Here is a 57671-nt window from a genome sequence, read left to right on the forward strand (position 1 = left end):
TAAGTGTCCTAAAGGGTTGTTCAAGACTAGAACGTTGATAGGCAGGGTGTGTAAGCGCTGTGAGGCGTTGAGCTAACCTGTACTAATTGCCCGTGAGGCTTAACCATACAACACCCAAGGGGTTTTGATGGACTCATAGATACAAACGCTTGAATGAGTTTGAGAGAACAGAAACAGCTTTCCAGATTTTAAGAATTTGCTTGGCGACCATAGCGTTGTGGACCCACCTGATTCCATGCCGAACTCAGAAGTGAAACGCAATAGCGCCGATGGTAGTGTGGGGCTTCCCCATGTGAGAGTAGGACATCGCCAGGCTTCAAATTTATTTTCACTTTTAAAAAGTGAAGACAAATAGTTGGAACCACGTCTAAAGACGCGTTTACCACTGCGGAGTGGTAGTTCAGTTGGTTAGAATACCGGCCTGTCACGCCGGGGGTCGCGGGTTCGAGTCCCGTCCACTCCGCCACTTATTTGAAGGTTTCGAGCTTCGGTCGAATGAGTCCCGCTTGAACGCAAGCCCGGCCATTCCGCCACTTATTCAGAGTTTCAGCTCTTTAAAACTGAAAATAGGGGTGTAGCTCCAATTGGCAGAGCAGCGGATTCCAAATCCGCGTGTTGGGAGTTCGAATCTCTCCACCCCTGCCACTTTCAAGGCTCTAGTCGAAAGACTAGAGCCTTTTTACTTTTTGGTGCGAGGGTATATCGTTACTTCCAAGTGATAGAATTGCCCTTTTGCTCCGATTAAACCGCTCCCTCCCTCTAGAGATTTAAATCGGCTCTTACCATTATGAGCTGAATACCTCACCTCTATTACCTTCTTATCAACTAAGAAAGATCTCAGAGCCCAATTTCACTCGTATAAATTTGTTGTTAGATTTTGTTTTTATGATATTCAGCTATGCTCATAATCATGGGCTGACTTTATAGTAAGAGTGGTGAGAGGAGTAAGGAATGCAAATGAAATGGGGGAGTGTTTTTTTATCACTCTTACTCTGTATGCCATTACAAGCTATCCCAACTCAATGGGAAGGTGTAGATAGCCCTACACGCAATCAAACCAACTCAATAGGCTCTTACGCTAACGGGTGTTTGGATGGAGCACAAGCATTGCCTCTGGAAGGTGTGGGGTATCAGGTTATACGTCCTCAGAGAAAGCGATACTACGGCCATACAAACGCGATTAGGTTTGTAGAAGCACTTGGAAAAACCGTTAACGATAATCTTAATCAAGTACTCATGATTGGCGATATTTCACTTCCACGTGGTGGCCGCTTCTCTTCAGGACACTCAAGCCATCAAACAGGATTAGACATCGATATCTGGTTAAGACTGAATGATAACAACCTCTCACTGAATCAACTCGCGGTACCTACACCAGTCAGTGTAGTTGACTTAACTAACTACAAGTTACGCACCTCAAACTGGCAAAACAATCACTTTGAGGTACTTAGATACGCGGCAAAAGATCCTAATGTAGCCCGTATATTTGTTCATCCTGTGATAAAACAAACACTGTGCGATCAAGAATCAGCGCAAGATGATGAGCGCAATTGGCTTGGAAAGATAAGGCCTTGGTGGGGCCACCATTCTCATTTTCATGTTCGTCTACATTGCCCTCAAGACGCGACTAGCTGTGTCGAGCAAAAAGCGCCACCGAAAGGCGATGGTTGTGGTTATGAGTTAGCGAGTTGGACGCCCAAACAGATACCTGTACCTCCACCGACGAAAGTTGCTAAATCAAAACCAAAGAAAAAAAAGGTGATGCCGGAATATTGTTCAACTGTAATTGCTAATTAAACATTTCAAGCTAAATTACCAGTCTCTGAACAGGTTCAGAAACTGGAGAAATGTCACACTTTTGTCTAGAGTGAGTAAAGAGTAAATAAGAATATCGTTTGATATTTAATCTTTCACAATCCGACAAAAACAAAAACAGAGTCGAAGTGGCATAGTTGGGTCATAACAAGAATGTTTTTGGGGTGACAAATAGGACTTACACGCCGTATATAAGAATTAGAGTCTTGATACCCGTCGATATGTAATTCGAGGACAAAACCATGACAATGATTTGTGCGAAGGAGTTTTCTGAGTGGTTAAGGCATAGATTTAGCAGTGAGGTTTCTGGTGTTTCTCTAACACGAGAAGATTTGAATAGTTTAACGGGGCGACAGCGCGTAGACCCTGGATTTATTAACGATGTGCATTATGAGCTGATGCAATATGGGATGGCCTTCGTAACCGACACAAGTCGAGAGAACTTTTATCTCGTACATGTTTCTCAAGCATCCAATTGGAGAGAGCGGTTGGAGTATCAATTTGAGAAGGACATGTTCTGCAACATCTACCCGATAGAGAAATCAGGCTAAAAAAAAGGTTCAACTTAACGCTAAGTTGAACCTTTTAGTTTTAGGTGAGGCCTTGAATGATGACGAACTTCTCTAAAAGTTGATCATCGGTTTCGATGTGATTCGGGTCTGTAATGATACATTTTGTAATCGGACATACAGACTGACACGTCGGCTTTTCGTAGTGACCTTTACATTCAGTACAGAGATCAGGGTCGATCTCAAAGATCGTGTCACCCATAGTAATTGCGCCATTTGGGCACTCAGGGTCACACATATCACAGTTAATGCACTTGTCAGTTATTAGCAGAGCCATTGCTTACTTCTCAGTTTTTTAAGTACAGTTACTTACCTGATGCGTTGCGTGTGTCTTGGCCTTCGCTCAAGTTACGCATCAACAAGCCGTACTCTAAGTCTAGATCGGCTGGCACGGGAATAAATACAAAGTGACCGTTACCTTTTGCGTCTTCTACGGCTTCAGACTTACGGTTTTCCATCATCTCTAGTGTGAAAACAACGTTACCTTTCGGCGTCATCATTTCTAAGCTGTCGCCAACTAGGAACTTGTTCTTCACTTCTACTTCCGCTAGGTCGCCACGGCGTTTACCTGTGAATTCACCAACAAATTGTTGAGTGTCAGAGATAGAGTAACCGTACTCGTAGTTCTGGTACGTATCGTGGGTGTGACGACGCAGGAAGCCTTCAGTGTAGCCACGATGAGCTAGGCTCTCTAGTGTACCCATTAGGCTTTCATCAAATGGCTTGCCTGCTACAGCGTCATCGATAGCTTTACGGTAAACTTGAGCAGTACGTGCACAGTAGTAGAAAGACTTAGTACGACCTTCGATTTTCAGTGAGTGAACACCCATCTTCGTTAGACGTTCAACGTGCTGGATTGCACGAAGGTCTTTTGAGTTCATGATGTAAGTACCATGCTCATCTTCAAACGCAGCCATTTTCTCTTCTGGCTTGTGTGACTCTGAAAGTAGAACCACTTCGTCTGTTGGTTTACCTAGACCTAGTGTGTTGTCTGGACGTTCGTCTTGAACTTCAACATCCTGAATCTCAACACCTGTAGGGTTTGCTTCAACGATCTGACCGTTCTCGTCTTCTTTTGCAGCTTCTGTTTTGTATTCCCAACGACAAGCGTTAGTACAAGTACCTTGGTTAGGATCGCGCTTGTTCATGTAACCAGAAAGTAGGCAGCGACCAGAGTAGGCCATGCAAAGTGCACCGTGAACAAAGATCTCTAGTTCTGTTTCTGGGCAGTGTTCACGGATTTCTTCGATCTCTTCAAGTGATAGTTCACGAGATAGAATTACACGTTCCACGCCTTGTGTAGCCCAGAATTTTACAGTTGCCCAGTTAACAGCGTTAGCTTGAACTGAAAGGTGAATTGGCATTTCAGGGAATGCTTCACGAACCATCATAATAAGACCAGGATCAGACATGATTAGGGCATCAGGGCCCATATCTACAACTGGTTTAAGGTCGCGAATGAAAGTTTTTAGTTTAGAGTTGTGCGGCTGAATGTTACATACAACATATAACTTTTTGCCTTGAGCATGAGCTTCGTTGATACCAATTTGTAGGTTTTCGTGGTTAAACTCGTTGTTACGAACACGAAGACTGTAACGTGGCTGGCCCGCGTAAACTGCATCTGCGCCGTAGGCGAATGCGTAACGCATGTTTTTAAGGCTTCCTGCCGGTGATAATAGTTCAGGTACAAATGGTTTTTGTGTCGTCATTGCTTCTTTCTCTAATCTGATCTCAAGTCAGGTTGACATCACCAAGTGATATCAAAGGGGCGCAAATTTTACGCTAAAATGAGATCCAACACTAGTTATTTAGGGTAGAAGACAATAATAAAAGCAGGGGTATTAGGGTCTGTTGATCTTTCGAGCTGATTTTTGCAGCGCTTTGTGGGAGATTTCTACAAGGCAGAGGCTTTGATGTGTAGCTAGCCTACATGAAAAGCCGATAACGCAGTAGAGATGAACCACAAAGGCTGCCCGAAGGGTTCGGCTAGAATCGTTTTATGCTTTGTTAAGAAGTATTTACTTAGAGTGACTAGGCTACATACTCCTTGCCGCGCCTAAAACGATTCTAACTCGAACAAAACTTAACCGCGAAAGGTCAATAGACCCTATCAGGCTCTCAAGATAATTGGCCTTGAGAGCCCAGTTTGATTACGCTTCAGGGTGAGGTAGCCCACCTAGAGAATCAAATAGATTTGGTAGGAAAGCGCTGAACTCACCACACAGCAGAGAGAAGTCTGCATCGAATCGTGCAGCTTGATCTTCACGTGGAATGTCGTCGTTTTCGTCTTTAAGATCATCGCTGAACTTCAGGCGCTTGATGCTGCCGTCTTCGCCAAGAATGAATTCAATACGATCTTGCCAGTTCACAGCAAGCTTAGTGACAACTTTATTGGCTTCGATATGGTTCTTGATCTCGTCAGCTTCTAGTTCCTGTTTCTTCACACGAACGATGCCGCCATCTTCTTGGATTGATTTAAGCTCCGCTTCATCTAGCATGTTGATGCCTTGTGGAGTGTCACCTGTTTTAACCCATTCTGTTAGAGTTTCATCAATTGCGCGCTCTGGAATCGCAGGCACAACAGGTAAGCTACCCATTGTTTTACGTAGCAATGCTAATACGTCTTCGGCTTTCTTGTAGCTGCTCGCATCTACAACAATGAAGCCCTCTTTTGGCATGATCAAAGCGTAAGTGAAGTTACTGCGGCTGAAAGCACGCGGAAGAAGATCGATGATGATGTCTTCTTTGATGTTGTCTTTCTCTTTTTTCTTCACTGGTTGGCCTGATTCTACTTCAAGCGCTTCTACTTTAGCGTTCAGTGTCTCTTTGATCACTGAAGCGGGTAGCATCTTCTCTTCTTTCTTTGCACAAATCAGAATGCGGTTTTCAGAAACATGCGTCATCATGTCACCGTGCTTACCCATAGCGTGAACCCAACCAAACTTCTGTTTGTCTTGACTGCCGCAAGGTGTGAAGCGAAATTCTTCTAGCTGCTTCTCTAGCTTGTCTGCATTGAACTCAATATCACGATTGAAGCGATACACTAGGCAATTTTTAAACCACATATACTTTTTCTCATACCTTTTTAGAAGTGCTCCATCATAGGGGATTTGATCGAATTTGTCGTTAATTCGGTATCAAAACTTCTAAAGTGAAACGATTGAGACAGTTATATTAAAATTTGTTTTCAAAGGTCACAAAAGTGTCATAATTAACTCTGATAATGCAATGCGTTGATTAAATACAAAGGCTATTCAATTATGTCGAGAAGGATTCTGGTCGTTGAGGATGAAGCACCAATTCGTGAGATGTTGTGTTTTGTGCTTGAACAAAAAGGCTACCAAGCAGTAGAAGCTGAAGATTACGATACAGCGGTGAACAAGCTATGTGAACCTTTCCCAGATCTAGTATTACTAGATTGGATGCTACCAGGTGGTAGCGGTATTAATTTCATCAAGCATATGAAGCGTGAAGAGCTAACACGCAACATCCCTGTGGTAATGCTGACAGCGCGTGGTGAAGAAGAAGATAAGGTTCGTGGTTTAGAAGTGGGCGCTGATGATTACATCACCAAGCCATTCTCTCCAAAAGAACTGGTCGCTCGTCTGAAAGCAGTGATTCGTCGTGTGACACCAACAGCCCTAGAAGATGTGATTGACGTACAAGGTCTAAAACTTGACCCTGTATCTCACCGTGTTACCGCGAGCGATGGCCCTGTTGATATGGGACCAACTGAATTTAAGATGCTGCACTTCTTTATGACGCATCAAGAGCGTGTATACAGCCGTGAGCAGTTACTGAATAACGTTTGGGGTACCAACGTTTACGTAGAAGACCGTACTGTGGATGTACATATTCGTCGCCTTCGCAAAGCGCTTGAAGCGGCAGGTCACGATAAACTGATTCAAACAGTTCGCGGTGCTGGCTATCGCTTCTCTACAAAAGCTTAATATATGGCTTCGATGCCCGATTTACGGAGTCCTGAATGGTTGAAAAGTTAACCTGGAAGAAGCTAGCTTGGGAGCTGGCTTTTTTTTACGCACCTTGGTTTATAGTTGGCTGGATATTTGGCTACCTGCCTTGGTTACTGTTGGCTGCTACGGTATTGCAGCTGGCATGGCATCTTCATAACCAAATGCGTCTTTCGGCGTGGTTGTGGGATGAAAAGCGATTAACACCACCTTCAGGTTCTGGAAATTGGGAGTCTCTGTTTAACGGTATCTACCGTATGCAGCAGAGACAGCGTCGTAAGCGCAAAGAGTTAACTAATCTGATTCGCCGTTTCCGAAATGGTGCGGAATCTCTGCCGGATGCTGTTGTGGTATTTCGTAGTGAAGGCAACATCGTCTGGTGCAACAAGCTCGCCCAATACTTACTCGGCTTTCGTTGGCCGGATGATTCTGGTCAGCCGATCTCGAACCTGATTCGTACTCCTGATTTCATTAAGTATCTCAATAAACAAGATTTTTCAGAGCCGTTAGAGATGCCGTCACCACTGAATGTGGAGCGGATGCTGGAATTGCGTATCGTGCCATATACTGAAGGCGAGCATCTAATGGTAGTACGTGATGTTACTCAGCTTAAACAGCTTGAGGGTATGCGTCGTAACTTCTTTGCCAACGTTTCTCATGAATTGCGCACGCCAATGACAGTACTTCAAGGCTACCTTGAGATGACTGAAGACCCAGATATGGTTGTCGGCCCAATGTGGAGCAAAGCACATGGCGTGATGACAGAGCAGTTGAATCGCATGAATAGCCTAGTGAACCAATTGCTGACGTTATCTAAGATTGAAGCCGCGCCAATGCATGAATTAGATGAGGTGGTGAATGTCCCTGCAATGCTGGAGGTGCTTGAAAAAGAGGCCACCAGTTTGAGTGGTGATAAAGAGCATAAACTTGAGTTTGATATCGATAAGAGCTTGCGTGTTCTCGCCGATGAAGATCAGTTGCGCAGTGCTATCTCTAATCTCGTTTACAACGCAGTGAAGTACACTCCTGCTGGTGCTACGGTGAAGGTGCGTTGGTATCAAACCAGTCAAGGTGCCTGCTTGGATGTCTCTGATACGGGTGATGGTATTGAACCGCAACACCTGCACAGACTGACCGAGCGCTTCTATCGTGTCGATAAGGCTCGCTCTAGGGATACCGGTGGTAGTGGTCTCGGACTCGCTATTGTGAAACACGCACTCAGCCATCACGACTCACATCTCGAAATACAGAGTGAAGTTGGTGTTGGTAGTCGTTTCTCCTTTACGCTGCCAAGTCGTCTAACTGTTTAATGAGTCAATCGATGAGAAAATTGTCTGTCTCTAGCCTTTTAATTGCCACTCTAACCATGAGTGGCATTGTTCGTTCAGAGCAAACCACGGAATCATTGCCTGACTATGAGAAAGTACATGGCATTTCGGGGAGTTTGCTATCCGTAGGTTCGGACACCTTAGCCGGAATGACGACGCTCTGGATGGAAGAGTTTAAGACTTACTACCCAAACGTTAATGCACAGGTGCAAGCGTCTGGTTCATCAACTGCTCCGCCGGCATTGACTGAAGGTACTGCACACTTAGGCCCAATGAGCCGACCAATGCGCCTGCGTGAGATTGAAGCTTTTGAGCGAGAGCATGGCTATAAGCCGACCGCACTTAAAGTGGCTATTGATGCGATTGGTATCTTTGTTCATAGAGATAACCCTATTGAAGGGCTGAACTTTCGCCAGATTGACGGGATCTTTTCTCAAACGCTACGCTGTGGCGCCAATCAATCCTACGAAACCTGGAACGACCTAGGTATTACCCAAGCTTGGGCCAAGCACCCATTCCAGTTGTTTGGACGAAACTCGGTCTCAGGTACTTATGGTTACTTTAAGATGAATGCGCTATGTGGCGGTGATTTTAAAAACCGTGTTAATGAGCAGCCGGGTTCTGCATCTGTGGTGCAGTCGGTCTCATCATCAATCAGTGGAATCGGCTATTCAGGTATAGGCTATCGAGTGGCTGGGGTTAAATTGATCCCAGTGGCAACGCAAGGTGATGATTATGTTGATGCCACGCGTGAAAACATCATCAATGGCGATTACCCATTGTCTCGATTCCTCTATGTGTACGTCAATAAACACCCAGAAAAGCCTTTATCACCAGTTGAGCAAGAGTTCTTAACTTTCGTCTTCTCTAAGCAAGGGCAGGAGTTGGTTGAAAAGGATGGCTATGTTGCGATTCCAAGAGAATTTGCCCAACAAGAGCTAGCTAAAGTTGGGCTGTAATCGCGCTATTTTATGAAGGCTTGGCTGCGGTATTATCATCGACGCTATTTATCATCGAAACTATCGTTGTCGAAGCCATTGTTATTGAAGTCTAGCTGCCAATCGGCTTGCTCCCATAGCTCTTGCTCTTGCGCTAAATCCGCCGCGAGGAGCTTATTTTCAGTTAGCCATTCAGGGTTGTCACAGCTAAGTTTCCAGTGATCTTTATCTACAAGATCAATCTTTATATCTAACAGCGGTGCATCATTCCGCTGCCCATTCAATAAGATAGCTAGCCTTAAAATTCGTATTAAACCTATGACCTGTTTCTTTTTGAACAGGTTGAACTCGGGCATCTCTTGGAGCTTTAAAGACTTACGTTGGAAGCGCGCCAAAGTAGCCATTACGGACTGCTGCTCACTGTTGAAGCCTGGCATATTGGTATGCTTTAAGATGTAGGCTGAATGGCGGTGAAACCCTTGAAAGCTGATGCTTAGGCCAACTTCATGGAGTAGGGCACTCCAGCTTAGTAGATCAAACAGCTGGCTCTTTTTCTTGATGCCGAGTGAGTCTTGCAGTTGATGGATGAACTCTAACGCCTGTCCCTTAACCCGTGCTGCATGTTCTAAGTCAACCTGATGCTTGAGCGCTAAGTTTTCTGTGGTACGCATCCGAATATCAGAGCGTTGAAAGCGCTCTTCCATTTCGTACAGCAGCCCCTCTCGGAGGGCTCCGTCTGAAAAGTGCATTTCCTTGATCGATAGAGCTTTGAAGACCCCTGTTAGAATTGCGACGCCCGCTGCGAACACAGGTTGTCGTTCAACGGTTAAACCTTTGATATCGATATCTTCAATCGTTTTAAGCTCGCACAGAGTTTCGATGAGGTGCTCTAATCTTTTCTCGGTGATGATTGAATCTTCATAGCCTAGACCGATTAAGACTTCTTTGATGGCTTTGATCGTGCCAGAAGAACCTAGAGCGGCTTCCCAACCTTGCTTCTTGTATTGTCCCGCTAGCGATTCGAGACGCTGTTGCGCAGCAATGATGGCTTTGGCAAAGTTTTTTGAGGAGAGTTTGTTGTTGGCGAAATAGCGATGAGTAAAGCTCACACAGCCCATTTGCTTACTGTTGACGAGCCTGGCTTCAAAGCCTTCACCAATGATCAGCTCGGTACTGCCACCGCCAATATCAACCACCAGTTTAGAGTTAGACTCAGGTTGGGTGTGCGCGACACCAAGATAAATGAGACGAGCTTCTTCTTGGCCAGGGATCACTTCAATTGGAAAAGGAAGGATCTCTCTCGCTCTCTGAATAAAGATATGAGCATTGTTTGCTTGTCGAAGGGTGTGAGTCGCGGCAATACGAACGTTATCTAACTCAAAACCTTGTAAGCGCTCTGCAAACATCGCTAAGCATTCAAGACCTCGCTCCATAGCACTGTTGCTAAGGTTGGACTGACTGTCTAGGCCTGAACCTAAGCGCACGCGCTGTTTATGGCGGCTCACAAGTTGCAGTTCTTGGCCAATGACCTTAGCAACCACCATGTGGAAACTGTTGGAACCTAAGTCTATGGCGGCGACATTTCGGATTGGCACAGATGCCGCCTCTAGTGAGATGGCATCTAGGGAAGTATTTGGTTCTTGTTTAGAGGAAGCATCGTTAGTTTTGCTCATCGTCTGGCTTTGTTTCCCTGGCTTTTCTGGTGTGCTTTTCGACCTGCTTTAGGTAATCGTAGATGGCGACCTGTGAGCGAACTTTTTTACGGTTACCGCGTGGAACGTAGCTGTTGCTCATTTCTTTATCAATCCACCTTGCTTTAACTGTATCGGTAAAATGGATATTTACAATATCAATAATACGCTGTTTCAAACGTTCATCACGGATTGGCGCAGCGACTTCGATACGGTGATCGATATTTCGAGTCATCCAGTCAGCAGAAGAGATGTAAACCAGAGGATCGCCATCATTGTGAGTGATAATGACGCGAGGGTGCTCAAGGAAGCGATCAATAATGCTAATGATTTCAATATTCTCACTAATGCCTTCGACCCCAGGTACTAAAGAGCACATACCGCGAATGATCATGCGGATTTTCACCCCAGCACTGCTCGCACCATAGAGTTTATTGATCAGACCTTTATCTACGAGGTTGTTCACTTTTAGGGTGATCTGCGCTTTCTTGCCTTCTTTGGCATTTGCAATTTCACCATCGATCAATCGGTAGAGCTTTTTACGAGAATTTCGCGGAGAAACAATTAAGTGGTCGAAGCGTACAGGTCTGTATGGGTTTTCGATGTAACCAAAAACGTTTCGCACCTCGTTGGCCAAGTCTTGGTCGGCTGTGAGTAATGAGAAGTCTGTATAGATGCGCGCATTTTTTTCATGGAAGTTGCCGGTACCGATATGTGCGTAGCGAGTGATTTTTTCCCCCTCGCGACGGCTAATCAATATTAGCTTTGAGTGTATCTTCAAACCGGGAGCGCCAAAGATAACGTGCACGCCTGCTTCTGTGAGTACTTTCGCCCACTCAATGTTGGCTTCTTCATCGAATCGAGCTTGCAACTCAACCACTACCGTAACGCTTTTCCCATTGTGTACCGCATCAATGATCGAGTTTAATAACTTCGAATTCTTGGCTACTCGATAGACGTTTATCTTAATGCTGATCACTTTAGGATCGAACGACGCTTGGCGAACTAACTCAGTGATATGATCAAAGGTGTGGTAAGGGTAATAGAGCAGGATATCTTTCTCTTTGATCGCATTAAAGGTGTTGTGGTGGTGATCGAAGTCGGCGCACTTCATTGGCGGCAGAGGCTTATTCTCTAAATACTCTCGCCCCATATTTGGAAAGGCAATAAAGTCCTTGAAGTTATGATAGCGCCCACCCGGAATTAAGCTGTCATAGTTGGACATCCCAAGCTTTTCACACAAGAAGCTGAGCATGTTCTCTGGCATTGTGTGTTCGTAAACGAATCTTACAGGCATTGCACTCAATCTTTGCGCAACCCCTTCAGACATCTGTTCTAGCAAGCTATGTTCGACCTCAAAACTTAGGTCATATTCAGCGTCACGGGTCATTTTCATGGCGTAACAATTAAGGCTATCGTATTCAAAGAATCCTTTGAAAAGGTCGTCAATACAGTAGCGAATAATGTTGTCGAGCAGAATGATGGTCTTACGGCGCTTGCCTTTTGGCTCTGGCACTTTGACGAAACGTGGAAGGTGATCGGTCGGTATTTCGATCAGGGCATAACTCGATTGCTGATCTTTTTCTAACTCAACGGTGAGGTATGCATATTCATCTTTCAGAAACTGTAATACGTCGATCTCATCGGTCATCAGTAGCGGAGTAATGTGAGGGAGTATCTCTTTACGAAAGTACTTTCGGATCCACTTTATCTGAGATTCGTTGAGTTGTGTTTCATTGACGAGAAAGATGCGCCGTCTTGCCATCTCTAAAATCAATTCATTGTAGAGTTCATCAAACCTTTGATTGAGTTTTAGTGCTTTGGTTTGCATTTTAGCCAAGAGGTGCTTTGAATTATCATTAATACCGCGTTCTTGGTTAATCAAGATTCGACGTTTGACATCAGCGAAGCGAACTTTGTAAAACTCATCTAAATTGTTGGAAAAAATACCCAAAAATCGGACGCGCTCTATCAAAGGAACATGTTTGTCTGCGGACTCTTGCAATACCCTCTCATTAAAAGAGAGCCAGCTAAGTTCTTTTTCTATGTAGAGTTTTTCTGCATTCATTAAGACTCTCCTCGATTGACTGACGTATTTTTTGGGGCTTAAATTATAAAAAATAAGCAGCGTATGCTCATTTTGTTACGGTATTATTGCAATTGAAAGTTTATGCAAAAGTTGCTACTAGTTTCAGTTATTTAATGTGACCTGTAATATAATTGTCATCTAATCGAAATATTATGATATTAGCTCAAAAAAGGTAGACAGAAAGATGACCCCTAGCCAATTTTCACTGAAAGAAAAAGACAAGAAACGATGGTTGAAAGACCGTCTTGTCCGCTTTTCTGTGACGTGTGGCGGGGTAAGTGTTCTGGCAGCTTTAGTCCTTATCTTTATCTACCTTGCTATGGTTATTCTACCGGTATTTTCTGATGCTGACATTCAGGTGAGTGACACTCGCAAGTCTCTCTCTGTGAATAATGCCGTTGCGCTCTCGGTTGATGAATACGGGCAGCATGCTTTTACTATTGAAAACTCAGGTAAAGTTCAGTTTTGGGACTTAGATACACAAAACTCTGACTCTTATTTTTCTGAGCAGATCACTGATGCCCCGATCGCGTTCGCTCGAAACACGCCTGCAGAAAACTGGTACGCTTTTGCTACGAAAAGTGGAGACATTACCTTTTTCTCCCCCGAATTCAGTGCGCCACTCTACAAACCAAACAGTGTTGCTGAACCTAAAGTTCAACGCCTAAAGACGATTGAACGTTTCTTACTAGCAACAGAAAGTAACGGAGCTGAGATTGAACATTTTGCTTTCTCACGTCATGGTTCACAGCTGACCATCACCGCCCAGTTGACTGATCAGCGTTTGTTGGTGAAATGGTACCAAGCCGATCTTCAAGGCAATTATCATCTGCAAGCGAGTCAATGGCTCTCTACTAAGTTTAGTCAACAAGATCAGCTCTTGATGACGCCTGATGGCAAAACGCTTTACTTAAGATCAGACTCTGAACTGGCGGTACTGACGCTCAATCAGCACCATTTTTCGGTCAGGGAGCTGGTGGATTTGAGTTTGAGCGATGAAAAACACGCGGTGAAGAAGATTGATCTTCTGTCTGGTGCTTATTCTTTGCTTGTGACCCATAACGATGGTCAGGTGTCACAATGGTTTGATGTGCTGAAGGATAAACAGCGTAGCCTAACTCATATTCGAGATTTTCAGTTAGCTGAAGAAGTACAATTCATTCTGCCGGACACCTATCGCAAAGGCTTTTATAGTTTTTACGAAAACGGCACATTGCAAAGCCATTACACGACCAGTGAAAAACTGTCTCTGTTTGAACGTGCTTTTGATAAGTCACCAGAGTTGGCGGCGATGTCTGCCAACGAGTTGCACCTAGTGGCTTTGATAGACGATGAAATTCGAGTGGCAGCGGTCGACAATGAATATCCGCAGATCTCACTCTCATCGCTCTGGCAGAAGGTATGGTACGAAAGCTACCCAGAACCGGCTTACGTGTGGCAGTCGACATCAGCGAATGATGACTTTGAAGAGAAATTCAGTTTAATCCCGATCACTTTCGGTACCATAAAAGCCGCGCTGTTTGCGATGCTTTTTGCGACGCCGATAGCGGTGTTGGGCGCGATTTATACCGCGTATTTCATGTCTCCAAGAATGCGTCGAGTGGTGAAGCCGTCGATTGAATTAATGGAAGCTTTACCTACGGTGATTATCGGCTTCTTAGCCGGTCTATGGTTTGCGCCTATTGTCGAAACCCATCTCACCGCGGTGTTCTCGTTAATGGTGGCGCTGCCATTAAGCGCATTGTTGGCGGGGTTAGTTTGGTACGTATTACCTAAAGGTTTTACTCGTCGATTTTCTAACGGCTGGCACGCACTGATCTTAATTCCTGTGTTAATTGTTACCATCGTTGGCGTGTTTGTACTCGGGAATCAGATTGAGGCTGTTTTGTTCGGTGGGGATATTCGTACTTTCCTTGCTGGATACGGCATTGGCTTTGACCAAAGAAACGCGCTGGTGGTTGGTTTTGCTATGGGCTTTGCTGTTATTCCTACCATCTTTACTATCGCGGAAGATGCGATCTTCTCTGTGCCTAAGCATCTCTCAGACGGTTCATTGGCCTTAGGCGCTACTGCATGGCAAACACTGATTTATGTTGTGTTGCTGACTGCGAGTCCCGGTATTTTCTCTGCGATCATGATGGGGCTAGGGCGTGCTGTCGGCGAAACCATGATTGTTCTGATGGCGACTGGCAATACGCCTATTTTGGATTGGAACATATTAGAGGGGATGAGAACTCTGTCTGCGACTATTGCGGTTGAACTGCCTGAATCTGAAGTCGGTGGTTCCCATTTCCGCCTGTTGTTCTTAGCTGCGTTGCTGCTGTTTGTCTTCACCTTTGCCGTAAACTTCTTGGCGGAATGGGTAAGACAACGACTGCGCGACAAGTATCGTGCATTATAGTGTTAAAGGGGCAGCATAGTATTCATGGCCAATAAATTTAAATCTCTATTGAACTGGGTTAAGTCAGGTTCTCCTTGGATCTGGCTGACTGGTGGCGCGGTTAGTATCAGTATGCTTTCCGTGCTTGGTTTGATGCTCCTGATTGGTTGGAAAGGGCTTACGTATTTTTGGCCAGCACCACTCTACCAATGGCAACTTGACGATTCAGCGCAGTCACAAGTCGAACTGAATGGTTCTCCGGATCGCCTTATCGGTCAACTCTATGAGAACAAGTACATTCCCATCGCTCAGATTCCTCAGTCTCAAGATCATCTATCTGAGCAGCAGCTTGCTACAGGGTTGGTTAAACGCCTAAGTATTAAAGTGGCGAATCGTGAGCTGTATCCGGCAGATTTCGTATCGATTTTAGATATCAATCTACAACAGCCAACAGAGCCGAAAGAGTGGGCGGTGATTGAGCGTAGTCGCGGTGGTTACTTCTTTGGTAAACCGGTTCGTTTTGAGAGTGCAGCTGGCTCGAGTGTGACTGATATTGACCAGTCCTTAGAAGATGGCCTTGCGTTTGCAGATGTACTTCGTGAAGAGACGTCGCGGATTGTAAATCAAGAGATCCGTGGGATCAGTTGGCAGCTAGAGAAACTAAGGCTTGAAAAGCGCAAACTAGAGCTGAACGAGACGGTCAGCGATAGCTATTTGAAAAGTTATGAGGACACGCGACGAGCACTCAATGAACAACTTGATGATGCTGAACTGCGCTTGGAACAACTCAGAACACAGCTCAACGTAGAAAGTCTTATTGTTGAAGATATGACTGGGCAGCAGATCGAGATTCCGTTAAGCCATATCTTAGATTACTGGTATCCGAACCAGATGAACTATGCTGAGAAAGTAACGCACTGGTTCAAACAGATCTGGAAGTTCTTGTCGGAAAACCCAAGAGAGTCGAACTCTGAAGGGGGCGTTTTCCCTGCTATTTTCGGCACAGTGCTGTTGGTTATCTTAATGTCGATCGTGGTGATGCCTCTTGGTGTTATCGCTGCGATCTACCTCCATGAGTATGCAAAAACCAATGCACTCACGCGTTTGATTCGTATCGCGGTAATCAACTTAGCCGGTGTTCCTTCGATTGTTTATGGGGTATTTGGCTTAGGTTTCTTTGTTTACACCATCGGTGGTTCGATCGATACGTTGTTTTATGCTGAGCGTTTACCGGCTCCGACTTTTGGCACCCCGGGGCTTTTATGGTCTTCATTGACCTTGGCGGTTTTAACACTGCCTGTCGTTATTGTGACGACAGAAGAAGGTTTGACGCGAATTCCTAGCGCTGTTCGTCACGGTTCGTTAGCGTTGGGGGCAACCCAGTTCGAAACCTTGTGGCGAATTGTACTGCCAATGGCAAGCCCTGCGATTATTACCGGTTTGATTCTCGCTATTGCGCGTGCTGCTGGCGAAGTTGCGCCGTTAATGCTGGTGGGTGTGGTGAAGCTGGCTTCAAGTCTTCCGGTTGATGGGCAGTTTCCATACGTTCATTTAGATCGTAAGTTCATGCACTTAGGTTTCCATATTTATGATGTTGGCTTTCAAACGTCCAACATAGAAGCGGCTAGACCTCTGGTGTACGCCACGTCGTTTCTTTTGGTTACCGTGATTGTAGGGTTAAACCTGACGGCGATTAATATTCGCAACAATTTGCGTGAGAAGTACCGAACCTTAGGACAAGATTAGATGTTTTCAATTAATGAAACCTTGGGTTATTACGCCCCACTTGATGTTCATAATCTGACGGATGAGCAGACAGCTATCTCAATTGAGGGGCTTAACCTTCATTATAAAGAGAGCCAAGCGCTCGACGACATCTCAATGAAGATCCCTAAAGGGCAGGTGACTGCGTTTATCGGGCCATCGGGTTGTGGTAAATCTACCTTGTTGCGCTGTATTAACCGAATGAATGATTTGGTGGAAGGATGCCGAGTCTCTGGCAAAGTGAAGCTTTACGGTCACAATGTCTATGACCCTCAAGTGGACGTTGCCACCTTGCGCCGACGTGTGGGTATGGTGTTTCAAAGACCGAATCCTTTCCCGAAATCGATCTATGAGAACGTGGTTTACGGCTTACGCCTGCAAGGTATGAGTAACAGCCGAGATCTTGATGATGCGGTTGAACGCTCTTTGCGTGCAGCAGCCTTATGGGATGAGGTGAAAGACAGATTACATGAAAACGCATTTGGTCTGTCTGGCGGTCAACAGCAGCGACTGGTGATTGCGCGTGCGGTGGCTATTGAACCTGAAGTACTGTTACTGGATGAGCCAACGTCGGCACTGGATCCTATCTCTACTCTGACGATTGAAGAGCTGATTAACGATCTTAAAACGCAATACACGGTAGTGATTGTGACTCACAACATGCAACAAGCAGCGCGAGTCAGTGACCACACCGCGTTTATTCATATGGGTAAGTTGATCGAGTACTCAGATACCGATTCAATCTTTACTTCGCCATTGAAAAATCAAACAGAAGACTACATTACAGGAAGATACGGTTAAGTTTGCTATCTCTATAGTAAATCATCATTTAGGAGCTGACATGCATTTCGGTCGTCATATATCTGGACAATTTAACGTGGAGCTTGAGTCTATACGTACTCATGTTCTGACTATGGGCGGCCTCGTGGAGCAGCAGCTCTCTTTTGCAATGCAGGCGCTGCATAAAGACGATATAGAATTGGCTAAGAAAGTGATTCGTGATGATCACAAGGTCAATGCGATGGAAGTGTCGATCGATGAGGCGTGCACCCGAATTATTGCTAAACGCCAGCCTACAGCGAAAGATCTTCGCTTGATAATGGCGATCATCAAAACAATCACTGATCTTGAGCGCATTGGAGATGTTGCCTCTAAGATTGCGCAAGGTGCAATTGATATCCCTTCAACTAAGAATCAGAAGTTTCATGTTTCTCTAGAGCCATTGTGTCGTCATGCGATTGCTATGTTACATCAGGTTCTTGATGCTTTTGCGCGTATGGATGTTGATGCCGCAGCGGAAGTGCACAAATTAGATGATAAGCTCGACGCGGAATATGAAGCCGTAATTCGTCAGTTAATGACCTACATGATGGAAGACCCGAAGAATATTCCGAATATTCTGCAAGTGATGTGGTCGGCGCGTGCTATTGAGCGTGTTGGCGATCGATGCCAAAACATTTGTGAGTACATCATTTACTTCGTGAAAGGAAAAGATGTACGTCACCTAGGCAATCAAAGCCTAGATGACGCGCTGAAATAGTCTGAGGATTTACTTCTTATCTTAGAAGGAAATGATGGCACCAAGGTTAAAGTTAATCGTGGTGTCGTAAGGGATATAAGTTTTATTGTGGTCGAATATGTTCATATCGGCACCGGCGCGAAGCGCAAGAACAGACGTAGCTTGATAAACATAAGCACCGCCAATGCTTAACCCTGTCGCCGATTTCTTCTCAGTCACACCAGCTCGAGTCTTCTCTCCATCGTATGTAGCGAAGCCAATTTCAGCTTGAAAACCATGTAGCCCTTCAGCACCATAACTTTGCTGGATACCTACTCGGTATGAGTCAACAGACTCATCGTAGCGATCGCTTTCATACCATAGGTGAGAATAGCTAAGGTAAACCGCATCGAAGCTAGCTACATCAGTTAGGCCTGCCTGCATACCAAACCCATGGTAAGCACCAATTTTAAGTTCAGGCGAAAGGTGAAGGCTGCTGGCGTGAACCATTGGTGCACTTAAAAAAGAGAGGGCGAGAATGATATTTTTGAGTTTCATAAATTACCTACTAATCAAAGCCCGCCTTGGCTAAACGACTCCTTGATTGAATGTTGGCTTAGAGCATTGAGTTAGAACTTGTATCCGAAGGTAATGGATAGTTGGTCAATGTCGTAATCATCGAGCATCATAAAATTGAAGCGAAGATCACTGTACAAACCAAAATCAAAATGTGCACGCACACCAGCGCCCATCAAAATAGAGGTATCTTTTCTTGATATTGTATAGCTATCTTGTGAGTCGCTGATTGTTTGCTTATCAATGATGCGAGCCAAACCAATCGCGCCATAAGGCTTTAGATTGAACCCGTCTAAATCGAATGTATAACCAATATCGGAGTCCAATTTAACGGTAGTTACTTTCGATTCGTATTTAATACTGCTGAAAGTGTCATCGTCAGTGATGTAGTCCATTGAGGCGTTGAAGCCGAAGATGCGGTTCAAATCATAGCCGTACTCAAGCTTAATGCCGTTTCCTAGGTCTGCGTTAGGGTAACCCGAGTAAACGTAATCAATTTGGGCGCTAGAGAAACCAGCCCCAACTCGGTGACCAGAAAAAGCGTCTTGTGCGGCAAAGGTTGAGGTTGAAATTAAGGCAATAGATAAAGCAATCGGTTCTAGAATTTTCATAACACTCTCATTAATAGATATTAAGTGCATCCGGCACTTAGGTGAAAAAGCTCCTTGAAAGGGTTCCCCCACCATCCTTAGTAGGGGAGAGAGTGTTACTTGAAGTTGTATTGAACACCCACACCACCAGATACATCTGATGATGAATACTTGCCTGAGGTTTCGTAGTTGAACGTACCTGATACGCTCAGTTGCTCGCTGATACCATAAGCACCACCTAGAGCGATCGCTTCTTTAGAACCTGCAAAACCTACACCAGCACCAATGGCAAACTCACCGTTAGTCACAAATGGACGTGCGTTAGTGACGGCGTGTAAGCTTGCGCGGATACCATCCATCTGCTCTTGGTGCTCATTGAATTTCTGATTGTACTCTTCTGCCATTGCTTGAAATTGAAGCTCTAGAGTTGAAGTACGCTCAGCTTCAGTTGGACCTGAGATGTCAGGTGTATCACCGTAATCCGGAGTAGGACGTTCTGGTGAGTTATCTACTGGAGGTTGAGATGGTACACCTTCGATCGGGTTCGTTGGGCGCTCTGGTTGTGGGCGCGGCGGAGTGTTATCGATAGGTGGTTGCTCTGGAGCCGCTTCAATTGGTGGTTGAACGTGAATTGGTGGCTGAGGGCGATCAGGAATACCAGGTACGCTATTGTCGATTTCAGGAAGAACCGGCTGTTCAGGTGCTGCTTCAATTGGTGGCTGAACGTGTACAGGTGGCTGAGGACGCTCCGGTACGCCAGGAACACTGTTGTCGATTCCAGGGAGTACAGGTTGTTCAGGTACAGCTTCGATTGGGTTAGTTGGTTGATTCCAAATTGGGTTTTGGATTTCTGCTTCTGCAAAAGCGTTGAAAGAAAATGCGCTAGCTAGAGATACCGCAATAATTGATTTTTTCATTGAATACACTCTCAATAAACGGAATATTGAGCATCCTTACTATGGTTTAATGATTGACTCCGTGTCGATGAGGAGGATATTAAACAGTGTATTATTTTTAGGCTAAGTAGCCTTTTTAATTAAAGTAATAAGCATTGCTTATTAAGCTGTTCGGTAAGAGCATTTTTGACAATATCATTTAACCAGATTAGAAGTGGATTGTTACGGTTTTTGACATGGATGTGGCTATATACGCTAAACATTTTTATTTCGTCTTCAACATCTACATCAATGGCTCTAAGATTTGGATAGTTATGAATGGGGAACAGATTTGAATGTGGCATATACATGTCGGAATTTAGCAGCACATCGATGATGGCTAATATCATCTCAGAGCGGAAACCTACATTGTGAGGGACTGAGTGAGTATCTAATACTCTTGAAGCTTGGCTAAAGCTATCATTCCATCCCGGCGTTATAAGAGATGCGATTTCATAGCCAGCAAGGTCCTGCGGAGTCACTATCGCTTTCTTTAGCGGATGATCCTGGCGAACAAAAAGTCTTCCTTCAATATCAACTAGCTTTTGAGTATAAATTTCTTTGGAAATGTAAGGTAACTGATATGCGATACCAAGTAGAAGAGCGCCTTTTTGAATATCCTCTGCAGATGAAGTTGTCAAACTCGCGAGCTCTAATTTACAGTTGGGAGCTTGTTGAGTGATGTTTTTATAAAGAGAGCCAGACAGACAAGCGAGTACCACAGGTGATAGTGCTATTTTTATTGGATAATCGATCTCTTTAGGATCAAACCCATAAGAGGAGTTCACTGCGTTACTGATCCCATCCATATGAGGCGTGAGTTCATTCGCAAGTTGCTCACTAAAATGAGTCGGTTGAAGACCACCATGAACCTTCACAAACAACTCATCATCAAAGTGATGGCGCAGTTTCTGCAGTGCTTGGCTCACAGCGGGTTGAGTCACAAACAGTCGCTCGGCAGCCTTACGAGTATTCTTCTCTTGATGAACAATTAAAAACGTTCTGAGCAAGTTGAGATCGAGTGTACTAAATAAATCCTTTGCCATATCTGTCCGTGAGCATCGTTGACTGGTTTAAACAATATACGCGACTCTATTAGATAAACCAGTCTTACTCGGTAAAGCTTTGTTAAACAATTAAATGTGATTAAGGATAACGCTTTTTACAGATCGAATTTTTTCTGAGCTAGTGATAGGAATAAGGTAATCATCGATCTCCTGATTTCCCATTTTTGCCTCTGATGTCTTATTCATTAAGCTATCACGAGTGGTTTTCCCTGATAGGTGCAGTGCATTGACCTTCGATGATTGTAAAAGAAGTGACGCATTTTCAGCATTGACACCAGCCCCGGCCATTATATCGATGCGACCTTTAGCAAGCTTAACCATATCGCCTAAAACTTCTATTCCGTTTTCGGCCGTTGGCGCGAGCCCTGAAGTCAGTACTCGTTCAAAGCCAAGTTGAATCGCTTGTTCTAGAGCAAGCTTATAATTTGGAGAGACATCAATTGCTCGGTGGAGAGTCATGCCGAGATTCAGGCGTTTCGCTTTTTGGGTCAATTTCTCTAAAGTATTCATATCCAAAGAGCCATCGGACTTAGTGACTCCCAGAACAACACCTGTTAGCCCAGCGATAGAGGCTGCTTCAATATCTTCTAGCATGCATTCAATGTCTTCTGCATCGAAGATGAAGTCGCCTTGCCTTGGTCGGATCATCGCATAAACAGGAATTGAAGAGAGCTGTGCTGCCTTTTTCATAAATCCAAAGCTTGGGGTTAACCCACCTAACGCGAGAGATGAACACAGTTCTATGCGATCAGCACCACCTTCTACAGCAAGGTGAAGGGACTCAAGGTTATCGATACATACTTCTAATTCAAGTTTCATTCTTTCATTCCGAAGAGGGGATAACTGGATGATAGCAATAGCATGTAATGAAAGGGTAGAGAGAAAAGGAACGAAATAGGGGTAAATCTTTTAGGTATTCGTTGCCTCAATTTAGAGGTTCGAGATAAGTGGATAAGAAGGTTTGCTACCAACATAAGAAAAGCCCGAAGCGTGAACTTCGGGCTTTTTATAAAGACTTTACTTCTTAACTGATTGGCGTTGCACTTTGTGCTATTGCTTTACGCTTCTTGTGCCTTGGGCTACTAAGAGAGCTTCCAACCATTCACCCGTGTTGAGTCGGGCTTAAGAATGTAATTACTTGCTTAGGTCGTCTGCGTGCTCAGATAGGAATGCTGCAACACCTTTTGGAGATGCGTCCATACCTGATTTACCTTCTTCCCATTGTGCAGGACAAACTTCACCGTTCTTCTCGTGGAAGTTTAGTGCGTCTACCATACGTAGCATTTCGTCGATGTTACGGCCTAGTGGTAGGTCGTTAACTACTTGGTGACGTACAAGACCGTCAGCGTCGATTAGGAAAGAACCACGGAAAGCAACGCCAGCTTCTGGGTGCTCAACGTCGTATGCTTTACAGATTTCGTGCTTAACGTCAGCTACTAGTGGGTACTTAACTTGACCGATACCGCCATCTTCGATAGCAGTGTTACGCCATGCGTTGTGAGAGAATTGAGAATCGATAGAAACACCGATTACTTCAACGCCTTTAGCTTGGAAATCTTCTAGACGGTTGTCGAAAGCGATAAGCTCAGAAGGACAAACGAATGTGAAGTCTAGTGGGTAGAAGAAAACAACCGCTTTCTTACCTTTTGTGAATTCTGCGAAGTTGAAGTTATCAACGATTTCGCCGTTACCTAGAACAGCTGCTGCAGTAAAGTCAGGGGCTTGACGACCTACTAGTACCATTTTGGAATCTCCTAAAAAATTAGTTGGCCCAACACTTCTTTGATTGGGCTCCGTTTCTACGCGACAAACTATAGTACAATCGGTACTATAGAAAAAAGCGAATTAAATAGATTGAGTTCATCGAAAAAAGCGATAAACCCTCTCTTTGTCCTTTCCAAGTCTATCGACCGTTCAGGAAGCGTAGACTCAAATTTATCTTACTCATATTACAAAGTAATTTCATGAATAAATGGCCAAGTCTTAAGCAACTTCACTATCTAGTGACACTCCATGAAACACGTCACTTTGGTGATGCCGCTGAGCGTTGTTTCGTGAGTCAATCGACTCTAAGTAAAGGTATACAAAATCTTGAAGAGTTGATTGGGTGTCCTCTATACGAAAAGAAAGATAAGAAGAGTCCACTGGTGTTTACTCATGCTGGTGAGCAGGTGGTGGAGCATGGGCGCGAACTATTAGCTAAAGGACAAGACTTAGTTGAGCTAGGGAGACTATGCCAAGGCGGCGACATGCAAGGTCAACTTAAAGTGGGTTGTATTCCGACGATTGCCCCTTTTCTTCTATGTAATCTCGTTCAAGAGGTCAATGTTCGCTTCCCAGAATTGAACATGTTGCTGCGTGAAGATACCACTACGAATTTGTTGGCTGCGTTACGCCAGGGTGAACTAGATGTCTTGATATTGGCATTACCTGTCGATATTGATGGAATGGAAAGCCAAATTGTCGGCAGTGACCCGTTTCGAATGATCATCAGTCGCAATCAAGCGGATGCGATTCGCACGCCAATCAAATATGCAGATCTTCCAGATGAATCAGTGTTCCTTTTAGAAAAAGAGCACTGTCTAACGGAACATGCGGTGTCGGCATGTCAATTGACCGCCAAAGAGAAGATCAACCCGTTCTCTGCAACCAGCCTTCACACGCTAGTGCAAATGGTAGCGAATGGTTTAGGCACTACATTCATTCCTCAGATGGCGATTGATCATGGCCTGATTGAGAACCAGAATCTAGTGGTGATTGATGCGCCGGGGCAGCAAGCTCATCGTCATATTGGCTTAGTTTGGCGTCCTAGCTCTTCACGAGTAAGCACATTCAATCAGTTGGCAGAAGTTGTGTCGGAATTACTTTAATCTTTTTTCTATTCACGATAGCAATAAGTATTAAGTTAGATTTTCAGATAGCTCGAACAAAAGCACACTGCATTTGGTGTGCTTTTTAGTATTTTGTTCTGTTGAAATAATTTTGTTCAACGGCAAATCATTGAGAGCTTGTTAAGTAGCTTTCATTCATTTGTGAAATTTCACACGCTTAATTTCACACATCCTTTTTGGCTCCCTGTTTAACTTCCTTGATGCATATGCTTGCCAGTGGTTGAAGGTTAACGACATTCTCACGTTTACTGTAAATTAAACGGTTGTTTTAAACTGGGCGTTGCTCAATTTTTCAACGTAATAAAATTACGTAAATCCTCGAAGAGTAAGCTGTGAAAAAGCCACTTAGATCACAACGATATAAAGCTTTGAATTTAACTTTTTATTAACTTTAGACCTTTTGCTCTATGTTAGTTTGAGTTAGATTAACTACATGAAGATTAAGACTTATGTCTAGCTATAGTGCGCTTGTAATCGATTTCAAATTTGGAGATGGTAATAAGCGAAAGCAACATGGAGCGACATAAAGCGACGAGCAATCCCCCATAATATTAATTAGCTTGTCGACGCAAAATGCAGTTTTTGAGTTACAAACGTTTTTAGCGTTTTAGCTCGTATTTAATTTGATAGAGATAGTGTCGAAACAGGGAAGTATGTTCGCTACATAAAAACCAAAGCAGAGCATACCTTACGCCACAGGCAAGCTTGAGGGATTAGGTACCCTTTCACCTAGCCCTTAAGTTATTTTCCCGAAATGAAGCCCAAACCTTTTTATCCGTGTTCTATGAGCACGATGTCAAATTGAGGAGTGCAGTGATAAGCGAAGCAATAAGTAGGAAGGCCGCCTACCTATATAAGAATGAAAAATCAGATCGAGCAATAACAAGATTCCTTACTGTTTACAGGAACGCATGAAACCCTGACCTTCGAGCGGCCCAATCCAGCCGCTCATTTTTTTGCCTGTCATCTATGTAAAAGTCTAGGCTCACTTTGCGAGATGAACGGAATCACGCTGCGGCCGTTGACTCTTGCCATACGCCAAACATTGAATCTTATGAATTAGGCCTCAATCTCTTCCGGTTCACTCTCTTCTTGCAGTTCCAAAAGGTTGATTGCAATAGTCACGAAGTCACTGTCTGTAATGATGCCAACCAACTCGCCGTGTTCTACAACTGGCAGACAACCCACTTTATGCTTCTGCATGTAAATCGCCGACTCTTTTAGTCCCGCTCTTGGTTCAACGGACATAACGTTTTTATGCATGATCTCATTGAGCGGTGTTGCGAGAGTATAGGACTGAGCTTGAGGGATGTTTTGTAGGCTAGATTCTTGAGCCGCGAGTACATCACGTTGGGTCACCACACCAAGCAGTTTTCTATCTGCATCTACAACGGGAATATGTCGGATATCAAGCGCTTCCATAGTGTGCTTGGCATCGGCGAGTGAGTGTGAGCGCAATAGGGTATGAGGGTTGCGAGTCATCATGTCTTCAACCTTGATCATACAGACCTCCTTATTATTTTATTTTACTGTCTCTACTATAGATTTATCTCCTTAAAATATCTGAGAGCTAACTCATTTTTGGGTGACTTTTATGCAACAAATCTCGTTAAACTTTTGCAGTATTTCTAGGCGGTTTTTTACGCCTATTTACAATAATCAAGCACTGTAATCCTTGCTATTGAGCCCTGTGTGCCTATACTAGCCCACTGCGAAAAATTTAGTCGCGGCTTCGTGTCGTCTACTGAATTGACCTCATCCAACTAAACAAGACTAGAAGAATGCAAGTTTCAGATTTTCACTTTGACCTACCCGATGAACTCATTGCTCGCTACCCACAAGAGGAGCGCACAGCAAGCCGCCTATTAAAGCTAGATGGCAATACGGGTAACCTAAATGATGGCTCATTTAAAGACGTTCTAGACTTGGTTGAACCAGGTGACTTAGTGGTCTTCAACAACACTCGAGTTATCCCTGCACGTGTTTTCGGTCGCAAGGCTTCGGGCGGTAAGCTAGAAGTGCTGGTTGAGCGCATGTTGGATGAGAAAAGCATTCTTGCACACGTTCGTTGTTCAAAATCACCAAAGCCAGGCACACAGTTGTTCTTGGGTGAGAACGATGAATATGAAGCAGAGATGGTCGCACGTCATGATGCACTGTTTGAGATTCGTTTTACTTCTGAAGAGAGCGTTCTAGATATCTTGAACAGCGTTGGTCATATGCCGCTGCCACCTTACATCGATCGTCCAGATGAAGATGCTGATAAAGAGCGTTACCAGACTGTCTATAATGAGAGACCTGGTGCGGTAGCTGCGCCAACGGCAGGTCTTCACTTTGATGACAAGCTAATGGCTGACATGAAAGCTAAAGGTGTTGAGTTTGCTTATGTGACCCTTCACGTTGGTGCGGGTACATTCCAACCAGTAAAAGTGGACAACATCAACGACCACCACATGCACGCTGAGTATGTTGAAGTACCACAAGAAGTGGTTGATGCAATCGCGGCAACAAAAGCTCGTGGTGGCCGTATCATTGCTGTTGGTACTACATCAGTTCGCTCTCTTGAGAGTGCTGCGCAAGATGCTCTGAAGAAAGGTACTGAGCTTGTACCATTCTTTGGTGATACAGAGATCTTCATCTTCCCTGGTTATGAGTACCAGTTGGTGGATTGTCTGATCACTAACTTCCACCTACCAGAGTCAACACTGATCATGCTGGTGAGTGCTTTTGCTGGTTACGATAACGTGATGGGTGCTTACGATCATGCAGTGAAGAGCGAGTACCGCTTCTTTAGCTATGGTGATGCGATGTTCATCAACAAAAAAACAAGCTAATTTTAGCCAGTAATAAGCGATACAAATAGAATTTACGGGTGCTAGCAGTAGGCTAGGAGAGAGGTTGAACATCAGCCTCTTTCTCGCAAGGAATCCGCGACCGCTCCTCATAGAGTCTTAAGACGAACTTAAGCTCTGAATTAACAGTCAGATTGTTTCTCTGGCATATTGGAGGCTTCGTGAAATTAAAATACGAACTTAAGAAAACAAACGCTGGTGCACGTCGTGGTCAACTTCAGTTTGAACGCGGTACCGTTGAAACACCAGCATTCATGCCTGTAGGTACTTACGGTACTGTAAAAGGTATGACTCCTGAAGAAGTAAAAGACACTGGTGCTGAAATCCTACTGGGTAACACATTCCACCTATGGCTACGTCCTGGTCAAGAAATCATGAAAATGCACGGTGACTTGCACGATTTCATGAACTGGCAAGGTCCTATCCTTACCGATTCAGGCGGCTTCCAAGTATTCAGCTTAGGTGCGATGCGTAAAATCACTGAAGAGGGTGTACATTTCCGTAACCCAGTAAACGGTGACAAGATCTTCATGGACGCAGAAAAGTCGATGGAAATCCAAAAAGATCTAGGTTCAGACATCGTGATGATCTTCGATGAGTGTACGCCTTACCCTGCGACACACAAAGAAGCAAAAGACTCAATGGAGATGTCTCTACGTTGGGCTGAGCGTTCGCGTAACCACTTCGACAAACTTGAAAACCCGAACTCACTATTCGGTATCGTTCAAGGTGGTGTATACGAAGACCTACGTGATGTCTCTGTTAAAGGTCTAACTGAAATTGGTTTCGACGGTTACGCAGTTGGCGGCCTAGCAGTAGGCGAACCAAAAGAAGACATGCACCGCATTCTTGAGCACACATGTCCTCAACTGCCTGAAGATAAGCCTCGCTACCTAATGGGTGTAGGTAAACCTGAGGACCTAGTTGAAGGTGTTCGTCGTGGTATCGACATGTTTGACTGTGTAATGCCAACGCGAAATGCACGTAACGGCCACCTATTTGTGACTGAAGGTGTGATCAAGATCCGTAATGCGAAGCATAAAACGGATACAACGCCACTAGATTCAGAGTGTGACTGTTACACTTGTAAGAACTACAGCAAGTCTTACCTACATCATCTAGACCGTTGTAACGAAATCCTAGGTGCGCGCCTGAACACAATTCACAACCTGCGCTTCTACCAACGTGTTATGTCTGATATCCGTAAAGCGATTGATGAAGACCGTTTTGAAGAGTTTGTGGAAGAGTTCTACGCAAGAATGGGACGTGAAGTTCCACCACTGGGTAAAGAATCTTAGTATTTCTTTTGCGAGCCCCGTCTCTATTCATAGGGATGGGGCTTGAAAATAAAGGGATGCAACCCAATAAGACAAACAATTACGAAAATATAAATAGAGGATGTTTTAATGTTTATTTCTCAAGCACATGCAGCAGCAGAAGGTGCACCAGCTGGCGGCGGTTTTGAAATGCTAATCATGCTAGGTATGTTCGCGGTGATCTTCTACTTCATGATCTACCGTCCACAAGCTAAGCGTGTTAAAGAGCACAAAAACCTAATGGCTTCTATGGGTAAAGGCGACGAAGTTCTAACAAGCGGTGGTCTAATCGGTAAGATTACTAAAATCGCTGAAGACAACGACTACGTTGCAATCGAACTAAACCCAAACAACGAAGTAGTGATCAAGAAAGACTTCGTTACAGCAGTGCTACCAAAAGGTACTCTGAAATCTCTATAAACAGCTAGAGGATCCTCGCTGTGCTAAACCGTTATCCGTTATGGAAGTACCTGATGGTGATGTTTACCATTGCCATCGCTGCGTTGTACGCACTTCCAAATCTATACGGTGAAGATCCGGCAGTTCAAGTTACAGGGGCGCGTGGCGCCTCTGTAGATATGTCTACGCTGGATACTGTCACCAAAGCTCTTGAAGCCGAGAGCCTTCCTACTAAATCCGTTGCTCTAGAAAACGGTTCTATTCTTGTACGCTTTAACGATACCGATACTCAAATCAGTGCGCGTGATGTGATCACTGAAGTTTTGAATGAAGATGTTATCGTTGCCTTAAACTTAGCGGCTTCAACTCCAGACTGGCTTGAATCAATTGGTGCGGCACCAATGAAGCTTGGCCTTGACCTACGTGGTGGTGTTCACTTCTTGATGGAAGTGGATATGGACGCTGCAATGGAAAAGCTGGTGGGCCAACAAGAAGAAGCGTTCCGTAGCGAACTTCGTGAAGAGAAAATCCGTTACCGTGCAATTCGTCCATCTGGTAAAGATGCGGTTGAAGTATTGCTACGTAACGAGGAACAACTTGCAGCAGCGAAAACGTTGCTAGAGTCTCTGCACCCAGATATGACTTTCGTTGATTCTGAGTCGAATGGTCGTTTCTCTCTGATTGCTAACTTTACTGAAACGCGTCTTCAAGAGATCCGTAACTACGCTGTAGAGCAGAACATCACTATCCTTCGTAACCGTGTTAACGAATTGGGTGTTGCTGAGCCGCTGGTTCAACGTCAAGGCGCAAGCCGTATCGTAGTTGAACTACCAGGCGTTCAAGACACAGCTCGTGCAAAAGAGATTCTTGGCGCGACTGCAACGCTTGAATTCCGCGAAGTAGATAGCTCTGCGGATCTGGCTGCAGCTGCGGCAGGTCGTGCACCAGCAGGTAGCGAAATCAAGCAAGACCGTGATGGTCGCCCTGTTGTTCTTAAGAAGCGCGTTATCCTAGGCGGTTCGAGCATTACAGATGCAAGCTCAAGTGTTGATGAATATGGTCGTCCTCAAGTTAACATCTCGCTAGACAGCGAAGGTGGTAGCAAGATGTCTGCGTTCTCTCGTCAAAATATCGGTAAGCTAATGGCAACCGTATTTGCAGAGTACAAAGACAGCGGTCGTAAGACACCTGAAGGCAAAGTGATTCTGACTAAGCATGAAGAAGTGATTAACCAAGCAACGATTCAATCTGCGCTAGGCCGTAACTTCCGTATTACTGGTATCGATTCTGCTGCTGAAGCACACAACCTTGCACTTCTTCTACGTGCCGGTGCTCTGATTGCTCCTATCTCGATTGTTGAAGAACGTACCATCGGTCCATCTATGGGTCAGCAGAACATTGACATGGGTATCATGGCGATGATCTGGGGTATGGCTGCAGTAATGCTATTTACGCTTATTTATTACCGTCGCTTTGGCTTGATTGCTAACGTAGCGCTAATGGCGAACTTGGTGTTAATTATCGGTGTGATGTCGATGATCCCAGGTGCGACGATGACGCTACCGGGTATCGCAGGTATCGTACTGACGGTTGGTATGGCGGTCGATGCGAACGTACTTATTTTCGAACGTATTCGAGAAGAGCTACGTGAAGGTCGTAGCCCACAACAAGCGATTCACCAAGGTTATGCGAACGCATTCAGCACCATTGCCGATGCCAACATCACTACGCTTCTAACAGCAATCATTCTATTTGCTGTTGGTACGGGTGCGATTAAAGGCTTCGCGGTAACGCTGTCTATCGGTATTCTGACCTCTATGTTTACAGCTATCGTAGGTACACGTTGTATCGTGAACCTGATGTATGGCGGTAAGCGTGTAAACAAACTGTCGATCTAAGGCTAGGAATTAATATGTTTCAGATTCTAAAAGCAGACAAATTGATCGACTTTATGCGTTGGTCAAAGGTAGCTTTTGTTCTTTCTATCTTAATGATTGGTACAGCAATCTTTACTCTATCAACCAAGTCGTTGAACTGGGGTTTAGACTTTACTGGCGGTACCCTGATTGAAGTCGGTTTTGAGCAACCAGCGAACCTTGAAAACATCCGTTCGGCACTAGAAGCAAAAGGCTTTGGTGACGCGACCGTGCAGAACTTCGGCTCTGCTCGTGATGTTATGGTTCGTCTACGTCCACGTGAAGGTGTAGCGGGCGAAACGCTAGGCAACCAGATCCTATCAGCTATCGAACAAGGTACAGGTGAGCAAGTTGAAATGCGCCGTATCGAGTTCGTTGGTCCAAACGTAGGTGATGAGCTAACAGAAGCGGGTGGCCTGGCTATCCTTGTTTCTCTTATCTGTATCTTGATTTACGTATCGGTACGATTTGAATGGCGTTTGGCTGCAGGTGCGGTACTCGCATTGGCGCACGACGTTATCATCACGCTGGGTGTTTTCTCTTTGATGCAAATCGAAGTGGACTTAACCATCGTAGCGGCATTGCTAACGGTTGTCGGTTACTCACTCAACGATACCATTGTTGTATTCGACCGTATCCGTGAAAACTTCCGTAAGATGCGTAAAGGCGAAGCGCCTGAAGTATTGAACAGCTCAATCACTCAAACACTGAGCCGTACATTGATCACTTCTGGTACAACCTTGTTCGTAGTTATCGCTCTATTTGTACAGGGCGGCGCGATGATTCACGGTTTCGCAACGGCACTTCTACTGGGTATCACAGTAGGTACTTACTCTTCTATCTATGTTGCTTCGGCACTAGCAATGAAGTTGGGTATCACTCGTGAACACCTAATGCCACCTCAAGTGGAAAAAGAAGGCGAAGAGTTTGACGAAATGCCATAGGCGCTATGCTGAATGACATTTACAAACCAAAAAAACCGCTAGGCAACTAGCGGTTTTTTTATGCCTGCATTTTGTGGGTAAGATAAAGGCAAAGTACGTTCGAAGTGAGTTGTATTAAATATCACCAAGCGCCATCCTACTCGCATCTCTGATTAACGGATACAAAAAAGCCCCGCATGTGCGAGGCTTTGAATTTTCCAGCTCTCTATTTAATAGAGGCTATCTACGTAAGGTCTGAATTACTTCAGCATACCTTCGTTTGCGTTCTCACGAACGTGCTTAAGAATTGCTTTAACACCGCGTGCGCTTGAAGCAACAACGTTACCAGACTTCATGTAGTCAGTACCGCCAGCGAAATCAGTCAGGATTGCGCCTGCTTCACGTGCGATTAGATCACCTGCAGCCATATCCCATGGTTTTAGGTCTAGCTCTAGGTAGCCGTCAACACGGCCAGCTGCTAGGTAACATAGGTCTAGTGCTGGAGAACCAGTACGACGGAAGTCAGAACAATCAACGAATAGACCAGAGATGATCTTCATGAAAGATTCAGAGTGTTGCTTAGCTTTGAATGGGAAACCTGCAGCTAGGATAGAACCTTGTAGGTCTTTCAGCTGAGTTACACGCATACGAGCGTTGTTTAGTTGAGCGCCAGCGCCACGTTGAGCTGTGAATAGCTCGTTTAGCATTGGGTCGTAAACACACGCTACTTCAGTACGGCCGTTCATGCGAACAGCGATAGATACTGCGAAGTGTGGGAAGCCTTTAACGAAGTTGTTCGTGCCATCTAGTGGGTCAACGATCCATTGAACATCAGAGTCTTTACCTTCAGTAAGACCGTTCTCTTCAGAAACAATGCTGTGCTCTGGGTAAGAAGCTTTGATTGTTTCAATAATCATGTATTCAGCTTCTTTAGCAATATTTACAACGTAGTCGTTGTTGCCTTTCAAAGATGTTTCGATCTTATCAGTTGTTTCTAGAGATTTAGCAATGTGATTGCCTGCTTTACGCGCAGCGCGAATAGCAATGTTTAGCATTGGATGCATATGGAAATTCCCACAAGATGTTAAAGAACGATTTAAAGCGGCGGCGAGTATACCAAAGTTTTTGCAAAAGGGAAGTGGTTATTTTTTGAACTCTTGAAATCACATTCCTGTTAGGGTCTGACCATTTTACTTTGTGATGTGTTAATATCTCGCGATTATTTTTAAAGTGGTGTCATATAGCATGTTAGACAATGTAAAAGTCGTTCTCGTTGGTACTTCTCACTCGGGTAATATCGGCTCAGCCGCTCGTGCGATGAAAGTTATGGGTTTAAGCCAATTAGTATTGGTGGATCCTCAGTGTGAAGTAGATGAGCAAACAATGGCTTTGGCAGCAGGTGCTGGTGACATCGCAGAGAACGCGGTCATCGTATCGACGTTAGAAGAAGCAGTAAAAGATTGTGGTCTAGTTGTAGGCTCTAGCGCTCGTTCTCGCACGCTAGAGTGGCCGATGCTAGAACCACGTGAGTGTGGTGAGAAGTTCGCTATCGAAGGACAAAAACACCCAGTAGCGCTGATCTTTGGCCGTGAACGTACCGGTTTAACAAATGAAGAGCTACAAAAGTGTCACTACCACGTTTGTATTCCAGCGAACCCAGAATACAGCTCATTGAACCTCGCGATGGCGGTACAGACATTGAGCTATGAAGTTCGTGTTGCGCACCTAAATCAAGAGGCGAGCCAGTACCCTCCACAAGCTGAAGATGAGTACCCACGTCACGAAGAGCTCGAAATGTTCTACGAGCACCTTGAAAAAGTGATTACTGATACCCAATTTATCTCTAAGGACAAACCAGGTCAGGTGATGAATAAACTTCGTCGTCTGTTTAGCCGTGCACGCCCTGAAGTCCAAGAAATTAATACCCTTCGTGGTATTTTGACCTCGGTTGAGAAGTCTCAAAAGGGCGAATAAGTACCCACAAATTCCGTAAGGGTGAATACCTGACTAAAATAGTCAACTAAATACTTGACCAATTTAGTCAGGTATGGGAAGATTCCAACCACATAAACAATGTGGATACGGTGTGATATGAAACTTACATCTAAAGGAAGATATGCGGTCACAGCTATGCTAGATGTAGCACTGCATTCGCAAAAAAGCCCTGTACCTTTGGCTGATATCTCTGAACGTCAAGGTATTTCGTTATCTTACTTAGAACAACTTTTTTCTAAGTTGCGCAAAGCTGGCCTAGTGGCAAGTGTGCGCGGTCCTGGTGGTGGTTACCGCTTGGGCGCAGAAGCTGGTGACATTGCTGTCGGAACAGTGATCGCCGCCGTTGATGAATCGGTTGACGCTACTAAGTGTCACGGTCGTGGTGATTGCCAAGGTGGCACTCGTTGCCTTACGCACACACTGTGGCGTGATCTAAGCTCCCGCATCAGCAGCTTCTTAAATGACATTACGCTCGGTGAGCTAATGAAAGACAACGAAGTTTTAGAAATTTCTGATCGTCAAGATATCGATCTTGCGGTTAATAATGGTTTTGCACATAAAAATACGAGCACTACAACGATTAGTGCAGCACCTCACGGTGTTAATGCCCGCTCTTAGCGGTCAGTTTTTACATTGGAGTAGAAAATGAAACTGCCTATTTACTTTGACTATTCAGCTACTTGCCCAGTTGATTCTCGTGTTGCTGAAAAAATGGTTCAGTGTATGACGATGGACGGTAACTTCGGTAACCCAGCATCTCGTTCACACCGTTACGGCTGGCAAGCAGAAGAGTCAGTAGATAATGCTCGTGAGCAAATTGCCGATCTCCTGAATGCAGACCCACGTGAAATCGTATTCACGTCTGGTGCAACAGAATCTGACAACCTTGCTATTAAAGGTGCTGCGCACTTTTACGAGAAGAAAGGTAAGCACGTAATCACGTGCAAAACAGAACACAAAGCGGTTCTTGATCCATGTCGCCAACTTGAGCGTGAAGGCTACGAGGTAACTTACCTAGAGCCAGAATCAAACGGCATCATCGATCTAGACAAGCTACAAGCTGCAATGCGTGAAGATACAGTGCTTGTTTCTATCATGCACGTAAACAACGAAATCGGCGTTATCCAAGATATCAATGCAATCGGCGAACTATGTCGTTCACGCAAGATCATCTTCCACGTTGATGCAGCTCAGTCTGCGGGTAAAATTCCACTAGACGTACAAGAGACTAAAGTTGACCTAATCTCACTTTCAGCTCACAAAATGTACGGCCCTAAAGGTATCGGTGCACTTTACGTTCGTCGTAAGCCTCGTATTCGTCTTGAAGCTCAAATGCACGGTGGTGGTCATGAGCGTGGTTTCCGCTCTGGTACACTAGCGACCCATCAAATCGTTGGTATGGGTGAAGCGTGTGCTATCGCTAAACAAGATATGCAGAAAGACTACGACCACGCACTAGCGTTACGTGAGCGTCTACTGAAAGGTGTTCAAGACCTTGAAGCAGTAACGGTAAACGGTGATCTAGACCAGCGTGTTCCGCACAACCTAAACGTGAGCTTTGCTTTCGTTGAAGGCGAGTCTCTGCTTATGTCTCTAAAAGACCTAGCAGTATCATCTGGCTCTGCATGTACATCTGCTAGCCTTGAGCCATCGTACGTTCTACGTGCTCTTGGTCTGAACGATGAACTGGCACACAGCTCAGTACGTTTTTCATTCGGCCGTTTCACAACGGAAGAAGAAGTTGACTACGCAATCGCACAGATTCGTGTGGCAGTAAACAAATTACGCGACATGTCTCCTCTATGGGATATGTATAAAGAAGGGATTGATCTGGACACTGTTGAGTGGGCACATCACTAATCTCACGGATATAGAGGATACGAGGTAACTATCATGGCATATAGCGAAAAAGTAATTGATCACTACGAAAACCCACGTAACGTAGGTTCGTTTGATAAAGAAGATCCAAGTGTAGGTAGCGGCATGGTTGGCGCACCAGCATGTGGTGACGTAATGAAACTGCAAATCAAGGTAACACCAGAAGGTATTATCGAAGATGCAAAATTCAAGACATACGGTTGCGGTAGTGCAATCGCGTCTAGCTCACTAGTTACAGAGTGGGTTAAAGGCAAGAGCATCGATGAAGCAGCAGCAATCAAAAACTCTGAAATTGCAGAAGAGCTAGAACTTCCACCAGTGAAAGTTCACTGTTCGATTCTTGCTGAAGATGCAATTAAAGCAGCCGTTGCGGATTACAAAAAGAAACGTTAATCGTATCCCGTAGCGAATCGTTGCAAAAAAATAGTAATATTAGGGAGTGCGTTTTGCACTCCCACTGAGTTCTCAAATTATTAAAACAAGGTTGTAGTATGGCCATCACCATGACAGAGACGGCGGCAAGCCGAGTTCAAGCATTCCTAGATAACCGAGGTAAAGGTATCGGGTTACGTTTGGGCGTAAAAACCACTGGCTGTTCAGGTATGGCATATGTACTTGAGTTCGTTGACGAACTTAATGAAGAAGACCAAGTATTTGAGCACTCAGGTGTTAAGGTCATCATTGATCCTAAGAGCTTGGTTTACCTAGACGGCACTGAGCTTGATTATGTAAAAGAAGGCCTAAACGAAGGTTTTGAATTCAACAACCCAAATGCGAAAGGCGAGTGTGGTTGTGGTGAGAGCTTTAATGTATAAGTGCTTCAATGGCTAAGCATCTATTGTAAGCGCATCGATTGTAAGCAACGTACAATTAGGCTCTGCATCAGGGCCTAAAATTAGGACCACCTTTACATGAATCATTTCGAATTATTTGGGCTACCACTTCAGTTTCAACTGGATGGTAGCCTTCTTGCTTCTCAGTTTAGAGATCTGCAGCGTCAATTTCACCCAGACAACTTTGCTACTGCCTCCGAGCGTGATCGCTTGCTAGCGGTGCAAAAAGCTTCTCAAATCAATGACGCTTATCAGGTACTTAAGAACCCAATTAGTCGCGCAGAGCATCTATTAGTGCAGAATGGCGTTGATATTCGTGGTGAACAGCAAACCATGCAAGATCCAATGTTCCTTATGGAGCAGATGGAACTGCGTGAAGAGTTAGAGCATATCGCAGCAAGCCCAGATGGTGCTGACGAGCTGTTCGACTTCGATACTAAAGTCGGCAAAATGTACAAACAACACCTTGCGCAGATCGAGCAACAGCTGGATCAAGCCGCATGGGAAGAAGCCGCCGACAGTGTTCGTAAACTGAAATTCATCGCAAAACTCAAGAAAGAAATAGAACAAGTCGAAGATCACCTGCTCGACTAGCGACTAGATAAAAGGAATCCTCATGGCATTACTTCAAATTGCAGAACCAGGACAAAGCTCAGCACCGCATGAGCATAAGCTGGCTGTGGGTATCGACCTAGGTACCACCAACTCTCTTGTTGCCTCGGTTCGCAGTGGTGAAGCGACGACTTTAGCGGATGCTCAAGGCCGCTCAATTTTGCCTTCTGTGGTTCACTATCAAGCTGATTCTCACACTACTGGCCAAGAGGCTCGTGATTGTGCACAGACTGATCCACAGAACACCATCATTTCAGTGAAACGTCTTATTGGTCGTTCATTGGCTGATATTCAGCAGCGTTACCCATCACTGCCTTATCAATTTGAAGAGAGCGATAATGGCTTACCAGTTATTCGTACTAAACAAGGCACTAAGAACCCAATTCAAGTATCGGCTGATATCTTGCGTACTCTGGGTCAACGTGCCGAGTCTACGCTAGGCGGTGAGCTTGCAGGTGCGGTCATTACTGTTCCAGCATACTTCGACGATGCGCAGCGTGCTGGTACAAAAGATGCGGCGCAACTGGCTGGTCTTCATGTTCTTCGCCTTTTGAATGAGCCGACGGCTGCTGCGATTGCTTATGGTCTAGATTCAGGTCAAGAAGGCGTGATTGCGGTATACGATTTGGGTGGTGGTACGTTTGATATCTCTATCCTGCGTCTATCAAAAGGCGTATTTGAAGTATTGGCAACAGGTGGTGACTCTGCGCTAGGTGGTGACGATTTTGACCATTTAGTTGCTGAGCACTTCCAACAGCAAGCCGGTTTGACTGAGCTGACTGCTGAACAAAGCCGTGTTCTGCTAGATGCTGCGACGGACGCTAAAATCCGCCTTTCTGTAGAAGAGCAAGTTGACGTCGAAGTTCTTGGCTGGAATGGAACCCTGACTCGTGATGAGTTTAACGACATCATCAAGCCACTGGTTAAGAAAACTCTGATGTCTTGTCGTCGTGCATTGAAAGATGCTGATGTAGACGCCGATGAAGTGCTTGAAGTTGTTATGGTAGGTGGTTCAACTCGTACTTTGTTTGTTCGTGAAATGGTCGGTGACTTCTTTGGTCGCACACCGCTGACGAGCATTAACCCTGATGAAGTGGTTGCGATTGGTGCTTCAATTCAAGCGGATATCCTAGCGGGCAACAAGCCAGATGCGGAAATGCTGCTATTGGACGTAATCCCACTTTCACTGGGTATCGAAACCATGGGTGGTCTAGTAGAAAAGATCATTCCTCGTAACACCACGATCCCTGTCGCTCGTGCGCAAGAGTTTACTACCTTTAAAGATGGTCAAACGGCAATGACGGTTCATACTGTTCAAGGTGAGCGTGAGATGGTTGATGACTGTCGTTCATTAGCTCGTTTTGCTCTTAAAGGTATTCCGCCTATGGCTGCGGGTGCAGCGCATATTCGCGTAACTTACCAAGTGGATGCAGACGGTCTTTTGTCTGTGACAGCAATGGAAAAGAGCACGGGCGTTCAAGCGGAAATCCAAGTTAAGCCATCATACGGTCTAAGCGATGATGAAGTGGCTAACATGCTCAAAGACTCAATGACATACGCAAAAGAAGACATGCAAGCTCGTGCACTAGCTGAGCAGCGTGTAGAAGCGGATCGTGTGATTGAAGGTCTAATTGCAGCAATGCAGGCTGATGGCGACGAGCTGCTTAACGAACAAGAGAAACAACAGCTACTACAAGCGATTGAGTCTTTGATCGAAAAGCGTAACGGTGATGACGTTGATGCCATTGAGCTAGAGATTAAGAATACAGACAAAGCGAGCCAAGACTTTGCTTCTCGTCGTATGGATAAATCAATTCGTGCTGCACTGTCAGGTCAGTCAGTCGATAATATTTAATAGTTAGAGAATAGATAAACATGCCAAAGATTATTGTTTTACCTCACGAAGATCTATGTCCAGAAGGCGCAGTGCTAGAAGCAGAAACTGGCGAGACGGTACTTGATGTTGCACTAAAGGCAGGCATTGGTATTGAGCATGCATGTGAAAAGTCGTGTGCATGTACAACGTGTCACGTTGTGATTCGTGAAGGTTTCGATTCACTAGAAGAGAGCGACGATCTTGAAGATGACATGCTAGATAAAGCATGGGGTCTAGAGATGGAATCTCGTCTAGGTTGTCAGGCAAAAGTTGCGGACGAAGATCTCGTTGTTGAGATTCCAAAATACACGCTAAACCTAGCTTCTGAAGATCACTAAAACTCAAGCCAAATGGCGAAGATTTTAGTAAAACTGGCATAGAATAATAGTGTATTAGAGGCGCATGAGTGCCTTTAACTAATAAGGAAATGATATGAGCTTAAAGTGGATTGACTCGCGAGATATCGCGATTGAACTATGCGACTTATACCCTAATACGGATCCAAAAACAGTACGTTTTACCGATCTACACCAATGGATATTAGATCTTGAAGACTTCGATGATGAACCAAATCACTCGAATGAGAAGATCCTTGAGGCCATCATTCTATGCTGGATGGATGAGATGGACTAACGTCCCACGCTCATTTTTTAACTTGGTGATAGAGATAAGCTCTCTGAAAACACAGCCAAGTTAACAATTCTTACTAAAAAAAGCGGACCTTATGGTCCGTTTTTTTATCAAAATGACATTTTACTCCTACATAATGCTAACATCAGTTCGCTAATAAAAAATAATCTGAATCACTAAGGTAACGTGGTTCAAAGACAAGGAGAAATCATGTCTACACAGATGTCAGTATTTTTAAGTCAAGAGCCTGCCCAGCCTCAGTGGGGAGACAAGGCTATCCTTTCGTTTTCAGAAGCAGGTGCGACAATCCACCTAGCAGGAGGCCACGATCTAGGTGCAGTTCAACGTGCTGGTCGTAAACTTGACGGACAAGGTATTTCGTTCATTTCACTGAAAGGCGAAGGTTGGGATCTGGAGAGCGTTTGGGCTTTCCACCAAGGTTATCGCGGTCCTAAAAAGCAAACTACGTTAGAGTGGGGTGCGCTACCAGAAGCGGACCAAGCTGAGCTAGAAGCTCGTATTCGCGCGACAGACTGGACTCGTGACATCATCAACAAAACGGCAGAAGAAGTTGCACCGCGTCAGCTGGCAACGATGGCTGCTGAATACATCAAATCTATCGCGCCAGAAGGCACTGTAAAAGCGAAGATCGTTAAAGACAAAGACTTACTTACTGAAGGTTGGGAAGGCATCTACGCTGTCGGTCGCGGTTCTGAGCGCACGTCAGCAATGCTACAACTAGACTTCAACCCAACGGGTGATGAAAACGCGCCAGTATTTGCGTGTCTAGTAGGTAAGGGTATTACTTTCGATTCAGGCGGCTACAGCATCAAACCAGGTCAATTCATGACTGCGATGAAAGCAGACATGGGCGGCGCAGCAACAATTACGGGTGGCCTAGGCCTGGCAATTGAGCGTGGCTTGAATAAGCGTATCAAGCTTATCCTATGTTGTGCAGAGAACATGATCTCGGGTCGTGCTCTTAAGCTTGGCGATATCATCACCTACAAAAATGGTACGACCGTAGAAATCATGAACACTGACGCGGAAGGTCGTTTGGTACTGGCTGATGGTCTGATGTACGCAAGTGAGCAAAATCCAGAGCTTATCATCGACTGTGCAACATTGACTGGGGCGGCGAAGAATGCTCTAGGTAACGATTACCACGCACTAATGAGCTTTGATGATGAGCTTTCTCACCAAGCGCTAACAGCTGCAAATCAAGAGAAAGAAGGTCTATGGCCACTTCCATTGGCTGACTTCCACCGCGGCATGCTGCCATCAAACTTTGCTGATCTATCTAACATCAGCACTGGCGATTACACTCCAGGCGCAAGTACTGCAGCGGCATTCTTGTCTTACTTTGTTGATGACTACAAGAAAGGCTGGCTACACATGGACTGCGCGGGTACATACCGTAAATCACCAAGTGATAAATGGGCAGCAGGCGCGACAGGCATGGGTGTTCGCACTCTGGCTCGTCTGCTTATCGAGCAAGCAAAATAATTATAAAATCAGGCAGCTATCGGCTGCCTGATTGTTACCTAAACTCAATCAATGAGGGCAGGTGTCGTTTTAAATAACAACAAAAATGAAGTGAAGGAACCCCTATGGCTCTAGAAAGAACGTTCTCAATTGTTAAGCCAGATGCTGTTAAACGTAACTTGATCGGCGAAATCTACCACCGCATTGAAAAAGCGGGCCTACAAATCGTTGCAGCTAAAATGGTGCACTTAACAGAAGAGCAAGCGAGCGGTTTTTACGCGGAACACGAAGGCAAAGAATTCTTCCCAGCTCTTAAAGAGTTTATGACGTCTGGTCCTATTATGGTTCAGGTACTAGAAGGCGAAGATGCAATTTGTCGTTACCGCGAACTAATGGGTAAAACAAACCCAGAAGAAGCGGCGTGCGGTACTATCCGTGCAGACTACGCAATCAGCATGCGTTACAACTCAGTACACGGCAGCGACAGCCCAGAGTCGGCAGCGCGCGAGATTGAGTTCTTCTTCCCTGAATCTGAAATTTGCCCACGTCCTGCTGAGTAAGCAACGGGCTAACGATTCTCAAGGCTTCACTTCGGTGAGGCCTTTTTTGTAAGTGGGTTTTACGTAGGTAGTTGGAGATTTCAGACATCTCGTTCCTCGATTCTGGAATGACAACGAAAAGAGCGGCTAGTCGTAACGTCATTCCCGATAGTGACGAAGGAGCGTGGCGGGAATCTCTGTTTTCTGTTGGAGATTCCAGATATCTCGTTCCTCGATTCTGGAATGACGAGAAGGAGAGCGGTTAGTTCTAACGTCATTCCCGATAGCGACGAAGGAGCTTAGTTGGAAATCTCTGTTTGTTGTTGGAGATTCCAGACATCTCGTTCCTCGATTCTGGAATGACGGCGAGAAGAGCGGTTAGTCGTTACGTCATTCCCGATAGTGACGAAGGAACGTAGTCGGGAATCTCTGTTTGCTGTTGGAGATTCCAGATATCTCGTCCCTCGATTCTCGAATGACGAGAAGGAAATGGGTTAGCTTTACCGTCATTCCCGATAGCGACAAAGGAGCGTAGTCGGGAATCTTGCTCTTATTTCTAGAATTGTAAGTAATCAAGGAGGGTTGTGTAAATTTTAATCACTTAACTTTGAATGTCTTAGTAAACACAGGGTTTTACAACCCTTGTTGAAGATGCGTAAAGGCTGTACAATTCGCGCCCTTAATTATTGTTCCGTCATTGAGAGGCACCATGACCACAGCTAAAGTCAATCTACTCGATTTTGATCGTAAAGGTCTTCGTAAATTTTTCACAGAAGAATTGAATGAGAAAGCTTTTCGAGCAGATCAAGTAATGAAGTGGATGTACCACTTCGGTGTCGATGACTTCGAAAACATGAACAACATCAACAAAAAGTTGCGTGAGAAACTTCAACGTCGCTGTGAGATTGTTGCACCTGTTGTTTCTGAAGCTCAACACTCTTCTGACGGTACAATCAAATGGGCAATGCGTGTTGGCGACCAAGACGTTGAAACGGTATACATCCCGGATGGTGACCGTGCGACGCTGTGTGTATCATCACAAGTGGGTTGTGCCCTTGAATGTAAGTTCTGTTCGACTGCACAACAAGGCTTCAACCGTAACCTAAAAGTATCTGAGATTGTTGGCCAAATCTGGCGTGCATCTCGTGAGATCGGTCTTGAGAAAGAGACAGGTCGCCGCCCAATTACGAACGTAGTAATGATGGGTATGGGTGAACCTCTACTTAACATGAAGAACCTAATGCCATCATTAGAAATCATGTTAGATGATCTTGGTTTTGCTCTGTCTAAGCGTCGTGTAACGGTATCGACTTCTGGTGTGGTATCAGGTCTTGACCAAATGACGGGTAACATTGATGTTGCACTAGCAATCTCACTACATGCGCCAAATGACAAGCTACGTAGCGAAATCATGCCAATCAATGATCGTTGGGATATTGAAGACTTCCTAGCATCGGTTCGTCGTTACATCGCATCGTCAAACGCAAACCGCGGTAAAGTTACTGTTGAGTACGTGCTGCTTGATCATGTGAATGACGATATGGATCACGCACGTGAACTTGCTGAGCTAATGAAAGATACGCCATGTAAGATTAACCTGATTCCATTCAACCCATACCCAGGTTCACCTTACAAGAAGCCTAGTAACTCTCGCATTGACCGTTTCCAGAAAACACTGATGGAATACGACTACACAGTGACAGTACGTAAGACCCGTGGTGACGATATCGATGCTGCATGTGGTCAATTGGTGGGAGATGTTATCGACCGTACCAAACGTACTAAGCAAAAAGCCGCTGCGGAAACTATTCCAGTAAAAGCGCTTTAATCCGCTCTCCGTTTTAATAACAAGCCAGAAGTTTACTTCTGGCTTGTTTGTTTTTGACCGTTTATCACTGTTTTCCTGTTTATTACGCCACGCTTTTTTACATTTTTCGTTAAATTTTGTACAAAACCATGAGCTAACGGTAAATTTTGTCGAAAGTGTTTTTGCCTTGTCATGGCATTAGCTTATGATTAAATCAGCTTAAACTCAGTTTAAGTGCTTACTTGCTACTCGAACCATCAATATGTCTATTTACTAGGTTGGCATTGAACAGATAGCTGCCTGAGAAAACCCTTTTGCATAGCAGTGAGTGGTTTTCGATTTCAAAAGGTTTTTGGTGCGAGTCGCAGGACTAATTCCACAAAGAGTGGGTTGTAAGATTGAGCGTAAACGACAATAAAAAATGGCTCTCGACAACCGACGATAATATTTAGAAGTTCAACTTTATGAACACAGAACAAGATACACAAACTCCACAAGCGGCAGCTCCTGTACTGGAAGCTGGTACGATCCTTAAAAATCGACGTGAGTCGTTAGGTTTAACCCAACAGCAAGTCTCTTCTCGCTTAAAGCTGCGCGTTAGCTTGATTCAGCAGATTGAAGACAACCAATTTGATTCAGACCAAGTCGCCACCTTTATGCGTGGTTACGTGCGTTCGTATGCCAAATACGTCAATTTAGATGAAAAAGTGGTTCTAGAGGCTTTAGATCACGCTGGTGATGTCCAGCATCAAGAACAAGAGATGATGAGCTTCTCGCGCAAAACCAAAACGGAGAAGCACAACAGTCGTATTATGCTGCTAACTTGGAGCATCTTCGCGGTTATTGCTGGTATCTCTTCACTTTGGTGGTGGCAAAACCAGCAACAAGACACGCTTTCTCAATCATTTGTAGCTGAAGAAACTGCAGAAGAAGTTGTGGTCGATGATCTCAGTGACGACCAACTCACTACTTCTCTCGATCTGATTGAAGCTGAAACACCAGTAGTTGAAGCGCCTCAAGTAGTAGACAGCGAAGTAATGGCAGAAGCCAGTGTTGCAACAGAAACGATTGCAGCTGACGTTGCTCCCGAGGTCGAAGTAACTGCGGAACCTGTAGTGGCTGCTGTAGAGACAGAAGCTGCTGAACCAGAAGTCGTAACACCTGAGCCTGTATCTAATGAGTTGGTAATGCAATTTAGCTCTGATTGCTGGATTCAAGTGAAAGACGCGACTGGCAGAACGTTGTCGACGGGCATTAAAAAAGCAGGTCAATCACTCAATTTATCAGGTGAAACTCCGTATAAAGTGGTTATTGGCGCTCCAGAAGCCGTCTCAATGACATTTGCGAGTGAACCTGTCGACCTTTCTGGGTATACTTCAGGCAAAGTAGCTAGAATAACCTTACCTTAGAGTTAATATGCAACACGAATCTCCTATTATTCGTCGCAAGTCGACCCGTATTTATGTGGGCGACGTGCCGATCGGTGATGGTGCACCAATTGCTGTGCAATCCATGACTAATACTCGAACAACAGACGTTGCGGCGACTGTTGCTCAAATTAAATCGCTAGAAAATGTTGGCGCTGACATTGTACGTGTCTCTGTTCCAACGATGGATGCAGCAGAAGCGTTCAAGCAGATCAAACAGCAAGTATCTGTACCTTTGGTCGCAGACATCCATTTCGACTACCGTATCGCTCTGAAAGTAGCAGAGTACGGCGTTGACTGTTTACGTATCAACCCAGGTAATATCGGTAATGAGAGCCGTATTCGCTCTGTGGTTGACTGCGCACGCGATAAAAATATCCCGATTCGTATTGGTGTTAACGGTGGTTCTCTAGAAAAAGACATTCAAGAGAAATACACAGAGCCAACAGCAGAAGCGCTCGTTGAATCTGCAATGCGCCATGTGGACATTCTTGATCGTCTTAACTTTGATCAGTTTAAGGTCAGTGTTAAAGCATCAGACGTATTCCTAGCGGTAGGTTCATACCGTCTATTAGCACAGAAGATCGATCAGCCTCTACACTTAGGTATCACTGAAGCTGGTGGTGCTCGTGCGGGTGCGGTGAAGTCATCTGTTGGCTTAGGTATGCTTCTATCAGAAGGTATCGGTGATACGCTGCGTATCTCTCTAGCTGCAGATCCTGTTGAAGAGATCAAAGTGGGCTTTGATATTCTTAAGTCTTTGCGTATTCGCTCGCGCGGTATCAACTTTATCGCTTGTCCAAGCTGCTCTCGCCAAGAATTTGATGTTATTAATACGGTTAATGCATTAGAAGAGCGCTTAGAAGACGTGATTACACCAATGGATGTATCGATCATCGGTTGTGTGGTGAACGGCCCTGGTGAAGCAGAAGTATCGCATTTAGGCCTTGCGGGCAGTGCTCGTAAGAGTGCGTTCTACGAAGACGGTAAGCGTCAAAAAGAGCGTTTCGACAACAACGATCTTGTCGATCAGCTAGAAGCGAAGATCAGAGCAAAAGCGTCTGTGATGGATAAATCCAATCGCATTGACCTAAAGAACCTAGAAGATTAATACAACACGATGAGGTGAGGCGATTAGGCACACCTTGTTGTGAAGAATGACGGAAAAAATTGTGGCTAAAAATATCCAAGCAATCCGAGGCATGAACGACTGCCTTCCAACTCAATCACCACTTTGGCAGAAAGTAGAAAACGCAGTAAAAAGCGTAGTAAGCGCATACGGCTACAACGAAGTACGCATGCCTATCGTTGAAGAGACGAACCTATTTAGCCGTGCTGTTGGTGAAGAAACTGACGTAGTTTCAAAAGAGATGTACACCTTTGAAGATCGCAACGGTGACAGCCTAACTCTACGTCCTGAAGGCACAGCGGGTTGTGTTCGTTCATGTATCCAAAACAGCCTTATCAACCGTGATGAACAGCGTCTGTGGTACATGGGTCCAATGTTCCGTCACGAGCGTCCTCAAAAAGGCCGTTACCGTCAGTTCCACCAATGTGGTGTGGAAGTGTTTGGTCTAGATGGTCCAGACGTTGACGCAGAACTTATCATGATGACCGCACGTCTATGGCGTGAGCTAGGCATCGACAAGCACGTACGTTTAGAACTGAACTCAATCGGTTCTACTGAAGACCGTGCAAACTACCGTACAGCGCTTGTTGCTTTCTTAGAGCAACACATCGACGTTCTGGATGAAGATTGTAAGCGTCGTATGCACACAAACCCACTGCGTGTTCTAGATACTAAGAACCCAGACGTACAAGCGATTCTTGGTGATGCACCTCGCCTTTCTGAATATTTAGGTGAAGAGTCACAGCAACATTTTGCAGGTTTATGTGAACTTCTTGATGCTGTAGGTATCGAATACCAAGTTAACGAGCGTCTAGTACGTGGTCTTGACTACTACAACCGCACAGTATTTGAGTGGATCACTGACAGCCTAGGTGCACAAGGCACTGTATGTGGCGGTGGTCGTTACGACGGTCTAGTTGAGCAACTAGGCGGTAAAGCAACTAATGCCGTTGGTTTTGCAATGGGTCTAGAGCGTCTTGTTCTAATGATGGAGACTCTAGAGCTAACAGAAGTACGTCGCAGCGTTGACGTATACATGGTTGCAGCAGGTGAAGGCACCATGATTGCGGGCATGCAATTGGCGAACGAACTGCGCGACAACATCGAAGGCGTTCGTGTAATGAACCACTTCGGTGGTGGTAGCTTCAAGAAACAATTTAAGCGTGCTGATAAAGTGGGTGCTGTAGTTGCACTGGTACTAGGTGAAAACGAAGTAGCAGACAACACAGTGGTATTGAAAGATCTGGTTGGTGGTGAACAAGAAGTTGTTGCCCAAGCAGACGTTGCTGCAAAAGTGGCGGCATTAATCTAAGTCTCCCGCTGAGCAACTAAATGCTCAATATGAATATTCAACGCCAGCTGTTTGCTGGCGTTTAAAAGAATCAAAGAGGACAGGAAGTGGAACTTTACGATAGCGAAGAGCAACAAGTTGAAGCCATTAAAGACTGGTGGAAAGAGAACGGCAAGGCTGTAATCTTTGGTGCTGTGATTGGTTTAGGTGGTCTATTTGGCTGGCGCTATTACCAAGACTCAGTTACCCAGGCTCGTGAAGCAGCTTCTGAAAGCTACACCACAGCTATTTCTGCACTGGATGCAAAAGGTCTAGATGCACAAGCGGATATCCAAGCTTTCATCGATAGCAACAAAGACGCTGAGTACTCTGTACTTGCGGCGATGCAATTGGCAAAAGTACAAGTAGAAGCGGGTGATCTAGCAGCAGCGCTTGAGCAGCTTGAGTGGGCACAGTCGGCGACAAAAGATGCAGCACTAGCTCCTCTGCTAGGCTACCGTGTAGCTCGCGTAAAAGCTGAGCAAGGTGAGTTTGACGCAGCTCTTAGCGAACTAGCGGCGATCACTGATGAATCTTGGAAGGGTCGTGTTGCTGAACTGCGTGGTGATATCTCACTGCGTAAAGGTGACAGCGATGCTGCATATGCGGCTTACACTGAAGCACAACAAGCTGTTGATGCTAGCCAAACGCTTCAAATCAAACTTGACGACTTAGCTAAATAAGGCGCTTTGAATGAAGAAGATGTTTCCCAAAGCGACACTGTGTGCAATAGCTCTAGGGCTACTTGCTGGCTGTGCGGGTGAAGAAGACACCGTTATCATGGCACCAGTGCCAACTGTAACGAGTGAATTTACGCCTTCTCAAGAGTGGTCTAACTCAGTGGGTGATGGCGTTGGTCATTACTTCTCAAAGCTCACGCCTGAATACGCATACGACAAAGTATTTGTTGCTAGCCGCGATGGCATGATCAAAGCGCTTGACCCAGAAACGGGTAAAGAGATCTGGAGAAACGATCTAGAGAAAGACGTGATTGCGCGTATCTCTGGTGGTTTGACAGCGGGCTACGGCAAGGTTTTCCTAGGTTCTGAAAATGGCGAGATGATCGCTGTTGATGAAGAAACCGGTGAAGAGCTATGGCGTGTTTCTGTTAACGGTGAAGTATTAGCGGCACCTGCAACAGAAAACAACATGGTTTTGGTTCACACCAGCCGTGGCATGATGGTGGCGCTTGACCAAGCAACAGGTGAGGAAAAGTGGACCATCAGTACTGAGGTCCCTAGCTTAACCCTGCGTGGTGACAGTGCACCTGTGACAGTATCTGGCGGTGTGTTCTGGGGAACGGCAAATGGTCGATTGGCTGCTGCTATCGTTGACCGTGGTCAACTTATTTGGCAACAACCAGTAGGCACACCAAAAGGCGCGACTGAAATCGACCGTCTTGTTGATGTTGACTCTTCTCCAGTTGTCCTGGGTGGCACGCTTTATACTGTCGGCATTAATGGCCAACTGATTGCGATTGACCTACGTTCAGGCAAACCAGTGTGGAAGCGCAACTACTCTTCTGCTATTGATTTGGCAAGTGATGGCAGCCGTCTGTTTGTTGTTACAGATAACGATCACTTAGCTGCGGTTGATGCGCGCAGTGGTACAGAGATCTGGAGCACATCTCTGCTTGAAAACCGCTTACTGACAGCACCTGCTATTATTAACGGATATGTTGTGGTAGGTGATACAGAAGGTTACCTACACTGGCTAGACCGCGCAACAGGCGACTTTGTTGCCCAGCAGCTGGTGGATGACAGTGGCTTTGCTGTGGCACCAATTGAGCTAGCTGGCGGTTACCTTGTCGTTACTCGCAACGGCGATGTAAAGAAACTGACGATTAGCCAATAAAAGCGTGATATAATTCACAGTCGGCTCCTGGTTGGTAACAGCCAGGGGCCGTTTTGTTGTTGTAAAATTAATAAAGCGTGTGGTTATAGGTAAGAGTTTAAACTTGCGAACAAGTGTTTACCTATAACTACATTAAGAAAAGAAATTGTAGAGGTTGTTATGGTACCTGTTGTTGCTCTAGTAGGGCGTCCGAACGTAGGTAAGTCTACGTTGTTTAACCGATTGACTCGAACTCGCGATGCATTGGTTGCGGATTTTCCTGGCTTAACGCGTGACCGTAAATATGGCCAAGCTCAGCTTGGTGAACATGAATTTATTGTTATCGACACCGGCGGTATCGACGGTACTGAAGAAGGTGTTGAAACAAAAATGGCAGAACAGTCATTAGCGGCGATCGATGAAGCTGATGTTGTACTGTTCATGGTAGATGGCCGTGCTGGTCTGACACCATCTGATATTGCTATCGCGAAGCACCTTCGTCAGCTAGAAAAGCCTTCAATGCTAGTAGTAAACAAGGTTGATGGTATAGACCCTGATGCAGCAAGTGCGGACTTCTGGCAACTTGGCGTTGAAGACATGTACCAGATTGCTGCGGCTCACGGTCGTGGTGTAACAGCGCTTATCGATCTAGCACTAAACCCATTCGCAGAAGCGCTAAAAGCGGAAGCGGGTGAAGTGAGCGATCTGACTGAATTTGAAGATGAAGAAGCTGAGCAAGTTGATTTCACTGAAGAAGAAGCGGAAGCCGAATTCCAGCGTCTTCAAGATCAACCAATTAAGCTAGCGATCATTGGTCGTCCAAACGTAGGTAAATCAACGCTAACTAACCGCATCCTAGGTGAAGAGCGTGTGGTTGTTTACGATATGCCGGGTACAACACGTGACTCTATCTATATCCCTATGAGCCGTGATGAGCGTGAATACGTTCTTATCGATACTGCGGGTGTACGTCGTCGTAAGAACATCAACGAAACGGTTGAGAAGTTCTCGGTTGTTAAAACGCTGAAGGCAGTTGAAGACGCTAACGTTGTTCTACTTGTAATTGATGCTCGCGAAAACATCTCTGATCAAGACTTGAGCCTGCTAGGCTTCGCTTTGAATGCTGGTCGTTCAATTGTGATCGCAGTAAACAAGTGGGATGGTCTAGATAACGACGTGAAAGAGCGCGTTAAGAAAGAGCTAGACCGTCGTCTTGGTTTCGTTGACTTTGCACGTATCCACTTCATCTCTGCACTACACGGTACAGGTGTTGGTCACTTGTTTGAGTCTGTTCAAGAAGCTTACAAGTCAGCGACGACACGTGTAGGTACATCGGTACTAACACGTATCATGAAGATGGCAACCGATGATCACCAACCGCCAATGGTTCGTGGCCGTCGTGTGAAGCTTAAGTACGCACACGCGGGTGGTTACAACCCACCGATCGTGGTTATCCACGGTAACCAAGTTCGTGAGCTACCAGATTCGTACAAGCGTTACTTGATGAACTACTACCGTCGTTCTCTAGAGATCATGGGTACACCGATTCGTATTCAGTTCCAGAACAGTGAGAACCCGTTTGAAGGTAAGACTAACAAGCTAACTGTCTCTCAAGAGCGTAAACGTAAGCGCATGATGAGCATGATGAAAGGCCGTAAGTAACCTTTATAACTGATTTGATACCCGAGCCGAGCTCGGGTATTTTTTTAAGCAAAATTCATTAGAACTAAAGAACATGACCACACCGATTCAAATTAATCCAACCATCACTCAGTTTTGTCACCAAACTTGGAGCCTAACCGCCACCACGCAATACTTAGAGCAGCAAGCAGAGAAAACGTTCCTCGTTGTAGATAAAACCCCATTTCACCCAGTTAGCCATATTTGGCCTGACCACCCTGCAGACCGTGGCTATATTGTCGCGAATCAACAGCAGATAGAGGTAGAAGACTGTCTGGTTGGAGCGATAGAACAATCGACTGGAAAACTCTTCGTTGCAGAAGATATTCCTGTTAAGCGAGATACAGAGGGGTGGGTGTTTGTTGTGGTGCATCAACTACCGGCTTCTTCAGAAGCTATTGAAGTTGGTGAGCCTGTCGAGCTTCACGTCGATCAAGACTATCAAGACAGCCTTAGCCGTGGACACAGTGCAGGACATGTCGCATATCTTGCATTAAATCAGGTGCTTGCAGAGCAATACTGGCGTAAAGATGCAGACAGAAAAGACCCCTTAGGCCACTATGATTTCAATAGCTATGCCCAAGTTACCAGCTTTGTAACCCCAGATTTATGTACCGACAAGTACCGCTTAGGCAAAACTCTCAAGAAACGCGGTCTCAATGTTGCGAATATGCTCGAAAATCTTTCTGAAATTGAAATCTCAGTCAATCAAACGATCGCTGATTGGTTAGAGAAAAAAAGTCCAGTTGCAATGAAACTGGATGGTGAGTGTTTGACAGATTCTCGTTACTGGCAATGGCAGAAAAATGAAAGTACTTTAATTTCAATCCCTTGTGGTGGTACTCATATCAATAGTACAGCTGAGCTTGGCAACTTGGCCGTGAAATTAACTAAGCTTGATGACCAACACATTGAAATGCAGACGCATGTAAATCGAGGATAATTAGTCACAGATCGAATCTGGATATTCTGTAAAGGTGACATATTCAAATAGGTATTGGTTTTATATGCTGTTTAAAATCCAAATGCAGCACATGTAACTTATGCTTTCGGTGTGTGGTGATATAAATATTCTTTTTGGGGTAGATCGCTGATCAAAATAGATAAAGCGAAAGATCAACCTATGATCTTCAGTTGTGTGTCGTGGTTACTTAGTGTGTTATTATTGAGTAAAAAGTAAACTTGCATAAGAACGGGTTGCTATCAATACACTTAATAAAGCTTTTGTGAATGGAAAAAGATTTTTTATTGGAAGCACATCGCTCCGTAAACAGCCTGTTGCGCAGACTCGCACTCGGTTTGGATCGCAAAGAGTTGAATGAGAAGATCATTCAGCTCACCGAACATCTTTTCGGCGAGCGTATGGCTTCGATTTTAATGCTCAATCCCGACACACAGACCTTGCATCTTGAACATGCCCCAAACTTGCCTCAATTTTATAATGAGAAAATTGAGGGTGTTTCAATTGGTGAAGGTATCGGTTCGTGTGGGGAAGCGGCGGCGCTTAAGAAAGCTGTTATCGTTTCGGATATTAACCAACACCCCAATTGGGCGGCTTTCTTACCTTTGACTCAGCAAGCGAATCTACATGCTTGTTGGTCGGTTCCTATCCTCTCATCCAATGACCATGTCCTTGGCACTTTCGCTATCTACAGCCAACGTCCTTCTGAGCCCCATGAGTTCGAAGTTGAAATACTAGAGCTACTGGCATCACTCTACTCTGTTGCATTAGAGAAATATGAACTTGAGGATCAACTGCAATATTATGCGACTCGTGATTCGTTAACTCGATGCCTTAATCGTCGAGCATTACTTTTTGAAGCTCAGAAAGTTCTGGAAAAGCGCTGCTTTGGTGAAAAGATCATGGGGTGTATGTTTGTTGATGTTGATAAGTTCAAGTCGATCAACGATACCTATGGGCACCGTTTCGGTGATGAAATTCTAGAGAGAGTGGCTAAGGTTCTGGACGACGCGACCACAGCGTGCGCCAAAGTAGGGCGTTATGGTGGAGATGAGTTTGTAGTGTTCTCTTGTTTTAATTCGGAAGAGAGTTTCTCCCAAACTTATCGAGTGCTCAACAGTACGCTGCAAGAGGCGTTGTACATCAATGGAACTCAGTTTTCGGTTAGTGTTGGAATGGCGTTTGAGAAAAATCCCAATGGTTTGAGTGGTTTGATCGCGCAAGCAGACAAGAACATGTATCAAATCAAGCAATCGAAAGTGCACTAAGCGTAGAGTTAGCCTTAGTTGATGATTTAGGAATGCGATATGAGCGAAAATATCTGCCCCCAGTGCCAGTCTGAATTAGGTTGGGACGGGCAATATCACTGCGAAACCTGTGCAATGCACTTCACTAAGATTGGTTACTGTCCAGACTGTCAGAGCCAACTTGAGAAGCTTCAGGCATGCGGTGCGGCTAGTTACTTCTGTAACGATAAGTGTAATGAGCTTAAATCCAAATCGAGAGTGACTTTTGAGTTTAAGCCAGTGACTTAGTTTTGGTGTAACCACCTCATTCTATTTGTCTTGCCCTAAAATACATTTCTATTTTAAGCCCAGCTTTCAACGAGCTGGGCTTTTTTATTTTCGTCATGTTTCATATTGGTTCATTTCTAAGACAACTGCACCACCATGAATCAGCGCACATAGTGCAACTTGCACCATAGTTGTCCTTAATTAATTTAAGTTGTTAAAAATCAATTGTTTATTTTATTTTTAACTTTGTAGATAGCTTGGCACCCTTCTTGTAGTTCTGTAATTGGATAATAAAAAACAATTATGGAGTAACAACTATGAACAAGGTGTTCAAATTATCGTTAGCTGCACTATGTACTTCACTCTCTTTCTCTTCAGTAAGCGTTCTTGCTGCGGAAGATACGATCAAGGTGGGGGTTCTTCACTCCTTGTCGGGCACTATGGCGATCAGTGAAACCACACTAAAAGATACGGTTCTGATGCTAATAGATGAACAGAATAAGAAAGGTGGTCTGTTGGGTAAAAAGCTTGAACCCGTTGTCGTTGACCCAGCATCAAATTGGCCACTGTTTGCTGAAAAAGCCCGTGAGTTGATTGAAAAAGAGCAAGTCGATGTGGTGTTCGGTGGTTGGACATCGGTTTCTCGTAAATCCATGTTGCCAGTGTTTGAAGAGCTCAACAGTATTCTCTTCTATCCAGTTCAATATGAAGGTGAAGAGTCTTCGAAAAACGTTTTCTATACGGGTGCTGCGCCAAACCAACAGGCAATTCCAGCTGTGGATTACTTGATGGAAGAACTCGAAGTTGAGCGTTGGGTACTTGCGGGTACCGATTACGTTTATCCGCGCACAACCAACAAGATCCTTGAAGCCTACCTAAAAGAGAAAGGTGTCGCACAAGAAGACATCATGATCAACTACACGCCATTTGGTCACTCTGATTGGCAGTCTATTGTCTCTGACATTAAGAAGTTTGGCGATGCAGGTAAAAAGACAGCTGTAGTCTCAACGGTTAATGGCGATGCGAACGTTCCATTTTATAAAGAGCTGGGCGCACAAGGCATCTCATCTGAAGACATTCCTGTGATTGCCTTCTCGGTGGGCGAAGAAGAGCTATCGGGGATGGATACTGAACCATTGGTTGGTCACCTTGCGGCTTGGAACTACTTTATGAGTGTTGACACTGAAGCCAACGAAGAGTTTGTTGAGACATGGCAAGCCTTCATCAAGAATGAAAAACGCGTGACTAACGATCCAATGGAAGCGCACTACGTCGGCTTCAACATGTGGGCTCAAGCTGTGACAAACGCGGGCACCACGGATGCAGAAGCGGTACAAGATGCATTGATTGGTGTTTCTGTTCCTAACCTTTCAGGTGGCTACTCAACCATGCTACCTAACCACCACATCACTAAACCCGTATTGATTGGTGAGATCCAAGATGACGGTCAATTTGAAGTTGTTTGGGAAACCACAGGCCTTGTGGCGGGTGACGCATGGTCAAGTTACTTGCCGGAATCAGCCAAGCTGTACTCTAGCTGGTCTAAGCCGTTCTCGTGTGGTGCTTTCAACGTAGAAACGAAGAAGTGTTCAGGTAGCAACTAAGCAAACCTGAATACGTGCGCCCTTGGCATTTCAGTCAACTTCGCCGAGGGCGCCTTCGTTAGTGCGTCCAAATCAGGATGAGTTTCCAAGCAACAATCAGTTTCCAAGGAACTATAAGTCTCCAAACAACAGTCAGTTTCCAAACAACGATTAGTTTCCAAGGAACTATAACAATAGGCTGCGTAAACGTGGCTTGAATAAAAACGTGCTTGGTGGGTTAAGGAACAATAAATGAAAAACGTATTAAACGTGTTTAAAGCACTGCTGCTTCTGGTCGTCAGTGCACAGTTTGCGTGGGCCGATGTGTCCGACAACGCAAGCTTTACCAAGGCGCTAGTTGGTAAAAAAACGTCAGAGAAAGAGTCGGCGATTGAATGGCTCATTGCTTCGCAACCGGAAGGCGTTGCAAAACCACTCTTGACCAGTTGGCTTAATGGCACGCTCTACTATGTGAGTGACAGAAAGAGCGATTACTACAAACAGCTGTATTTGATTGAAGGGATCAAAACAGCCACTCAGGCGCAATCTGCATGGAGTAATGAGACTCTGGCGGTTGAGTCGACTAAGCAGTTTAAAAAGGTTCGCGTAAACAACAAACTGCGTGGAATCTTACGTATTGAAATCGCCTCAATGGGTCTTAATAGCAAAGATTCAGAAATCCGCTATCAATCGGTCAACAACCTGCTTGGTACCAAAGATCGCGCCATCATAGAGCGTATTGAGCTAATGCAGCCTAGCGAAGAGAATGATCGTGTCGCTGATTTAATGGCATTGCTATTGGCGGTACATACTTCTCAAGACAACCAAACCAATGCAGCGTCGCGTATCGAAGCTATCGAAACACTCGGTGATTTCAAGCAATCCGTGGTGCTTAAAACGCTTAATTCACTGCTTAGTAAAGAGAGTGAACCAGCGATCATTGATGCGGCTGAGCGCGCGCTCGATCAATATCAGCAGAGCCAAGCTTTCTACTCAGGCGTTGAAACGGTCTTCTTCGGTTTGAGTCTAGGATCTGTATTGGTCTTAGCTGGCATTGGCTTGGCGATTACGTTTGGTGTCATGGGCGTGATTAATATGGCTCACGGCGAGCTGATCATGATAGGTGCTTACACTACCTATGTTCTGCAACTGCTGATGCCAAACCATATTGGTACTGCGCTGCTATTGTCGATTCCTGTTGCTTTCATCGTTTCTGGGTTAGTTGGCATTCTTATCGAACGTTCTGTTATTCGTCATCTTTACGGTCGCCCACTCGAAACGCTACTTGCGACATTTGGTATCAGCTTGATCCTACAACAAGCGGTTCGCAGTATCTTCTCGCCGCTTAACCGCTCTGTTAGTACGCCAGAATGGATGGCAGGTGCACTTGAGCTCAATCCAATGTTGTCACTGACCTATAACCGACTCTATATCATTTTGTTCTGTGCTTTGGTGTTTATGGGACTGCTTATGGTTCTCAAAAAAACGCCACTTGGCTTGCAGGTACGTGCTGTATCTCAGAACCGCGCGATGGCTCGAGCGATGGGGATTCGATCTGAACGTGTAGACGCAATGACCTTCGGCTTAGGCTCAGGTGTCGCAGGTGTTGCCGGTGTGGCTCTCTCTCAATTGACCAATGTTGGCCCGAACATGGGGCAAGCCTACATCATCGACTCATTCATGGTAGTCGTGTTTGGTGGTGTCGGTAACCTATGGGGCACCTTGGTGGCAGGTTTAAGTTTAGGTCTGTTTAACAAGATTTTAGAGCCTTGGGCTGGCGCGGTTCTCGCCAAGATCTTAGTACTGGTTTTCATCATTCTATTTATTCAAAAACGACCACGCGGGCTATTCCCACAGCGTGGACGTGCGGCTGAAGGTTAAGGAGAACATTATGCAGTCGAAATCTTTTGTTCTCTCAGCCTTGAGAGGAGATAAGGGCGGTCAGTTGACCATACTCGTGCTTCTTGCTGCGGTGATATTGGTACCTATGGCCAATACGCTGCTGCCAAGTGGACACCCACTTCATGTTGAGACCTTTACCATCTCTTTGATGGGTAAGTATTTGAGCTATGCAATGCTAGCTTTAGCGCTGGATCTAGTCTGGGGCTACTTGGGCATTCTCAGCCTTGGGCACGGTGCGTTCTTTGCTCTTGGTGGTTATGCGATGGGCATGTATCTGATGCGTCAGATTGGCGATCGTGGGGTGTATGGCGATCCGGTTCTCCCTGACTTTATGGTGTTCCTTGATTGGTCGGCACTGCCTTGGTTCTGGAATGGCTTTGACCAATTCTGGTTTGCCTGCTTGATGGTTCTATTAGTGCCGGGCGCATTAGCTTATTTGTTCGGATATCTCGCATTTCGCTCGCGCGTGTCTGGCGTTTATCTCTCTATCATGACGCAGGCGCTGACCTACGCGCTGATGCTAGCGTTTTTCCGTAATGAGATGGGCTTTGGCGGTAACAATGGCCTGACAGACTTCAAAGACATCATCGGATATAGCCTGCAGAGCGACGCAACCAAAATCGGTCTTTTTGTCTGCACGGGCTTAGCGTTGATTGTCAGCTATATCGTTTGTCGTATGGTGGTAACAAGCCGCTTAGGTCGTGTTGCGCTGGCTATTCGTGATACTGAGTCTCGTACTCGTTTCATGGGCTATGACGTTGATGGCATCAAGTTGTGGGTATTTGTGCTATCGGCGGTGATTGCGGGTATTGCAGGGGCATTGTACGTACCACAAGTTGGCATCATCAACCCAGGTGAATTTGCGCCGCTTAACTCGATTGAAGTGGTGGTGTGGGTTGCTTTGGGCGGTCGTGCCACGCTGTTTGGTGCGATTGTTGGTGCGCTCATTATCAACTATGCCAAGAGCTGGTTTACGGTCGAATTCCCAGAGGTGTGGCTATTCGCGTTAGGCGGTCTGTTTGTCCTATCGACCATGTACCTACCACAAGGTGTGATTGGTTTTATCAGCGCTAAGTGGCAGCAGCTGCGCAAGAAAACCAGCGCGTCAAAACCTGGCTCTTCTAATAATGATTCATCGAATAACACGCC

General features: G+C 45.2%; 52 protein-coding genes, 2 tRNA genes and 2 rRNA genes (1 of these 56 running past the window's edge). 43 read left to right on the top strand and 13 right to left on the bottom strand.

All coding sequences use genetic code 11. The annotated features are described in order from the left end of the window. The 6 genes from AC6R05_RS18090 to AC6R05_RS18115 all read left to right on the top strand — a co-directional run. A 23S ribosomal RNA gene (locus AC6R05_RS18090) occupies positions 1 to 107 on the top strand; the annotation flags it as partial. A gap of 92 nt (positions 108 to 199) precedes the next feature. Beyond that, positions 200 to 315: ribosomal RNA gene (gene rrf / locus AC6R05_RS18095) — 5S ribosomal RNA — on the top strand. Positions 316 to 389: 74 nt separating this feature from the next. Next, positions 390 to 466, top strand: a tRNA-Asp gene (locus tag AC6R05_RS18100). Between the two features lie 102 nt (positions 467 to 568). Further along, positions 569 to 645 (top strand) — tRNA-Trp (locus tag AC6R05_RS18105). A 312-nt stretch (positions 646 to 957) separates the two neighbouring features. Further along, the gene (gene mepA, locus AC6R05_RS18110; protein ID WP_500648304.1) at positions 958 to 1797 is read left to right on the top strand and encodes a penicillin-insensitive murein endopeptidase; all 840 of its coding nucleotides are present in this window, start codon (positions 958 to 960) and stop codon (positions 1795 to 1797) included. Positions 1798 to 2057: 260 nt separating this feature from the next. Beyond that, the gene (locus AC6R05_RS18115; RefSeq protein ID WP_500648222.1) at positions 2058 to 2366 is read left to right on the top strand and encodes a hypothetical protein; all 309 of its coding nucleotides are present in this window, start codon (positions 2058 to 2060) and stop codon (positions 2364 to 2366) included. 40 nt (positions 2367 to 2406) lie between these two features. On the opposite strand, the gene AC6R05_RS18120 is transcribed toward AC6R05_RS18115, so the two are convergent. From AC6R05_RS18120 to rdgC, 3 genes are all read right to left on the bottom strand, one after another. Then, a complete protein-coding gene (locus tag AC6R05_RS18120; RefSeq protein ID WP_032551266.1) occupies positions 2407 to 2661 on the bottom strand; it encodes a YfhL family 4Fe-4S dicluster ferredoxin in 255 nt (84 codons plus the stop codon). 28 nt (positions 2662 to 2689) lie between these two features. After that, positions 2690 to 4093, bottom strand: coding sequence for a prephenate-dependent tRNA uridine(34) hydroxylase TrhP (gene trhP, locus AC6R05_RS18125; RefSeq protein WP_032551267.1), 1404 nt, complete (start codon positions 4091 to 4093; stop codon positions 2690 to 2692). A 441-nt stretch (positions 4094 to 4534) separates the two neighbouring features. Next, positions 4535 to 5449 carry a recombination-associated protein RdgC gene (rdgC, locus tag AC6R05_RS18130; protein ID WP_500648223.1) on the bottom strand — a complete coding sequence of 305 codons (915 nt, stop codon included), beginning with the start codon at positions 5447 to 5449 and terminating at the stop codon, positions 4535 to 4537. Positions 5450 to 5644: 195 nt separating this feature from the next. Here rdgC and phoB point away from each other — a divergent pair, with 195 nt between their 5' ends. Genes phoB through AC6R05_RS18145 form a run of 3 tightly spaced genes read left to right on the top strand, consistent with a single transcriptional unit; the run spans position 5645 to position 8642 of the window. Then, positions 5645 to 6334 (top strand): phosphate regulon transcriptional regulator PhoB, encoded by a 690-nt coding sequence (phoB, locus tag AC6R05_RS18135; RefSeq protein ID WP_032551271.1) that lies wholly within the window; start codon positions 5645 to 5647, stop codon positions 6332 to 6334. 35 nt (positions 6335 to 6369) lie between these two features. Next, the gene (phoR, locus tag AC6R05_RS18140; protein WP_032551272.1) at positions 6370 to 7665 is read left to right on the top strand and encodes a phosphate regulon sensor histidine kinase PhoR; all 1296 of its coding nucleotides are present in this window, start codon (positions 6370 to 6372) and stop codon (positions 7663 to 7665) included. Positions 7666 to 7676: 11 nt separating this feature from the next. Beyond that, positions 7677 to 8642: a PstS family phosphate ABC transporter substrate-binding protein gene (locus AC6R05_RS18145; RefSeq protein WP_373417810.1), complete on the top strand. Its 966-nt coding sequence runs from the start codon at positions 7677 to 7679 to the stop codon at positions 8640 to 8642. 44 nt (positions 8643 to 8686) lie between these two features. Here AC6R05_RS18145 and AC6R05_RS18150 read toward each other — a convergent pair whose 3' ends face one another. After that, positions 8687 to 10165 (bottom strand): Ppx/GppA phosphatase family protein, encoded by a 1479-nt coding sequence (locus AC6R05_RS18150; protein WP_500648305.1) that lies wholly within the window; start codon positions 10163 to 10165, stop codon positions 8687 to 8689. 115 nt (positions 10166 to 10280) lie between these two features. Continuing rightward, a complete protein-coding gene (ppk1, locus tag AC6R05_RS18155; RefSeq protein WP_285465444.1) occupies positions 10281 to 12380 on the bottom strand; it encodes a polyphosphate kinase 1 in 2100 nt (699 codons plus the stop codon). A 205-nt stretch (positions 12381 to 12585) separates the two neighbouring features. Between ppk1 and AC6R05_RS18160 the strand changes: the two genes are divergently transcribed. From AC6R05_RS18160 to phoU, 4 genes are read left to right on the top strand one after another with little or no spacing between them, the layout of a single operon-like run. After that, positions 12586 to 14802 (top strand): ABC transporter permease subunit, encoded by a 2217-nt coding sequence (locus tag AC6R05_RS18160; RefSeq protein WP_500648224.1) that lies wholly within the window; start codon positions 12586 to 12588, stop codon positions 14800 to 14802. A 24-nt stretch (positions 14803 to 14826) separates the two neighbouring features. Then, complete coding sequence (gene pstA / locus AC6R05_RS18165) at positions 14827 to 16527, top strand: phosphate ABC transporter permease PstA (RefSeq protein WP_500648225.1); 1701 nt, start codon at positions 14827 to 14829, stop codon at positions 16525 to 16527. Then, positions 16528 to 17346, top strand: a complete 819-nt coding sequence (gene pstB, locus AC6R05_RS18170; RefSeq protein WP_032551279.1) for a phosphate ABC transporter ATP-binding protein PstB — start codon at positions 16528 to 16530, stop codon at positions 17344 to 17346. Between the two features lie 40 nt (positions 17347 to 17386). Further along, complete coding sequence (phoU, locus tag AC6R05_RS18175; RefSeq protein ID WP_032551280.1) at positions 17387 to 18085, top strand: phosphate signaling complex protein PhoU; 699 nt, start codon at positions 17387 to 17389, stop codon at positions 18083 to 18085. 21 nt (positions 18086 to 18106) lie between these two features. Here phoU and AC6R05_RS18180 read toward each other — a convergent pair whose 3' ends face one another. From AC6R05_RS18180 to AC6R05_RS18205, 6 genes are all read right to left on the bottom strand, one after another. Further along, positions 18107 to 18601, bottom strand: a complete 495-nt coding sequence (locus tag AC6R05_RS18180; protein WP_500648226.1) for a hypothetical protein — start codon at positions 18599 to 18601, stop codon at positions 18107 to 18109. Positions 18602 to 18672: 71 nt separating this feature from the next. Next, positions 18673 to 19230, bottom strand: coding sequence for a porin family protein (locus AC6R05_RS18185; RefSeq protein ID WP_500648227.1), 558 nt, complete (start codon positions 19228 to 19230; stop codon positions 18673 to 18675). A gap of 95 nt (positions 19231 to 19325) precedes the next feature. Next, positions 19326 to 20126, bottom strand: coding sequence for a YadA C-terminal domain-containing protein (locus AC6R05_RS18190; RefSeq protein WP_500648228.1), 801 nt, complete (start codon positions 20124 to 20126; stop codon positions 19326 to 19328). Between the two features lie 119 nt (positions 20127 to 20245). Beyond that, positions 20246 to 21190 carry a LysR family transcriptional regulator gene (locus AC6R05_RS18195; RefSeq protein ID WP_500648229.1) on the bottom strand — a complete coding sequence of 315 codons (945 nt, stop codon included), beginning with the start codon at positions 21188 to 21190 and terminating at the stop codon, positions 20246 to 20248. Positions 21191 to 21280: 90 nt separating this feature from the next. Then, the gene (locus AC6R05_RS18200) at positions 21281 to 22030 is read right to left on the bottom strand and encodes a copper homeostasis protein CutC (protein ID WP_500648230.1); all 750 of its coding nucleotides are present in this window, start codon (positions 22028 to 22030) and stop codon (positions 21281 to 21283) included. A 315-nt stretch (positions 22031 to 22345) separates the two neighbouring features. Next, positions 22346 to 22954, bottom strand: a complete 609-nt coding sequence (locus AC6R05_RS18205) for a peroxiredoxin C (RefSeq protein ID WP_017053745.1) — start codon at positions 22952 to 22954, stop codon at positions 22346 to 22348. Positions 22955 to 23175: 221 nt separating this feature from the next. Here AC6R05_RS18205 and AC6R05_RS18210 point away from each other — a divergent pair, with 221 nt between their 5' ends. After that, complete coding sequence (locus AC6R05_RS18210; RefSeq protein ID WP_500648231.1) at positions 23176 to 24081, top strand: hydrogen peroxide-inducible genes activator; 906 nt, start codon at positions 23176 to 23178, stop codon at positions 24079 to 24081. Positions 24082 to 25161: 1080 nt separating this feature from the next. Here the strand turns inward: AC6R05_RS18210 and AC6R05_RS18215 are convergent. Further along, positions 25162 to 25605, bottom strand: coding sequence for a CBS domain-containing protein (locus AC6R05_RS18215; RefSeq protein ID WP_285401515.1), 444 nt, complete (start codon positions 25603 to 25605; stop codon positions 25162 to 25164). A 278-nt stretch (positions 25606 to 25883) separates the two neighbouring features. On the opposite strand from AC6R05_RS18215, the gene queA reads away from it, so the two are divergent. From queA to secF, 5 genes are all read left to right on the top strand, one after another. Next, positions 25884 to 26936: a tRNA preQ1(34) S-adenosylmethionine ribosyltransferase-isomerase QueA gene (gene queA / locus AC6R05_RS18220; RefSeq protein WP_500648232.1), complete on the top strand. Its 1053-nt coding sequence runs from the start codon at positions 25884 to 25886 to the stop codon at positions 26934 to 26936. Between the two features lie 179 nt (positions 26937 to 27115). After that, positions 27116 to 28252: a tRNA guanosine(34) transglycosylase Tgt gene (gene tgt / locus AC6R05_RS18225; protein WP_032551290.1), complete on the top strand. Its 1137-nt coding sequence runs from the start codon at positions 27116 to 27118 to the stop codon at positions 28250 to 28252. A gap of 108 nt (positions 28253 to 28360) precedes the next feature. Next, positions 28361 to 28690, top strand: a complete 330-nt coding sequence (gene yajC / locus AC6R05_RS18230) for a preprotein translocase subunit YajC (protein ID WP_032551291.1) — start codon at positions 28361 to 28363, stop codon at positions 28688 to 28690. Positions 28691 to 28710: 20 nt separating this feature from the next. Further along, on the top strand, positions 28711 to 30567 hold the full coding sequence (gene secD, locus AC6R05_RS18235; protein WP_500648233.1) for a protein translocase subunit SecD: 1857 nt from the start codon (positions 28711 to 28713) through the stop codon (positions 30565 to 30567). A gap of 14 nt (positions 30568 to 30581) precedes the next feature. Beyond that, positions 30582 to 31529: a protein translocase subunit SecF gene (gene secF / locus AC6R05_RS18240; protein ID WP_032551294.1), complete on the top strand. Its 948-nt coding sequence runs from the start codon at positions 30582 to 30584 to the stop codon at positions 31527 to 31529. A gap of 239 nt (positions 31530 to 31768) precedes the next feature. Here the strand turns inward: secF and suhB are convergent, their stop codons facing one another. Then, a complete protein-coding gene (suhB, locus tag AC6R05_RS18245; protein ID WP_032551298.1) occupies positions 31769 to 32572 on the bottom strand; it encodes an inositol-1-monophosphatase in 804 nt (267 codons plus the stop codon). Positions 32573 to 32753: 181 nt separating this feature from the next. Here suhB and trmJ point away from each other — a divergent pair, with 181 nt between their 5' ends. The 24 genes from trmJ to urtC form a co-directional block, all read left to right on the top strand. After that, positions 32754 to 33482 carry a tRNA (cytosine(32)/uridine(32)-2'-O)-methyltransferase TrmJ gene (gene trmJ / locus AC6R05_RS18250; RefSeq protein WP_500648234.1) on the top strand — a complete coding sequence of 243 codons (729 nt, stop codon included), beginning with the start codon at positions 32754 to 32756 and terminating at the stop codon, positions 33480 to 33482. A 117-nt stretch (positions 33483 to 33599) separates the two neighbouring features. Further along, positions 33600 to 34121 carry a Fe-S cluster assembly transcriptional regulator IscR gene (gene iscR / locus AC6R05_RS18255; RefSeq protein WP_084181864.1) on the top strand — a complete coding sequence of 174 codons (522 nt, stop codon included), beginning with the start codon at positions 33600 to 33602 and terminating at the stop codon, positions 34119 to 34121. 27 nt (positions 34122 to 34148) lie between these two features. Further along, positions 34149 to 35363 (top strand): IscS subfamily cysteine desulfurase, encoded by a 1215-nt coding sequence (locus tag AC6R05_RS18260; protein WP_032551302.1) that lies wholly within the window; start codon positions 34149 to 34151, stop codon positions 35361 to 35363. Positions 35364 to 35396: 33 nt separating this feature from the next. Further along, positions 35397 to 35774, top strand: a complete 378-nt coding sequence (iscU, locus tag AC6R05_RS18265) for a Fe-S cluster assembly scaffold IscU (RefSeq protein ID WP_004740340.1) — start codon at positions 35397 to 35399, stop codon at positions 35772 to 35774. A gap of 98 nt (positions 35775 to 35872) precedes the next feature. Beyond that, the gene (gene iscA, locus AC6R05_RS18270) at positions 35873 to 36196 is read left to right on the top strand and encodes an iron-sulfur cluster assembly protein IscA (protein WP_032551305.1); all 324 of its coding nucleotides are present in this window, start codon (positions 35873 to 35875) and stop codon (positions 36194 to 36196) included. 96 nt (positions 36197 to 36292) lie between these two features. Next, positions 36293 to 36808, top strand: coding sequence for a co-chaperone HscB (gene hscB / locus AC6R05_RS18275; protein ID WP_032551306.1), 516 nt, complete (start codon positions 36293 to 36295; stop codon positions 36806 to 36808). 22 nt (positions 36809 to 36830) lie between these two features. Next, a complete protein-coding gene (gene hscA / locus AC6R05_RS18280; protein WP_500648235.1) occupies positions 36831 to 38681 on the top strand; it encodes a Fe-S protein assembly chaperone HscA in 1851 nt (616 codons plus the stop codon). Positions 38682 to 38701: 20 nt separating this feature from the next. Continuing rightward, positions 38702 to 39040: an ISC system 2Fe-2S type ferredoxin gene (fdx, locus tag AC6R05_RS18285; protein WP_032551309.1), complete on the top strand. Its 339-nt coding sequence runs from the start codon at positions 38702 to 38704 to the stop codon at positions 39038 to 39040. 94 nt (positions 39041 to 39134) lie between these two features. Further along, positions 39135 to 39335, top strand: coding sequence for a Fe-S cluster assembly protein IscX (gene iscX, locus AC6R05_RS18290; RefSeq protein ID WP_500648236.1), 201 nt, complete (start codon positions 39135 to 39137; stop codon positions 39333 to 39335). Positions 39336 to 39542: 207 nt separating this feature from the next. Then, complete coding sequence (gene pepB, locus AC6R05_RS18295; RefSeq protein WP_500648237.1) at positions 39543 to 40838, top strand: aminopeptidase PepB; 1296 nt, start codon at positions 39543 to 39545, stop codon at positions 40836 to 40838. A 104-nt stretch (positions 40839 to 40942) separates the two neighbouring features. Then, complete coding sequence (gene ndk, locus AC6R05_RS18300; RefSeq protein WP_032551313.1) at positions 40943 to 41377, top strand: nucleoside-diphosphate kinase; 435 nt, start codon at positions 40943 to 40945, stop codon at positions 41375 to 41377. A gap of 688 nt (positions 41378 to 42065) precedes the next feature. Continuing rightward, complete coding sequence (rlmN, locus tag AC6R05_RS18305) at positions 42066 to 43184, top strand: dual-specificity RNA methyltransferase RlmN (protein WP_032551314.1); 1119 nt, start codon at positions 42066 to 42068, stop codon at positions 43182 to 43184. A 443-nt stretch (positions 43185 to 43627) separates the two neighbouring features. Then, complete coding sequence (rodZ, locus tag AC6R05_RS18310; protein WP_500648238.1) at positions 43628 to 44572, top strand: cytoskeleton protein RodZ; 945 nt, start codon at positions 43628 to 43630, stop codon at positions 44570 to 44572. A gap of 7 nt (positions 44573 to 44579) precedes the next feature. After that, positions 44580 to 45701 carry a flavodoxin-dependent (E)-4-hydroxy-3-methylbut-2-enyl-diphosphate synthase gene (ispG, locus tag AC6R05_RS18315; protein ID WP_032551317.1) on the top strand — a complete coding sequence of 374 codons (1122 nt, stop codon included), beginning with the start codon at positions 44580 to 44582 and terminating at the stop codon, positions 45699 to 45701. A gap of 61 nt (positions 45702 to 45762) precedes the next feature. After that, the gene (gene hisS / locus AC6R05_RS18320; RefSeq protein ID WP_032551461.1) at positions 45763 to 47031 is read left to right on the top strand and encodes a histidine--tRNA ligase; all 1269 of its coding nucleotides are present in this window, start codon (positions 45763 to 45765) and stop codon (positions 47029 to 47031) included. A gap of 86 nt (positions 47032 to 47117) precedes the next feature. Further along, on the top strand, positions 47118 to 47732 hold the full coding sequence (locus AC6R05_RS18325) for a YfgM family protein (RefSeq protein ID WP_032551318.1): 615 nt from the start codon (positions 47118 to 47120) through the stop codon (positions 47730 to 47732). A gap of 10 nt (positions 47733 to 47742) precedes the next feature. After that, the gene (gene bamB / locus AC6R05_RS18330) at positions 47743 to 48903 is read left to right on the top strand and encodes an outer membrane protein assembly factor BamB (protein WP_150871109.1); all 1161 of its coding nucleotides are present in this window, start codon (positions 47743 to 47745) and stop codon (positions 48901 to 48903) included. Between the two features lie 159 nt (positions 48904 to 49062). Beyond that, positions 49063 to 50544, top strand: coding sequence for a ribosome biogenesis GTPase Der (der, locus tag AC6R05_RS18335; protein WP_032551321.1), 1482 nt, complete (start codon positions 49063 to 49065; stop codon positions 50542 to 50544). A 73-nt stretch (positions 50545 to 50617) separates the two neighbouring features. Beyond that, positions 50618 to 51505: an alanyl-tRNA editing protein gene (locus AC6R05_RS18340; protein WP_500648239.1), complete on the top strand. Its 888-nt coding sequence runs from the start codon at positions 50618 to 50620 to the stop codon at positions 51503 to 51505. Between the two features lie 287 nt (positions 51506 to 51792). Next, a complete protein-coding gene (locus AC6R05_RS18345; protein WP_500648240.1) occupies positions 51793 to 52791 on the top strand; it encodes a sensor domain-containing diguanylate cyclase in 999 nt (332 codons plus the stop codon). Positions 52792 to 52830: 39 nt separating this feature from the next. Further along, positions 52831 to 53058: a zinc ribbon domain-containing protein gene (locus AC6R05_RS18350; RefSeq protein WP_500648241.1), complete on the top strand. Its 228-nt coding sequence runs from the start codon at positions 52831 to 52833 to the stop codon at positions 53056 to 53058. Positions 53059 to 53354: 296 nt separating this feature from the next. After that, complete coding sequence (gene urtA, locus AC6R05_RS18355) at positions 53355 to 54641, top strand: urea ABC transporter substrate-binding protein (protein WP_150871118.1); 1287 nt, start codon at positions 53355 to 53357, stop codon at positions 54639 to 54641. A gap of 231 nt (positions 54642 to 54872) precedes the next feature. Continuing rightward, positions 54873 to 56501, top strand: a complete 1629-nt coding sequence (gene urtB, locus AC6R05_RS18360) for an urea ABC transporter permease subunit UrtB (protein WP_500648242.1) — start codon at positions 54873 to 54875, stop codon at positions 56499 to 56501. A gap of 10 nt (positions 56502 to 56511) precedes the next feature. Continuing rightward, positions 56512 to 57671, top strand: the 5' portion of a protein-coding gene (gene urtC / locus AC6R05_RS18365) for an urea ABC transporter permease subunit UrtC (RefSeq protein WP_500648243.1). 64 nt of this gene lie beyond the right edge of the window; 1160 of the gene's 1224 nt are visible here — the first part of the coding sequence; it begins with the start codon at positions 56512 to 56514; its stop codon lies beyond the right edge, outside the window.

Source organism: Vibrio sp. R11-SG3-ISO9 (genome assembly GCF_059834255.1).

Bases quoted from the DNA above. Each gene is read 5' to 3' on its own strand.
- mepA (WP_500648304.1), top strand. From the start codon at position 958: ATGAAATGGGGGAGTGTTTTTTTATCACTCTTACTCTGTATGCCATTA.
- AC6R05_RS18115 (WP_500648222.1), top strand. From the start codon at position 2,058: ATGACAATGATTTGTGCGAAGGAGTTTTCTGAGTGGTTAAGGCATAGA.
- AC6R05_RS18120 (WP_032551266.1), bottom strand. From the start codon at position 2,661: ATGGCTCTGCTAATAACTGACAAGTGCATTAACTGTGATATGTGTGAC.
- trhP (WP_032551267.1), bottom strand. From the start codon at position 4,093: ATGACGACACAAAAACCATTTGTACCTGAACTATTATCACCGGCAGGA.
- rdgC (WP_500648223.1), bottom strand. From the start codon at position 5,449: ATGTGGTTTAAAAATTGCCTAGTGTATCGCTTCAATCGTGATATTGAG.
- phoB (WP_032551271.1), top strand. From the start codon at position 5,645: ATGTCGAGAAGGATTCTGGTCGTTGAGGATGAAGCACCAATTCGTGAG.
- phoR (WP_032551272.1), top strand. From the start codon at position 6,370: ATGGTTGAAAAGTTAACCTGGAAGAAGCTAGCTTGGGAGCTGGCTTTT.
- AC6R05_RS18145 (WP_373417810.1), top strand. From the start codon at position 7,677: ATGAGAAAATTGTCTGTCTCTAGCCTTTTAATTGCCACTCTAACCATG.
- AC6R05_RS18150 (WP_500648305.1), bottom strand. From the start codon at position 10,165: ATGGTGGTTGCTAAGGTCATTGGCCAAGAACTGCAACTTGTGAGCCGC.
- ppk1 (WP_285465444.1), bottom strand. From the start codon at position 12,380: ATGAATGCAGAAAAACTCTACATAGAAAAAGAACTTAGCTGGCTCTCT.
- AC6R05_RS18160 (WP_500648224.1), top strand. From the start codon at position 12,586: ATGACCCCTAGCCAATTTTCACTGAAAGAAAAAGACAAGAAACGATGG.
- pstA (WP_500648225.1), top strand. From the start codon at position 14,827: ATGGCCAATAAATTTAAATCTCTATTGAACTGGGTTAAGTCAGGTTCT.
- pstB (WP_032551279.1), top strand. From the start codon at position 16,528: ATGTTTTCAATTAATGAAACCTTGGGTTATTACGCCCCACTTGATGTT.
- phoU (WP_032551280.1), top strand. From the start codon at position 17,387: ATGCATTTCGGTCGTCATATATCTGGACAATTTAACGTGGAGCTTGAG.
- AC6R05_RS18180 (WP_500648226.1), bottom strand. From the start codon at position 18,601: ATGAAACTCAAAAATATCATTCTCGCCCTCTCTTTTTTAAGTGCACCA.
- AC6R05_RS18185 (WP_500648227.1), bottom strand. From the start codon at position 19,230: ATGAAAATTCTAGAACCGATTGCTTTATCTATTGCCTTAATTTCAACC.
- AC6R05_RS18190 (WP_500648228.1), bottom strand. From the start codon at position 20,126: ATGAAAAAATCAATTATTGCGGTATCTCTAGCTAGCGCATTTTCTTTC.
- AC6R05_RS18195 (WP_500648229.1), bottom strand. From the start codon at position 21,190: ATGGCAAAGGATTTATTTAGTACACTCGATCTCAACTTGCTCAGAACG.
- AC6R05_RS18200 (WP_500648230.1), bottom strand. From the start codon at position 22,030: ATGAAACTTGAATTAGAAGTATGTATCGATAACCTTGAGTCCCTTCAC.
- AC6R05_RS18205 (WP_017053745.1), bottom strand. From the start codon at position 22,954: ATGGTACTAGTAGGTCGTCAAGCCCCTGACTTTACTGCAGCAGCTGTT.
- AC6R05_RS18210 (WP_500648231.1), top strand. From the start codon at position 23,176: ATGAATAAATGGCCAAGTCTTAAGCAACTTCACTATCTAGTGACACTC.
- AC6R05_RS18215 (WP_285401515.1), bottom strand. From the start codon at position 25,605: ATGATCAAGGTTGAAGACATGATGACTCGCAACCCTCATACCCTATTG.
- queA (WP_500648232.1), top strand. From the start codon at position 25,884: ATGCAAGTTTCAGATTTTCACTTTGACCTACCCGATGAACTCATTGCT.
- yajC (WP_032551291.1), top strand. From the start codon at position 28,361: ATGTTTATTTCTCAAGCACATGCAGCAGCAGAAGGTGCACCAGCTGGC.
- secF (WP_032551294.1), top strand. From the start codon at position 30,582: ATGTTTCAGATTCTAAAAGCAGACAAATTGATCGACTTTATGCGTTGG.
- suhB (WP_032551298.1), bottom strand. From the start codon at position 32,572: ATGCATCCAATGCTAAACATTGCTATTCGCGCTGCGCGTAAAGCAGGC.
- trmJ (WP_500648234.1), top strand. From the start codon at position 32,754: ATGTTAGACAATGTAAAAGTCGTTCTCGTTGGTACTTCTCACTCGGGT.
- iscR (WP_084181864.1), top strand. From the start codon at position 33,600: ATGAAACTTACATCTAAAGGAAGATATGCGGTCACAGCTATGCTAGAT.
- AC6R05_RS18260 (WP_032551302.1), top strand. From the start codon at position 34,149: ATGAAACTGCCTATTTACTTTGACTATTCAGCTACTTGCCCAGTTGAT.
- iscU (WP_004740340.1), top strand. From the start codon at position 35,397: ATGGCATATAGCGAAAAAGTAATTGATCACTACGAAAACCCACGTAAC.
- iscA (WP_032551305.1), top strand. From the start codon at position 35,873: ATGGCCATCACCATGACAGAGACGGCGGCAAGCCGAGTTCAAGCATTC.
- hscB (WP_032551306.1), top strand. From the start codon at position 36,293: ATGAATCATTTCGAATTATTTGGGCTACCACTTCAGTTTCAACTGGAT.
- hscA (WP_500648235.1), top strand. From the start codon at position 36,831: ATGGCATTACTTCAAATTGCAGAACCAGGACAAAGCTCAGCACCGCAT.
- fdx (WP_032551309.1), top strand. From the start codon at position 38,702: ATGCCAAAGATTATTGTTTTACCTCACGAAGATCTATGTCCAGAAGGC.
- iscX (WP_500648236.1), top strand. From the start codon at position 39,135: ATGAGCTTAAAGTGGATTGACTCGCGAGATATCGCGATTGAACTATGC.
- pepB (WP_500648237.1), top strand. From the start codon at position 39,543: ATGTCTACACAGATGTCAGTATTTTTAAGTCAAGAGCCTGCCCAGCCT.
- ndk (WP_032551313.1), top strand. From the start codon at position 40,943: ATGGCTCTAGAAAGAACGTTCTCAATTGTTAAGCCAGATGCTGTTAAA.
- rlmN (WP_032551314.1), top strand. From the start codon at position 42,066: ATGACCACAGCTAAAGTCAATCTACTCGATTTTGATCGTAAAGGTCTT.
- rodZ (WP_500648238.1), top strand. From the start codon at position 43,628: ATGAACACAGAACAAGATACACAAACTCCACAAGCGGCAGCTCCTGTA.
- ispG (WP_032551317.1), top strand. From the start codon at position 44,580: ATGCAACACGAATCTCCTATTATTCGTCGCAAGTCGACCCGTATTTAT.
- bamB (WP_150871109.1), top strand. From the start codon at position 47,743: ATGAAGAAGATGTTTCCCAAAGCGACACTGTGTGCAATAGCTCTAGGG.
- der (WP_032551321.1), top strand. From the start codon at position 49,063: ATGGTACCTGTTGTTGCTCTAGTAGGGCGTCCGAACGTAGGTAAGTCT.
- AC6R05_RS18340 (WP_500648239.1), top strand. From the start codon at position 50,618: ATGACCACACCGATTCAAATTAATCCAACCATCACTCAGTTTTGTCAC.
- AC6R05_RS18345 (WP_500648240.1), top strand. From the start codon at position 51,793: ATGGAAAAAGATTTTTTATTGGAAGCACATCGCTCCGTAAACAGCCTG.
- AC6R05_RS18350 (WP_500648241.1), top strand. From the start codon at position 52,831: ATGAGCGAAAATATCTGCCCCCAGTGCCAGTCTGAATTAGGTTGGGAC.
- urtA (WP_150871118.1), top strand. From the start codon at position 53,355: ATGAACAAGGTGTTCAAATTATCGTTAGCTGCACTATGTACTTCACTC.
- urtB (WP_500648242.1), top strand. From the start codon at position 54,873: ATGAAAAACGTATTAAACGTGTTTAAAGCACTGCTGCTTCTGGTCGTC.